Below are 56,564 nucleotides of genomic sequence, written 5' to 3' on the forward strand. Positions count from 1 at the left end.
CTGAAGACGAGGGACGTTATAGGCAGGCTGCGTGTCTGGTGGCTGACATCAGCTGGCGGGCCCATCCCGACTATCGCGGTTCTCAGGCGCTGAATATCATCGCGCATGGCTCTTTTGGCGGCATTGATCATCCCGGTCGCTCTTTCATGGCTTTGGCGAATTATTATCGCCATGAAGGACTGGTTGAAGACGAGATTGCGCCTGAAATTTTGAAGCTCGCCACGCCGCGTTTGCGCGAACGCGCAAGACTATTGGGTGCGTTGTTGCGGGTAGTCTATCTGCTCTCCGCTTCAATGCCGGGGGTAATTCCGCGCCTTTATTGGCGTGAGGAAGAGAATGGAATCGCGCTGGTCGTGCCGGGTGATATTGCTGATTTGATTTCGGATCGCCCGGAAGGTCGCTTGCAGCAGCTCTCAAAGCTGGCAGGTAAGAACCTTTTCTTTGCCGTTGGTGACAGTGCGATTGAAGCAAACGAGCATCATTAAACCTGAATGATCGACAAACAAAAAGGCCGGCGGGAATATTCTCCGCCGGCCTTTTTGTTTAACTTAATTCAACTGCCCGAATACGTCGGTTTTCAAACTTGATACCAATTTTGCCTTCAATGAGATCAAGCGCTTTCTGGCCGAAGACTTCGCGACGCCAGCCTTGCAACGCAGGCACATTGGCCTTTTCACCTTCAGCTGCAATCTTGTCGATATCATCGGAACTTGCAACGATCTTGGCCGCAACACCATGTTCTTCGGTCACAAGCTTGAGCAATACTTTAAGAATATCTCCAGCGGCGGCACTGCCTTCAGGAGAATGCGATTGCTTCGGCAGTTTTGGCAGATCCTCTTTTGGAATGGCCAGTGCGGCCTGAACCGCAGTCACAAGACCGGCGGCCTGAGCCGAACGCTCCCAACCTTTCGGGATTGAACGCAAACGACCGAGCGCTTCCGCGTCTTTGGGCTGCTGCTGCGCGATTTCTGCAATCGTATCGTCCTTGATGACACGGCCACGCGGAACATTACGTTCGCGTGCTTCACGTTCGCGCCATGCCGCAACGGATTGCACAATTGCCAGTTCAATCGGCTTGCGCATACGCGTTTTTACGCGTTTCCATGCATCGTCGGGATGCAGATCATAGGTTTCGCGTGCGCTTAGCACGGCCATTTCCTCATTAACCCACTCGCTGCGCCCTTCTTTCTGAAGCTCATCTTTCAGATAGAGATAGATGTCGCGCAGATAGGTAACGTCAGCCAACGCGTAATCGAGCTGCTTGTCGGACAGTGGACGGCGGCGCCAATCGGTAAAGCGTGAGGATTTGTCGAGATGTTTGCCGGTGACTTTTTGAACCAGCGCATCATAGGAAATGGCATCGCCAAAGCCGCAAACCATAGCGGCAACCTGACTGTCAAAAATCGGGGCAGGGATCAGGTCACCCAAGTGAAACACGATTTCTATGTCCTGACGCGCGGCATGGAATACCTTGACCACGTTCTCATCGGCCATCAGGCGGAAGAAAGGCGCAAGATCGAGACCGGGTGCCAAAGCATCGACCAAAGCAGTCTGGTCAGGCGAGGCCATTTGAATGAGACAAAGCTCCGGCCAGAAAGTCGTTTCCCGAATGAATTCGGTGTCGACTGTCACAAAGTCGGATTTGGCTAAGGCGGATACGGCCTCTTCAAGGGCCTCTGTGGTCGTGATGAGCTGCATATTCTTCTTTTAGAGCGCATCCCGAAAACTGTGAAGCAATTTTCGATTAAGTTGCGCGTTTAAACAAAATATTGAACCGCGGGCTGCTTAATGCGCCGCAAGAGCGATATTGCGATGAGATAACACGTAAATAGTGATTTTTGTCGACATATTCTGTCAAGCTGGTTTAACACACGTAGTGTCGGCTTGACAAAGCGTGATCAAAATGCGCTTTTCCGCCCGAATTGCAGCGCTTTGCTTGCACAAGATTTATAAAGTTCCAAAAGGCAGAAATCATGCACCGTTATCGCAGCCATACCTGCGCAGCCCTTCGCAAATCGGATGTTGGTTCGAAAGTCCGTCTGTCTGGCTGGGTCCATCGCGTCCGTGACCATGGTGGCATCCTCTTCATCGACATTCGCGATCATTATGGCCTCACTCAGGTTGTTGCTGATCCTGATTCGCCAGCGTTCAAGATTGCTGAAACCGTTCGCGGTGAATGGGTCATTCGCGTCGATGGTGAAGTGAAGGCTCGCGCCGATGAAGCGGTGAATGCTAACCTGCCGACCGGCGATGTTGAAATCTTCGCAACCGAGATCGAAGTTCTGGCCGCAGCTAAGGAATTGCCGCTGCCAGTATTCGGCGAGCCGGATTACCCGGAAGACATTCGCCTCAAGTACCGCTTCCTCGACCTGCGTCGCGAAACGCTGCACAAGAACATTATGAGCCGTACAAAGATCATTGCAGCGATGCGTCGCCGCATGACCGAAATCGGCTTTAATGAGTTCTCGACGCCAATCCTGACGGCTTCGTCGCCGGAAGGTGCGCGCGACTTCCTCGTGCCAAGCCGTATTCATGAAGGCAAGTTCTACGCGCTGCCGCAGGCTCCGCAGCAGTATAAGCAGCTGCTGATGGTTGCTGGTTTCGACCGCTACTTCCAGATTGCGCCTTGCTTCCGCGATGAAGATCCGCGTGCAGACCGTCTGCCGGGCGAATTCTATCAGCTTGATCTTGAAATGAGCTTCGTTACTCAGGAAGAAATCTGGGAAACGATGGAACCTGTCATGCGTGGCATCTTTGAAGAGTTTGCTGAAGGCAAGCCGGTCACGCAGCAATTCCGCCGCATCGCTTATGATGACGCGATCCGCACCTATGGTTCGGATAAGCCAGACCTGCGTAACCCGATTGAAATGCAGGCAGTGACTGAGCATTTTGCAGGCTCCGGCTTCAAGGTCTTTGCAAATATGATCGCAAACGACCCGAAGGTCGAAGTATGGGCAATCCCGGCCAAGACCGGTGGTTCGCGTGCATTCTGTGATCGCATGAATTCATGGGCTCAGGGCGAAGGTCAGCCAGGTCTCGGCTACATCTTCTGGCGCAAAGAAGGCGATAAGCTCGAAGGCGCTGGCCCGATTGCCAAGAACATTGGTGAAGAACGCACAGAAGCGCTTCGTGAGCAGCTGGGTCTTGGTGATGGTGATGCCTGCTTCTTCGTGGCTGGTCAGCCATCGAAGTTCTACAAATTCGCAGGTGATGCCCGCACGCGTGCTGGTGAAGAGCTGAACCTCGTTGATCGTGAGCGCTTTGAACTTGCTTGGATCATCGACTTCCCGTTCTACGAATGGGATGAAGACAACAAGAAGCTCGACTTCGCACACAACCCGTTCTCGATGCCGCAGGGTGGCATGGAAGCACTGCAAACGCAGGATCCGTTGTCGCTCAAGGCTTACCAGTATGATCTGGTCTGTAACGGCTTTGAAATCGCTTCAGGTTCGATCCGTAACCAGCTGCCAGATGTGATGGTGAAGGCGTTCGAACTGGTTGGCCTGAGCCAGCAGGACGTGGAAGAGCGCTTCGGCGGTCTCTACCGTGCGTTCCAGTACGGCGCACCTCCACATGGCGGTATGGCTGCCGGTGTTGATCGTGTGATCATGCTGCTCGTTGGTGCAAAGAACCTGCGCGAAATCTCGCTGTTCCCGATGAACCAGCAGGCGCTCGATCTTCTGATGAACGCGCCTTCGGATGTTTCGCCAGCACAGCTGCGCGATCTTCATATTCGTCTGGCACCCACGCAGAAGAGCTGATCGGTTCTGCTATGAAATTAAAAAAGCCCGGTCGTGAGATCGGGCTTTTTCTTTGGTCTGATTAGCAGGTAAAATAAAACCCGGTGCGCAGAGCGCACCGGGTTTGCTTGATTGATATCAGTTCAATCAGTTGTTGGCTTCGACTGCGATTTTCAGCAGTGGAATGATCTTTGTTGGATCAAGCGATGCTGTCGCAACGATCGATGCAAAGCTAACTGACTGGTCAGGCGTAGCCGAAATCGTCAGCGACTTTGGATCGTCGAAATACTTTTCAGCCGCAGTCTTCAACTGCTGAGCAAATTCAGGGTTCTTGAGCTGTGTGGCCATCAGCGGAACCATCATTTTCAGCTGTTCGCCAAGCTGCTTGCCGTCTGCACCCTGCTGCTTACCGTAATAATCGAGCAGCTTCTGCGTGAGGGTTTCATTGTCAAAGCGGATCGTCAGGTTCTTAAGGCTCAGCTGTTCAGCAAGGCCGAGAATTGCCAGACCAGCAGCGTCCTTGTCGGCATCGGCCTTGGTCATATTCTGCTGGGTTTTCTGCACAGCTTCGAGGAATGCAATGTCATAACCGGCAAGCGCGCCGGTAATGTCGATTTTGCCAAGTTCCTTTGCACTGATCTCGAACTGGTCGAGTGATGCATCACCAGACTTCGGCAGCCATGTGCCCTTTGATGTCACGGCACCGTTAAAGGTGTTCATGTCGAGCGGAGCGAGTGGGTTCTTGCCATCCTTCTCGAAGGTAGCGTCAATGTCAGCAATGGTCAGCGCGTAGTCGATTTTCTCAGAGCGGTCAGCTGCGTTCAGCGACACTTCCAGGTCTTTAACCGTTGCACCATCTTTGCCAGGCGTTCCGAACTCCATCTGACCGATCTTCATCTTGTCATAGAAAACGATCTGGTTGAGCGCGCCTTCAGCCTTCTCCGATGGAATCTGGACGTTTTCCATCGAAATGTCCTTAATCGACACTTTGTCATTCTTGTTTGCTTCACCAGCAGGAACTTCGATGTCAGGAATAGTTATTTTTTCAATGCTGTAACCGCCGTCAGATGCATCCTCAACGTTTTCGAGGGTGATGTCGCCGATAGCTGTTTCCTTGTCGGAAACCGTTGCAAGCTTGATCTTCGTGCCTTCAAGCACAATGTCGGAGCCATCAGCTTTGACATTGGCAAAGCTTAGTTCTGCGCCCTGCTTGGCATACATTGCCTTGAGGCGTTCAGCGACGGCATTGGCATCTGCGGCCATAGCTACGCTGCCGAATACCAACGAGAGCGCCGTGCTTGCTGCAAAAACGCTCACGACCTGCTTACTAAGAACGAAAACCTGCATTTATTGGCTCCTGATCATTTGGTAAAAAATTTAAATGTCTACATAAGCTTTTACGAAAGGAAAAAAAGCCCGTTTCGCTTTTCATATGTTCGTTGTGGAGAAAACCACGTTATTTTCTCTATACAGCAGCAATGACGGCATATTTGCGACGAATGTACTGGATTGGTTCTCATCCCCACTTGCTGACGAATCGTGCAATTGGTACTGAGAACTATGGGTAAAAGTCTGATTCCGCCGGACGACGGCGACGAACACATCGAACGGGTCGACCTTAAATCGGCCCTCGAGGAACGCTACCTCGCTTATGCGCTGTCCACGATCATGCATCGTGCGCTGCCGGATGTGCGCGACGGTTTGAAGCCGGTTCACCGCCGTATCGTTCATGCGATGCGTCTGCTGCGTCTTAATCCTGATCAGGCCTATGCAAAATGCGCGCGTATCGTCGGCGACGTGATGGGTAAATTCCATCCGCATGGCGACGCCTCGATTTACGATGCGCTGGTGCGTCTCGCACAGGATTTTGCCGTGCGTTATCCACTCGTGGACGGGCAGGGCAACTTCGGCAATATCGACGGTGATAATGCCGCCGCAATGCGTTACACCGAAGCGCGAATGACTGAAGTGTCTACGCTGCTGCTTGAAGGCATTACGGAAAACGCTATCGACTTTCGCCCGACTTACAATGAGGAAGACGAAGAACCCATCGTCCTTCCGGGTGCATTCCCGAACCTGCTTGCCAATGGCTCGGCCGGTATCGCGGTCGGCATGGCCACCAATATTCCGCCGCATAACGTGGCGGAGCTTTGCTCATCCGCGCTTTATCTGATCAACCATCCCGATGCGAGTGTCGAAGAACTCATTACTTCGCCTGCGCAATGGGAAGAGCTGAAAAAGGAAGCGGAGAGCGATCCGACTGCACTTTTGAAATGCAAGGTGCGCGGTCCTGATTTCCCGACTGGCGGTATTCTGGTCGAAGATCATGCCAATATCGTTGAAGCCTATCGCACAGGGCGCGGTTCGTTCCGCGCACGCGCACGCTGGGAAAAGGAAGAGGGTAATCGCGGAACTTGGGTGATTGTTGTCACCGAAATTCCGTATCAGGTGCAGAAATCGCGCCTGATTGAAAAGATCGCCGAGTTGCTTCTGGCAAAGAAGCTGCCGTTGCTTGATGATATTCGCGACGAGTCCGCTGAAGATATTCGCATCGTACTGGAACCGAAGAACCGCACGGTCGATCCTGAACTGTTGATGGAGTCGCTGTTCAAGCTGACCGAGCTTGAAAACCGCGTTTCGCTCAACATGAACGTGCTTTCGCATGGCAAAGTGCCAAATGTTCTGTCGCTTGGCGGCGTGCTCAAGGAATGGCTGGAGCACCGCAAGGAAGTGCTGGTTCGCCGGTCTGAATATCGTCTGGCAGAGATTGATAAACGCTTGGAAATCCTTGGCGGTTTTCTCAAAGCCTATCTCAATCTTGATGAAGTCATCCGCATCATTCGTGAAGAGGATGAGCCGAAGCAGGAGCTGATGCGGTTCTTTGATCTGACGGATAATCAGGCCGAAGCCATTCTCAACATGCGTTTACGTTCGTTGCGTAAGCTTGAAGAGTTTGAAATCCGCAAAGAATTTGACGGCCTGACTGCCGAGAAATCTGATCTGGAAGGCTTGCTCGCTTCCGGCACGCGCCAGTGGAAGAGGATCAGCACAGAAATCAAAGCCGTCCGCGAAAAATTTGGCCCAGCGACCAAACTAGGCAAACGTCGTAGCACTTTTGCGGAAGCACCAACCCACGATCTTGAAGAGATTCACCAAGCGATGATCGAGCGTGAGCCGGTCACGATTGTTGTGTCTGAAAAGGGCTGGTTGCGTGCGATGAAGGGCCATATGGCTGATTTCTCGACTCTGGCTTTCAAGGAAGGCGACAAGCTTAAACTCGCTTTCCACGCTGAGACGACGGATAAAATTCTGTTCTTCACGACGGGAGGCAAATTCTTCACCATCGGCGCGAATACGCTTCCCGGCGGTCGTGGTCATGGTGAACCGATCCGTATTCTGGTCGATATGGAAAACGATCAGGATATTCTCACTGCCTTTGTTCACGATCCGCAGGCAAAGCTTCTGCTTGTGTCTCATGAAGGCAATGGCTTCATCGTGTCTGAGAATGAAGCCGTCGCCAATACCCGCAAGGGTAAGCAGGTGATGAACGTTAAGGCACCGGACGAAGCCAAGCTTTGCCAGCGCATTTCGGGTGATCACATCGCGGTGGTCGGCGAAAACCGCAAGATGGTCGTCTTCCCGCTTGCAGAAATTCCGGAAATGACACGCGGTAAGGGCGTGCGGTTGCAGAAATATAAGGATGGCGGCATTTCCGACATTCGTACTTTTGCAATTGCTGACGGCTTGTCGTGGCAGGATTCAGCCGACCGCACGTTCAATCGCAACAAGGAAGAACTTGTTGAGTGGATTGCGTCTCGCGCCTCTGCCGGTCGCACCGTGCCAAAGGGTTTCCCACGTTCGGGAAAATTCTAAAACAAAGGCGGCTTTGATGCCGCCTTTTTGTTATCCCTCAAATTTCTGCCAGCCACGTGGACCGAGATGTTCTTGTGGCTTGAAGCGGGTTTTATATTGCATCTTGCGCGACCCCTCGACCCAATAGCCCAGATAGACATGTGGCAAGCCAGCCGCACGTGCGCGCTGGATATGGTCGAGGATCATGTAAGTTCCAATGGACCGCTCATGCATATGCGGTGAGAAGAAGGAATAGACCATCGACAGACCGTCAGCCATCACGTCGGTAAGGGCTACCGCAATCAGTTCGCCGTCACCCTTGGCGCTGATGAAACTATCGGGCCCACGTCGGCGATATTCGATAATCTGCGTGTTGACATGGGTGTCTTCGACCATCATCGCATAATCGAGCACTGTCATATCGGACATGCCGCCCGAATGATGCCGTGCATCCAGATAATCGCGAAACAGCGCATATTGTTCGGTGCTTGGTTGTGCCTTGTGCGGACGACCAATCAGATCGCGATTGCGATGCCACACCCGGCGCATGCTCTTGTTCATCTCGAACTCATCGGTCAGGATTCGCACCGAAACACAAGCGCGGCACATTTCGCATGCGGGTCTATAGGCAATATTCTGAGAACGACGAAAACCACCCTGGGTCAGCAGATCATTGATCTCGCTGGCCTTGTCTCCAACGAGGTGCGTAAAAACCTTACGTTCCATTTGCCCGTCAAGGTAAGGGCAAGGCGATGGAGCCGTTAGGAAAAACTGCGGAGACTGTTGCGGTTGATGGGTCATTCAATATCCACGAAACGGCAATACCGAACCATCTCTTTGAGATTTTTTATCTGCATGTCTTAGTTCCCAAATCGGTTTCTACTTTTTGGGAAACATGTTCTAAAGATTGAGCCGGCTGCACAAAACGTCAATAGACATTTTGTGCAGCCGGCCCTGAATTTTTTTGATGCTTGATTATCGATCCGAACGGATGACGGCAGTTCCGAGCAAAAGGTCATGCACGGCACGCTTGCGGTCGATGACCAACGTTGCAAGCAAGATCAGCGGTGTCAGTACCACATTGAGGCCCCAGAACAGAACTGTGTGAACCACAGCCAGCATCGGGTCGACGGTGCCACCTTCAAGACGAACGATTTTGATGTTCATCATCTGCATGCCTTTGGTGGCCTGCTGCGGTCCGCCCAGCGTACGCGAAACGTAGAGTAGTGCGACGACGGGAAACATGATCGCATAAAGCGCCCAGCCAAGCGACAGTGTGATAATGCCAAGAATAAAAATTACAATGGCAGCCGGAATGCACAATAGAAACACGATGAGATAGTCGATGAGGAACGCCATGATACGACGCGTGCGCACGCCTTCAAAAAATGCGCGGCTTTCGTAACCCGGCCCCATAACTTCGCCGTGTAGAATATGATCGGACATTGTCCCTTCCAGTCGTTAATACGAAAAGCGTTCCGGAAATAAACCGTCCGCTGCTCCGCACGTTGCAGAGCAGCTATCAAGATGGTGTATTAAAGAAACGATTTCAAGGAAAGAACAGACCCAAGCCTAGCACTGGCTTTTCAGCCTCTCAGCCACATCCAGCGCGAAATAAGTCAGAATACCGTCGCAGCCCGCGCGTTTGAAGGCGAGCAGGCTCTCCATCATGACCTTTTCTTCGTCGATCCAGCCATTCATTCCGGCGGCTTTGATCATCGAATATTCGCCTGAGACCTGATAGGCATAAGTCGGCAGGCGGAACGTGTTCTTCAGACGATGGATGATGTCGAGATAAGGCATGCCGGGCTTCACCATCAGCATGTCAGCGCCTTCCGCCACGTCCTGTTCGGCTTCACGCACGGCTTCGTCAGGGTTCGCAGGATCGATATAGTATGTCTTCTTGTCGCCCTTGAGCAGACCAGCTGTACCGATTGCATCGCGATACGGGCCATAGAAGGCAGATGCGAATTTGGTCGCATAAGACATGATTGGCACATTGTTGAAGCCATGCGCATCCAGTGCCTGGCGAATAGCGCCGATACGACCATCCATCATATCGGAAGGTGCAATCACATCTGCCCCCGCCTCGGCCTGTGACAGTGCGCCACGAACAACCATGGCAACCGATTCATCATTGATGATTTCGCCATTACGCAAAATGCCGTCATGACCGTGTGTCGTGAATGGGTCAAGCGCTGCATCCGTTATGATGCCGATTTCAGGCACTTCTTTTTTGATCGCGCGAACGGCGCGATTAATCAGATTGTCGGGGCTTGCAACATAAGCACCGTCCTCTGTCTTTACCTCTGCCTTTTCGCGCGGGAAGGGCGCAATCGCGGGAATACCAAGCTTTGCGGCTTTCTCTGCCATACGCACAGCCATATCGACCGAATAGCGTTCTACGCCGGGCATTGCATCTACAGCTTCGGTGACGCCCGTTCCGTAGGTCAAAAAGAATGGCAGAATCAGATCGTCTACGGTCAGATGTGTTTCTTGAACCAGTCTGCGTGACCAGTCGGCCTTGCGCATACGCCGCAGACGACGGCCTCCGGTCACATCATCGACGTGGCCCGAAATGTTCGCAGGAGAAATGTTGTTCAGAAGATCAGTCATATAAATGTTCCCGAGAGAAGAAAGCTTGGGAATCTACCGGTTCGGAAGCTTAGTGTGTGTTGCAGACGGTTTATCATGGGAAAAGTGGCTAAACCAAGCACAATAGGCTGTGCAGGATTGACGCGGGGCTTCTCAGTTTCTACCCATTTCATATAACGGGAGAAAGCGACATGCAGATTGACTTCGGTGGCGGCAGCGAAATCAGCTTTGAGCGTAAGGGTAAGGCTGGCCTTGTCAGGCTTACACGCACATCTGCGCTCAACGCTCTTACCCATAAAATGATTCTTGCGCTCGACCGTGCTTTACAAGCATGGGAATCCGACAACGATGTCGCTGTCGTTATTGTCGAAGGTGAAGGCCGTGCGTTTTGTGCGGGTGGCGATGTTGTGGCCGCTTATAAGGCTGGCCAGGAAGGAACGCCTGCATTTGATTTCTTCCGTGATGAATATTGTCTCAATGCGCGCATCGGACGGTTCCCGAAACCATATGTTTCCTTGTTGAACGGCATAGTCATGGGCGGCGGCGCAGGTATCTCCATTCATGGGTCGCACCGGATCGTCACGGAAAATACGCTGTTTGCCATGCCAGAAACAGGCATTGGCTTTTTCCCCGATGTGGGCGGCAGCGCGTTCCTGCCGCATCTGCATGATAATTTCGGCTATTATCTCGCACTTACTGGTAATCGGATTCGCTGGGGTGATTGCCTGCAAAGCGGTATTGCTACTCATGCTGTAGCAGCCAGCGATCTGGATGATCTACGTGACGATCTGATTGCAAAGGCCGATATTGATGCGGCTCTGGCACGTGCACAATATCCTGATTTCGAAACCTCTCCCGAGGCCCGGAATGTGATTGCGGAGAGTTTTGGACATGCAACGCTTGCCGAATGTTTCGAAGCGCTGGAAAAGGCAGCTTCAAATGGCAGCAAGCCAGCAACGGATATTTTGACTGTTCTTGCTACGCGGTCGCCAACCAGTGTAGCGGTAACATTCCGTCAGATAGCTGATGGTCGTGCGCTTGATCTCGATGATTGTATGCGCATGGAATATCGCATTGCGTCACGCATGTTGGCGGGGCACGATTTTTATGAAGGCGTTCGGGCAGTTCTGATCGATAAGGACGGGGCGCCGGTCTGGCAGCCTGCGTCGATTGATGAAGTGAAGCCGGAAACGGTCAACGCGTATTTTGCCAATCTTGGCGAGAGGGAACTGAGCTTTTGATGCGTCAGGATGAGTTGCAACAGCATATCCAGCCCAGTGGAACCGAGTGGTCTTTCGTATGGTTTATGCGTTTGATCGCTTTGGCTGTTCTGGCAAGCGGTGTTTATTACTGGATTAAGCTGATTGGGGTGCAACCGGGCTTGTTGTGGCGCTTTGATTTGATGCCGTGGCAGTGGCAAACGGCCTGTGTCGCGCTGGCACTCTTAATGCCCGTTGCCGCGACCGGCCTGTGGATGCGTGCACCATGGGGACCGGTTTTATGGGTTGTGGCAGCGATTGGCGAAATAGCGATTTATTCCGTCTTCGCTCGGCACTTCGAATATCGACCACTGATTGTCGCTTTTAATGCGACATGCATCCTCATTTATGTGGTCTTCCGCATCATGCTGTTTCTGGAAAAGCGACGGCTGTCACGCGTCGGTCTTGCCGTCTGAATTGATGTGCTGGTAACAAAACATTAAGCCTGAAATTGCATTTCGATTGGTAAGCTACTGTTAAGGCTGACTTTTAAGTCCAATTTTATGCATCTCGTCTAAATTCCTATCCAGACACGGTGAAAACACCGGCTGAACAGGAAAGAGAGTAACCTCACGTAAGGTTGCTCCGACAGAGAGGCAAAAGACATGATCAATGCACAGCACAGAATGGATGCATCTGCTCCGCTTTTGAATCCCGAAGCAGCGCTCCGCACCCTTTATCTTGAAGCACTACAGCTCGTTGAGCGCCTGCATCGCCGTCTGCTCGACGTCATCAAGGATGAGTTCGACCGCGCTGGTCGCAGCGACATTAACGCGACGCAAGCGTTGCTTCTGTTTAATATTGGTAATTCTGAGCTAACCGCAGGTGAGTTACGTTCGCGGGGCTACTATCTTGGCTCAAACGTTTCTTACAATCTGAAAAAGCTCGTTGATATGGGCTTTATCAACCATGAACGTTCAAGCACAGATCGTCGTTCGGTGCGTGTCAGCTTGAGCGACAAAGGCAACGAGATTGCGGATCAGGTACAGTCTCTTTACCAGCGTCATATTGCTTCTATTGAGCAAGTTGGCGGTATTCAGGTGGAAGAGTTTACAGCAATGAACCGGTCGTTGCAGCGTCTTGATCGCTTCTGGAATGATAGCATAGCGTATCGACTGTAGTATTTTGTTGCAGAACGGTCACAATTGCGCCGGTTAATACGTTAAACTTTATGATTGTGAGCTATTTAAGCAGTCGCTGCCTTGAATTCTTGGCGGCGCGACATGAATAAGCCATAAAAACCGACTTATCGGGTTTAATACAGTGCATAATCGTGAGCATTTCTGAGTGCTTTGCATTCCGACGCAACGGGTTAGCCTTTGGGACCAAAACAATGACCAAAACCGACAAGAATATGCTGGCTATGAATGTGGGCCGTCGCAGCTTTTTGCGTGGTGCTGCAACTGCTGGTTTGGCCGCTGCCGCATCTGCAATTGCTCCTGCGGCATTTGCTCAGCAGCAACAGGCTTTGAATGATATTCTTTCGGCTCCGCGCCGCGGCAACTGGGATGACCAGTTTGATGCGCGTGCAACAGGTGGCCAGAAGGTTGCAACCAATCAGCCGGTTATCAGCCAGCAGACGGTTGGCAATCTTCAGTCGGCAATTGCCCAATATGGCGATATTGCCGCTCGTGGTGGCTGGCCGCAGGTTCCGGGCAGTGCCAAGTTGCAGCTTGGCGTCAATGATCCCTCGGTTCATGCTCTGCGTCAGCGTTTGATAGTCTCTGGCGATCTGCCGCGCGAAGCTGGTGTTTCGAGCGCATACGATACTTATGTCGATGCAGCTGTTAAGCGTTTCCAGTCGCGTCACGGCTTGCCTGCCGACGGTGTTATGGGCCAGTTCACTTATGCTGCAATGAATGTTGATGCGAATACGCGTCTTGGCCAGTTGCAGACAAATCTTCAGCGCCTTTCCAGCATGACACCAGCAAGCCAGACAGAGCAGCGCTTTGTTATGGTCAATATTCCGGCTGCTCGCATTGAGGCTGTTGAAAATGGCAGCGTTTCACAGCGCCATACAGCGGTTGTTGGCAAGATTGATCGTCAGACGCCAATTCTTGATTCCAAGATTCACGAAGTTATTCTCAATCCTTACTGGACGGCTCCAAAGTCGATCATCCAGAAGGATATTATTCCGCTGATGCGGAAAAACCCGCAATATCTGGCAAACAACAAGATCCGCCTTTACAATGCGCAGGGTCAGGAAGTTCCGCCGGAAAGCGTTGACTGGAACACGGATGATGCGGTGAAGCTGATGTTCCGTCAGGACCCGGGTAAGATCAATGCTATGTCCTCTACGAAGATCAACTTCCACAACACGCATGCCGTTTACATGCATGACACACCCCAGAAGAGCTATTTCAACAAGTTGATGCGCTTTGATTCGTCCGGCTGTGTTCGCGTGCAGAACGTTCGCGATCTGGATGTATGGCTGTTGAAGAACACGGCTGGCTGGGACCGTCAGAATATTGAAGGTACGATTGCTTCGGGCGTGAATACGCCAATTCAGGTTGCCGATCCTGTGCCGCTGCACTTCGTTTATATCACTGCGTGGTCAACTGGTGACGGTGTGGTGCAGTTCCGCGACGATATTTACAAGATGGACGGTGCGACGGCACTGGCGCTTGGCACTGACATCTGATCTGAAATTATCTACGAAAAAGCCGCCCCAAAGCGTTTCGGGCGGCTTTTTTGTTTCTCTTTATGGCTTTGGCATCATCATGCCGCATTTTGGAACATGCTTTTCGCTTTGCGGCCATTGGCCTTGCCATTCGAAGTGTGATACTGCGCCTCATCTCTTAGTGCTACGGCCGGCTAACCCGGAGGGTGTGAAACATGACACAAGCCAATACCGCTTTTTTCAACGCAACTCTTGAAGAGATTGATGCCGATATTTTCGGTGCGATCCGCAACGAACTTGGTCGTCAGCGCCATGAAATTGAGCTGATCGCCTCAGAAAACATTGTTTCGCGTGCGGTGCTTGAAGCACAGGGTTCGATCCTCACCAACAAATACGCTGAAGGTTATCCGGGCAAGCGCTATTATGGCGGCTGCCAGTATGTTGACGTTGTAGAAGAGCTGGCAATCGAACGCGCCAAGAAGCTGTTCGGTGCAGAATTTGCAAACGTGCAGCCAAACTCCGGAAGCCAGATGAATCAGGCTGTGTTCCTTGCGCTTTTACAGCCGGGCGACACTTTCATGGGTCTTGACCTCAATTCCGGTGGTCACTTGACGCACGGTTCGCCTGTGAACATGTCGGGCAAGTGGTTCAACGTTGTTTCCTATGGCGTCCGTGAAGACGATCATCTTCTCGATATGGAAGAAATCGCGCGCCTTGCACGCGAACATAAGCCAAAGCTCATTCTCGCTGGTGGTACCGCTTATTCGCGTATCTGGGACTGGAAGCGTTTCCGTGAAATTGCTGACGAAGTTGGCGCATATCTGATGGTTGATATGGCTCACATCGCTGGTCTGGTTGCCGGTGGTGTACACCCATCGCCAGTTCCACATGCGCATGTTTGCACCACGACGACTCACAAGTCGCTGCGTGGTCCACGCGGCGGTATGATCCTCACCAACGATCCTGATCTGGCGAAGAAGTTCAATTCGGCTGTCTTCCCGGGCTTGCAGGGCGGCCCACTGATGCACGTGATTGCTGGTAAGGCTGTTGCTTTCGCAGAAGCTCTGAAGCCAGAATTCAAGATTTATGCTCAGAACGTTGTTGATAATGCGCGTGCGCTTTCGGACGAACTGAAGTCGCAGGGCTTGGATATTGTTTCGGGCGGTACTGACAACCACCTGATGCTGGTTGATCTGCGTCCGAAGAATGCGACTGGTAAGCGGGCTGAAGCAGCCCTTGGCCGTGCGAACGTCACCTGTAACAAGAACGGCATTCCATTCGATCCAGAAAAGCCATTCGTAACCTCCGGTGTTCGTCTCGGCACACCTGCTGGCACAACACGCGGTTTCGGCAAGGCTGAATTTAAGGAAATCGGCTCACTGATCGCAGAAGTGCTCGATGGTTTGAAAGTTGCCAACTCCGATGAAGGCAATGCATCCGTTGAAGCAGCGGTTAAGGCCAAGGTCATTGCACTGACCGATCGCTTCCCAATGTATGGATATCAGGGCTAAAACCCTTCAAATTTTGATGAAGCCCCGCTCAACCTTGTTGAGCGGGGCTTTTTCATATCTGTCTCAATTAGGCAGCATTCGCCTGATGGGGTATCATTCGATGGAATCATCTATCCAGTTGAAAGTGTGTCATGCGTTGTCCCTATTGCCAGTCTGAAGATACGCAGGTGAAGGATTCCCGTCCGGCGGAAGACGGAGCGGTTATTCGCAGACGTCGTGTCTGTTCGGTTTGTGGCGGACGCTTCACAACTTTTGAGCGCGTGCAATTGCGCGATCTTATGGTCGTGAAGAAGAGCGGTCGTCGCGTGCCTTTTGATCGCGAAAAGCTATCGCGTTCCATCGATGTGGCTTTGCGCAAGCGTGATATTGATGAAGAGCGCATCGAACGAGCAATTTCCGGCATTGTACGCCAGCTTGAAAGCTCCGGCGAAGCGGAGGTTACCTCAGACGAAATTGGTCGTTTGGCGATGGATGCGCTCAAGGGCGTCGATGACATTGCCTATATTCGCTTTGCTTCTGTTTATCGCAATTTCAGTAAAGCCGTCGATTTCCATAACGTCATTGATGAGTTGACGACGACCGAAACTGAACGCGATCCGGACGCATAAAATGAGCAGAGTGGAATTCCCGCATGCAAATGCGACCGCGGATGATTTGCGCTTCATGCAAGCAGCCATTCGTCTTGCTCGTCGTAACAAAGGGCTTACAGGCACAAATCCCTCCGTCGGCACCGTCATCGTCAAGGACGGTATAATTGTCGGACGTGGTGTCACGGCCATTGGCGGACGGCCTCATTCTGAGCCGCAGGCACTGGCCGATGCGGGCGAGGCGGCGCGGGGTGCCACGGCCTATGTGACGCTCGAACCCTGCGCACATCATGGTCGTACACCACCATGCGCAGAAGCTCTTGTGCAGGCGGGAATCGCGCGCGTGTTCGTTGCTGCGACCGATCCTGACGAAAGAGTAAGCGGCAAAGGCTTTGCGATCTTGCGTGAAGCGGGCATTGAAGTTGTGCCGGGCATTCTGTCTGAGAAGGCCGCCGATGACCTCGCGGGCTATCTGAATCGATCTTCTAAAAAACGTCCAGAAGTGATTCTGAAACTTGCACTTTCTGCTGATGGCTTTATCGGTAAAAAGGGTGAGGGGCAGGTCGCAATCACGGGTCCAAATGCACGCGCACAATCGCATATTTTGCGTTCGCAGACGGACGTAATTCTGGTTGGCGTCGAAACGGCCATCGCTGATGACCCTATTTTAAATTGTCGTTTGCCAGGGTTGGAGCAACGCTCGCCCGTTCGACTTGTGTTGGACAGCGGATTAAAATTGCCGCTCGATTCAAAGCTTATTCGAAGCTCAGACGCTGTTCCTTTGTGGCTTGCTTGCTGTGAACATGTGGCACCTGAGCGACGTTATGAGATGCAAGCGGCAGGGTGTCGCATCATCGCGGCGGAAAGTGATGAAGGTCGCATCGCTTTACCAGAGTTGATGGATGACCTTGCTGCACAGGGTATTTCTTCGGTTCTGGTCGAAGGCGGAGCAAACGTTGCGAGCAGCTTTCTGAAAGAAAATCTGGTTGATCGCGTCGTGCTTTTCCGCTCACCTGTTGAAATCGGTTCCGCTGCTGGGGTTGCCGTCACGGATCTGCAATCCCATATCGCTAATGAATTCGCAATTGTGCGCGAGGCGCGATATGGCGACGATGCTTATGCGGAATATGTAAGGAAGACTTGATGTTTACAGGTATTGTTACCGACATTGGCAAGGTTGATCGTATCAAGCCGCTCAATGAAGGTGTGCTGCTGCGGATCGAAACAGCTTACGATCCTGAAACCATTGAACTCGGCGCTTCGATTGCCTGTTCCGGTGTTTGCCTGACCGTTGTGGCTCTGCCTGAAAAAGGCACCAATGCCCGCTGGTTTGAAGTGGAAGCATGGGAAGAGGCATTGCGTCTGACGACCATTTCAAAATGGGAAAATGGCACCCGCATCAATCTGGAACGTTCGCTCAAGCTGGGTGATGAAATGGGCGGCCATCTCGTTTCTGGTCACATAGATGGACAGGCGGAAATCGTTGAGCGCAAGGAAGAGGGCGACGCTGTTCGCTTCACTCTTCGCGCACCCGAAGAACTGGCCCCTTTTATCGCCCAGAAGGGCTCTGTCGCACTGGATGGCACATCGCTGACGGTGAATGGCGTCAATGGCAATGAATTTGATGTTCTGCTCATTCGTCATTCGCTTGAAGTGACCACTTGGGGCGACCGTAAGGCGGGTGATAAGATCAATATTGAGATCGATCAGCTGGCCCGTTACGCAGCAAGGCTTGCGCAATATAAGAAATAAGCTTAGAGCCTAAGAACCCTAAGCTGTTTTTTTGAATTGAGCGTTGACCGCAAGATTTGCGGTCCGCGATTTCTGTCATGGAGTCTCTCATGTCGAAGCACGAGGCGCACGCGCCGCATTTGCTGATTGTTGAAGCGCGTTTCTACGAAGAACTGTCTGATGCGCTGCTTGACGGCGCAAAGGCCGCTCTCGATGCTGCTGGCGCGACTTATGATGTTGTGACGGTTCCCGGTGCACTGGAAGTGCCAGCGACAATTTCTTTCGCGCTTGATGGCGCTGAAAATGGTGGCACGAATTACGATGGTTTCGTCGCTCTTGGCACAGTCATTCGCGGTGAAACCTATCATTTTGACATTGTTGCCAATGAATCCTGCCGCGCTTTGACCGATCTTGCAGTTGAAGAAAGCCTTGCCATAGGCAATGGTATTCTGACCGTCGAAAATGATGAGCAGGCTTGGGTGCGTGCACGTCGCGAAGACAAGGACAAGGGCGGCTTTGCAGCTCGCGCGGCCCTGACTATGATTGACCTACGTAAGAAATTCGGAGCCTGATACGATGACTGCTTCTTCTGAAGGCCGCACCAGCCCGAATGCACCAAGAGCTGCCAATAAGCGTGGCGTCGCGCGTCTCGCAGCCGTTCAGGCGCTTTATCAGATGGATGTTGCCGGTACAGGCGTCATGGAAGTCGTTGCTGAATATGAAGCCCATCGCCTTGGCAAGGAAGTGGACGGCATGCAGTATCTCGATGCCGACCCGCAATGGTTCCGTGGCATTGTGGCAGGTGTTGTGGAAACACAGCTTGCGCTTGATCCGATGATCCATCAGGCATTGACTGAAGATTGGCCGCTTTCCCGTCTTGATTCAACGCTGCGTGCGATTTTGCGTGCCGGTGCATGGGAATTGAAAACCCGCAAGGATGTGCCAACTGCGGTTATCGTCTCGGAATATGTCGACATCGCCAAGGCTTTCTACACTGAAGAAGAACCGAAGCTCGTCAATGCCGTGCTCGACCGTATCGCTTTCGAACTTCGTGGCGAAAGCCGTGGAACAAAGCCGCGCGGCAAGTAACAGACATTCCTATTTAGATCAAAAAGGCTGTGAGAAATCGCAGCCTTTTTGCTTTGGTTATTCAATAAACTACGACTTGACGTTTCAACGCGTCTTCCGCATGTTGAGCCTGCGGCATTGAGAATGCGCGAATGCAGAAACATCTGCAAACTCTTCGATTGTAAGCAGATGCTTCAAACGTGAAATCAAGCCGATGAAACCCGGTGAATGGACGGTTTCAGGCACTTCCATGCCGCTATCTTTGGCCCGGGGAGGGGTTTTCGGGCCTTTCATGCGCCGATGTGTGCAGATAATTGCTCCGTGATTGCGAGCGATCTATCTCAAGCTGGTGCGCGCTCAATGGGAGTTGGCCTAAATGGGAATCGGAGTTCTTCTTCTCGTCATAGCCTGCGGTGTATTTTCCGTTCTGTTTGCCATATGGGCAACGCGTTCGGTTCTCGCCGCAGATCAGGGCACAGCGCGTATGCAGGAAATTGCTGCTGCAATTCGTGAAGGTGCCGCAGCCTATCTCGCACGACAATATACGACGATTGCGCTGGTTGGCGTCGTTGTTTTTCTTGCAGTGTGGTATCTGCTCTCAATTTCCGCTGCTATAGGCTTTCTCATCGGTGCGATCCTCTCCGGTTTGACAGGCTTTATCGGGATGCATGTTTCTGTTCGTGCGAATGTACGAACCGCGCAAGCTGCATCTCTGAGCCTCGCCGGTGGCCTGGAAATAGCTTTTAAGTCGGGCGCTATCACTGGAATGCTCGTGGCTGGTTTGGCACTGTTGGGCGTGTCGGTTTATTATTTAATCCTGACTGTCTGGCTGGGTTATGCGCCGTCTGATCGTACAGTCATCGATGCGCTTGTGGCGCTCGGTTTTGGTGCGTCGCTGATTTCTATTTTCGCGCGCTTAGGCGGCGGTATCTTTACAAAGGGCGCTGATGTCGGTGGCGATCTTGTTGGCAAGGTCGAGGCAGGCATTCCGGAAGATGATCCACGCAATCCGGCAACCATTGCTGATAATGTTGGCGATAATGTCGGTGACTGTGCGGGCATGGCTGCGGATTTGTTTGAAACTTATGCGGTTACGGTTGTCGCAACAATGGTTCTGGCCGCAATCTTCTTCGCCGGTTCCGGTGTGCTTTCAAGCGTGATGCTTTATCCGCTGGCGATCTGTGGCGTTTCTATCCTTACATCGATTGCCGGGACGTTTTTTGTCAAGCTTGGCGTTAATGGCTCGATCATGGGTGCGCTTTATAAAGGGCTGATCGCTACCGGACTGCTGTCTATTGCAGGTCTGGCCGTCGCCAATACACTGACTGTTGGCTGGGGAGAGGTCGGCACTGTTGCGGGTCAAACAATCACGGGAACCAACCTGTTTATCTGTGGCATCATCGGTTTGATCGTTACCGGCCTGATCGTCGTGATTACTGAATATTATACCGGCACCAACAAACGCCCAGTCAATTCCATTGCGCAGGCGTCTGTGACGGGCCATGGCACCAATGTCATTCAGGGCTTGGCGGTGTCGCTGGAATCAACTGCTTTGCCTGCCATCGTGATCGTTGGCGGTATCATAGGCACGTATCAGCTTGCGGGACTGTTCGGAACAGCAATTGCCGTGACAGCTATGCTCGGTATTGCTGGTATGATTGTAGCGCTCGATGCTTTTGGTCCGGTGACGGATAATGCGGGCGGCATTGCCGAAATGGCAGGCCTTGATCCGGAAGTGCGCAAATCAACCGATGCGCTGGATGCCGTTGGCAATACGACAAAAGCTGTTACGAAGGGCTATGCGATTGGTTCTGCGGGTCTCGGTGCACTGGTGCTGTTTGCCGCCTATTCCAATGATTTGTCCTATTTCGCCGCCAATGGACAAACCTATCCCTATTTCGCAGATATGGGGCCAGTATCGTTTGAGCTGTCCAATCCATATGTTGTGGCTGGTCTGATCTTCGGTGGCCTTATTCCCTATCTCTTTGGCGGTATGGCCATGACAGCTGTTGGACGTGCTGGCGGTGCCGTTGTGCAGGAAGTACGCCGTCAGTTTCGCGAAAAGCCGGGCATTATGACTGGAAAAGATCGTCCGGATTATGCGCGTGCAGTTGATCTGCTCACCAAAGCGGCTATCCGGGAAATGATTATTCCATCGCTGCTTCCGGTTCTGGCTCCGATTGTAGTCTATTTTGGTGTTCTGCTCATCTCAGGCTCCAAAGCTGCGGCCTTTGCAGCGCTCGGCGCGTCACTTCTGGGCGTTATCATCAACGGATTGTTTGTGGCCATATCCATGACATCGGGTGGTGGAGCATGGGATAATGCCAAGAAAAGCTTTGAAGATGGCTTTACCGATGCCGATGGCGTGAAACATCTGAAAGGTTCGGAAGCACATAAGGCTTCCGTAACAGGCGATACTGTGGGTGATCCTTATAAGGATACCGCTGGGCCCGCCGTTAATCCGGCAATCAAGATCACCAACATCGTGGCACTCTTGCTGCTTGCAGTGCTTGCGCATTCCGCGTGATGTAAAACCAATAAAAAACCCGCCGTAAGGCGGGTTTTTTTGATCGTTTTTGCAGAATTAGTTGTTTCCGCCAGCTGTCATGCCGCCTGGAAGCGACGTTGGGGCTTTGGCAACCCCCTGGATGATCTGGCCAATAAAGGTCTGGTCCTTACCGCCGGTCGGCGTCGTACGGGATACAAAATCAAAGACCTTGCCATCCTGAAGACCATAATTGGCGATATGGTGAACCTTGCCGTCCTTATCGAAGTAAACCGCAAGGATATTGCGATCGACAATTTTCGGCTTCATGAACTGAGCTGCACGGTAGCGCTTCTGCGAAATGTAATAGAACACTTCGTTATCGAAGGTCGCCGTTGTCGATGGCGTTCCGAGAGCCAGAAGCACTTGCTCACGGCTGGAACCAACCGGAACCGAATCGAGCGCATCCTGATCAAGCACGTAACCCTCTGTGATCGTTTCCGACGGGTTTAGCGTGGACGCGGTGTTGCATCCGGCAAGAGCCGCCGAAAAGAGAATTGCTGTGCCTGCGAGAAGGGCACGCTGTTTGCGTGCGCTTGGGAAAATTCGCTGCAACAAAGACCTCTCCATACATTCTATATCAGCGCGGCACTTTCGCCGTCAGGAGAACTTCGGTAAACCACCTTGCTTCTGGATGCAACAAGTACGGTCGTATACGAATGATTCTTCGACTTTTTCGCCGCAAAAACAAAGCAAATGAGACAGTTGTGCTTCGCGTTTACGAGACGATCGTGGCGGCGGCGCGGCAAAAGCGATTTTATTCACAATTTCACGTGCCTGATACACCATTGGGGCGCTATGAAATGCTTTCTGTTCATATTTTCCTTGTCCTTCATCGTATGAAGGGCGAAAATTCGGCGCTGATGCCGCTTGCACAGGACATCGCGGACGAGTTTTTCAAAGATGTCGACCATTCTTTGCGAGAATTGGGAATCGGTGATCAGGGCGTTCCGAAGCGGATGAAGAAGCTGGCACGGATGTTTTACGGCCGCGTCAGTTCTTACGGAACGGCACTGGATAATAATGACGAAGAGGCATTGGCGGCGGCTCTGACAAGAAATATTCAGCCTGATCTCGAATTATGGCCGCATTCTCACCATTTGAGTGCGTATGTGTTCGCGTGCCGGGATTTGCTTGCAAAAACCGATGACAGCGTTTTGGCAGTAGGTGATATTTCCTTTATGAATGTCGACGAGATGGCGCTATCGCCAACTGATACGAATAAAAAGGCTGAGAATAATGAATGATAAACCGGCACTGACTTATCCCGTTCCGGTTCTGCATCTCCCCCACAAGGGTTTGACGGTGAAGGTAGGGACGAATGAAAAGGAAAGAGTGGCATTGGCTGATGAGCACGGCCTTGTTTCGGTCAAGTCTTTCGATGCCGAATTCTTGCTGACGCCCTGGAAAAAGCGTGGCATTCGCATTCGTGGAACGATCAAAGCAGACGTAGTGCAGTCATGTGTGGCAACGCTTGAACCGCTGGATGCAACGATTGTCGAGCAGGTCGATACGATTTTTGTGCCTGAGGATTCCCGCCTCGCTAAAATCCAGCTCGATGAGAGTGGTGAATTGCTGCTTGATGCGGAAGGCGCAGACATTCCAGAGACATTTATTGGCGATAAAATTGATTTGGGCGCTGTCGCGGAAGAGTTTTTTGAGCTGGCCCTCGATCCTTACCCACGCAAGCCGGGACTGCCAGATGAGTCGGAACCAGTGATTTTTGGTGATCTGAACGATGACGATAAGCCTGATTCGCCTTTCGCCAAGCTATCTGACTGGTCCAAGAAGCCGTGAATTAACGGGTGCTTGATAGAATCTGGTTGTGCATGACCGGAAAAACACTATTTTCGCGGAAAAGCTCTCTGTTTTTAAAAATGCAGATTTGGGGCAAGGGATCGCACAGGATTAATCAAGAGTGATAAAAATTTCGATTGACGCCATGGGCGGTGATTTTGGCCCTGAAGTGGTCATCCCAGGTGCGGCGAAGGCGCTTGAGCGTCATCCTGATATCCGGTTTATTTTCTTTGGTTTGGCCGGACAGGTCGAGCCTGTATTGGCACGTTATCCGAAACTTCAGGCAGCATCCGAGTTCCGCGCCAGTGAAGTGGCGGTCAAAATGGATGATAAGCCGAGCCAGGCGCTTCGCGCTGGTCGTGGCAAGTCTTCTATGTGGCAGGCTATTGAAGCCGTAAAAACTGGCGATGCAGATGTATGTGTCTCTGCGGGCAATACCGGCGCGCTGATGGCTATGTCAAAATTTTGCCTGCGTATGCTCTCCGATGTTGAGCGACCTGCGATTGCTGCGATTTGGCCAACCTTGAAGGGCGAATGCATCGTGCTGGATGTCGGCGCGACCATTGGTGCGGATGCGCGCCAATTGGTGGACTATGCAGTGATGGGCGCGGGTATGGCGCGCGCACTCTTTGAAATTCGTAAGCCGACTGTTGGGCTTCTGAATGTCGGCACCGAAGAAGTTAAAGGCCTCGACGAAGTAAAACAAGCAGCGCAGATTCTGCGCGATATGCCGCTTGATGGCTTGCAGTATAAAGGTTTTGTCGAAGGAAACGACATTGGCAATGGTGCCGTTGACGTGGTGGTCACCGAAGGTTTTACGGGCAATATTGCGCTCAAGACCGCTGAAGGCACTGCTCGGCAAATGGGTACGTTGCTGCGTCAGGCCATGAGCCGCACACTTCTTTCAAAAATCGGCTATATCTTCGCTAAGGGCGCATTTGATCGCATTCGCGAAAAAATGGACCCGAACAAGGTCAATGGTGGCGTATTGCTCGGCATGAGCGGCGTTGTTATCAAAAGCCACGGGAGCGCAACTGCCGAAGGCTTTTGTTCAGCGATCGAAGTTGGCTATGACATGGTTCGCAACAAGCTGCTCGAAAAAATCGAAGTCGATCTGGCGCATTTCCACCACAGTCATCCGCAAACTGCGTCGAATGATGGTAGCGAAAGCACAAAATAATAATATGCCTCACTAGGGGGCACGAATTTTGACCGGCAGAAAAGCCTGCTACGGTCACGCAGGACAGGAAAAATAACGATGATAAGATCTGTCGTAAGAGGTATTGGTTCGGCATTGCCTGAGCGGATCATGAAGAACTCCGACTTCGCGGGCGTGATTGAAACCTCCGACGAATGGATTGTTCAGCGCACAGGCATCCGCCAGCGTCACATTGCGGGTGAGGGCGAAACAACTGTATCGCTCGGTGCAGCAGCAGCGCGCGCGGCACTTGAAAATGCGGGTATCGAGGCGTCGGATATTGATCTCGTACTCGTGGCAACATCGACGCCGAACCATACATTTCCAGCCAGTGCTGTTGAAATTCAGCGCGAGCTGGGAATTACTACTGGCTTTGCGTTTGATTTGCAGGCCGTTTGCAGTGGCTTCATTTATGCCATAACCACGGCGGATCTTTATATCCGCGGCGGTCTGGCGAAGCGTGTTCTGGTTATTGGCGCAGAAACATTCTCGCGTATTCTCGATTGGAATGATCGCACGACCTGTGTGCTGTTCGGTGACGGTGCAGGCGCACTTGTGCTTGAGTCGGCAGAAGGCAAAGGTCTGACGTCAGATCGCGGTGTTCTGACAGCGAATCTCCGCTCGGATGGCAACCACAAAGAAAAGCTTTTTGTTGATGGCGGACCATCGACCACGCAAACAGTCGGTCATCTTCGCATGGAAGGCCGCGAAGTTTTCAAACATGCCGTGGGCATGATCACGGATGTGATCGAGGCTTCTTTTGCAGAAACCGGGCTGACAGCTGAGGATATTGATTGGTTTGTGCCACATCAGGCCAACAAGCGCATAATCGACGCTTCCGCTAAAAAACTCAATATCGCCGAGGAAAAGGTGGTTATCACCGTGGATCGCCACGGAAATACCTCGGCAGCCTCTGTTCCACTGGCGCTTGCAACGGCAGTTGCAGACGGGCGCATTAAGAAGGGCGACCTTGTTCTTTTGGAAGCTATGGGTGGCGGATTTACATGGGGCGCAGTTCTATTGCGCTGGTAATTAGAAAATTGATAGGCCGTGAGGAAACTCGCGGCTTGACCGAACCACTTTTATTTGTGTAACCTCCTGTCACTTAAGGATATTATCTGTTCAAACACTAACCAGGCAGGTTCGGTTATGGGAGGTAAGACGGTCACACGTGCTGATCTGGCAGAGGCTGTTTATCGTAAGGTAGGCCTATCCAGAACAGAATCGGCGGCTCTGGTCGAGATGATCCTCGATGAGGTCTGTGACGCTATCGTAAACGGGGAAACCGTGAAACTGTCGTCATTTGCGACATTTCAGGTCCGTGACAAGAATGAACGTATCGGCCGTAATCCGAAGACGGGTGAAGAAGTTCCAATTCTTCCGCGCCGCGTGATGACATTCAAGGCTTCCAACGTTCTGAAGCAGCGCATTTTGCAAGAACATCAGAAGCGCAGCGCAAAAAGCACTAAGTAAAAATTCAGATCAGTTTGCATTAGAGCAGTTTCATGAGTTCAGCCGCCCGTTTCGATGGGCGGCTTTTTTGTTTCATCATTGAAGCGAGGTGAGACTTTCTACTATCAACAATCTAATTGCGTATTTCCTGTTATTCTGAAGAGGTGCTTCTTAGTTCCTGATATTATATATTCCTTATTAAGGCTGAGTCGGGCCGCTAATATGAGATGCCGAGAAATTGGGGCTTTTCGTCGGTTTTTTTTATGATAAACGCCGTTGGATTATTGTGATATTATGGCTCGTACTGATTGAAGTACTGATTGCCATTTGAACTATCTGGACTGGCAGGGGAGGCCTTAAGGCTAACCAAACCACTGGAAAGGCAAGCAGATGGATAAAAGCCCTGACGCATTCAGGACGATTAGCGAAGTTGCAGAGGATCTTGATCTTCCGCAGCATGTTCTGCGTTTTTGGGAAACGCGTTTTACCCAGATTAAGCCTATGAAGCGTGGCGGCGGGCGCCGCTATTATCGCCCGCTCGATGTTGAACTGCTTAAAGGTATTCGGCATCTGCTTTATGATCAGGGTTATACGATCAAAGGCGTGCAGCGCCTTCTGCGCGAAAATAATGCGCAATTCATCATTGCTCTCGGTAACGGTGATGTACAAGCTATCGATGCGATTACGCGCCAGAAACAGGCAGCCGCTGAAAAGCAGGCGATGGAAAACGCCGCTGATAATGAAATGGCATTACCGAACGGCATTAAAGCGCCGCAACCAGCGCGCAAGCTGTTTGGCCTCTTGAAAGGCGAAGAAGACGGCCCGATTGGTGCTGATGGTAAGCGGGCCTCTAAAGACAATAGAAGTCTTTTGCAGGAAGCGCTATTTGACCTTCTTGAATGCAAGCGACTTCTGGATCAGGTTCGTTGATATCGAATAAAAAAGGGAGGCATTTGCCTCCCTTTTTTATGTTTTATGTCGATGACAATTTTAGTCCGATTATACCTGCAAGGATAAGCATCACACTTGTGATACGGAAAAAGCTCGCCGCTTCACCGAGAATGAAAATTCCCACCAGAAACGCACCAACGGCACCAATCCCGGTCCAGACGGCGTAAGCAGTGCCCAACGGAAGGGTTCGCATTGCAATAGAAAGCAGTGCGAAACTACCGATCATGGTCACAATGGTAATGACGCTGGGGGTGAGGATCGAAAATCCCTCAGATTTTTTCATGAAATAGGCCCATATGACCTCAAGGCCTCCAGCTATTGCCAGATAAATCCATGCCATTTTATTTTGCTCCTTGGATATGGGCCGTCCCATGATTGAAATAACGAAAGGTCGTCCTTTCGAGATAAAATTTCATTTTAATGGGAGGGGTGTTGCTCAGCATTGTGAAAACATAAGCTCGAATTACTGCCATCAACAGTTCACGCTGGCCGGCATTTTCGCGAGTTGTTTGCGAAACAAAGTCGTGGAGCATTTCGGCTGAAGATTGCAGACGCTCCGGCACAACTACAGTGCGACTTGAAGCAATAAACAAAGAACCTGCTGCAACCATGACAGTCAGCAGCTTATAGAGTGCAGAATTTTTTAAAACGATCTGTTGGCCAACCAGTGTGCCAAGCTCGACAATAGGTTTGATCGCGAATTGTTCTATAGGTCCAGTCACGGAACAGCCCTTAAATGGGGCCGTCCCCTATGCGAACACAGACGCGGGTCGTCCCGCGTACTCTTCAGATAGCTATGTTTTCTGCGGCAGACAAGTGTGGTGTCATCCGTGCTCTACGAAAACTTGATTGAGCTGCACTGGATCGACCCGCCATTTACGCTATTCTAACGGGCACCTAACAATTTGGAGACTGACCAATGGCACTTTCACGACGAAATTTTATTGTCGCTGCTTCCGCCGTAAGCGGTGGAATGGCTTTGGCCCCCTTCGAAAGTGATGAAGCGAAAGCAGAAACTACGTCGTCCAAAATTGAGAACCCAGGTTTTCATCGCTTCCAGTTTGGTGATTTTGAAATAACGACGCTGTCGGACGGGCGACGGGCAGGCGAGGCACCTGAGAGGACTTATGCCATAAATCAAGATCCAAAGGATGTTGCAGCCCTTCTCGAAGAAAATCTTCTGCCGACAGATCGCTTTGTAAACAGCTTCACTCCAGTTCTAATCAATACAGGCAAAGAACTTGTTTTGTTCGATACCGGAATGGGTGCAGGTGCTCGTGAAGCAGGGCAGGGCAAGCTTATCAGCGCACTCGAGGCTTCGGGCTATAAGGCGGACGATGTATCGCTCGTTGTACTCAGCCATTTCCACCCTGATCATATTGGTGGGCTTATGGAAGACGGTAAGCCTGCTTTTGCCAATGCGCGTTATGCTGCTGGGCAGAAAGAATACGAGTTCTGGACAGATCCAGCACGGCTTGAAACTCCCGCCAAAGGTGTTGCGCAACTTGTCGATAAGAACGTCAAGCCTCTTGCTGAAAAGATAACCTTTATCGACGATGGCAAGGATGTTTTGTCGGGCATTCGGGCAGTTGGAGCTTACGGTCACACGCCAGGGCATCTGGCTTTCCGCGTTGAATCGGGTGGAAAGTCATTAATGCTTATTTCGGATACAGCAAATCACTCGGTTATCACCCTGCAGCGCCCAGACTGGCATGTTTCCTTTGATATTGACAAGGAAATGGCGGCTGAAACCCGTAAGCGAATGTTCGATATGATTGCGACGGATAAACTTCCGTTTATTGGCTATCACATGCCGTTTCCATCGCTTGCATATTTGCAACGCGATGGTGAAGGCTATCGCTATGTGCCTGAAACTTATCAAATACGAACGACGTAACTCAAAGCTGGATTGCGTCTCAAAGTTCACAATTTTCTATTCCAGAGAAATGAAAACCTGGTGAGAAAACAAATAACTAGGGCATTTTATCGCCTTGGACTTTAGCTTATTTGCATGGATATGACGAGATATACTCCCGTTGCCCAAACTATTTTTGTAAAGTGAAGCTACCAATTAGTTAACAGGTTTTAACTCAATTGGGCCTTTATTGAAGCGCATTCTCTATCGTGCGGGGACAAGTGCTGAGCACTTTTCGTATCAGTATCTTACTCAGGAGGAATTGTCGTGAAAACAATACTCGCTTCGCTTGCAATATTGGGCTTCACCTCTTTATCTGCTTTAGCCGCAGAACCTGCCATGATGGGCGGGATGTCGTCAGAGAAAATGCTCGTGAATCCCAAAGGAATAACACTTTACACCTTTGATAAGGATATGTCGGGTAAGTCGGCGTGCGATGCAAAGTGTCTGAAGATGTGGCCTGCATTTTATGCGGAAAAATCCGCGAAGCCTGAAGGCGATTTTTCAATAGTTAAAGCCAGTGACGGCAAAAATATGTGGGCCTACAAGGGTAAGCCACTTTATTTTTATCATGACGATAAAAAGCCGGGCGATATGTCCGGTGATGGCAAAGGCGGTGTTTGGCATATTGTAAAATAGTTATGCTCGAACTTAAGTCCTTGTGTGATGAAGCGACCTTCGGGTCGCTTCTGTTTTAAGTGCGTGGCATGAATAGAATGATGCAAGTCCCTGCCAACGCAACAGTCGCACCAATAATGTCCCAGCGGTCAGGGCGCATTCCTTCAGCTGCCCATATCCATAAAATAGAAGCAACGATGTAAATGCCTCCATAGGCCGCATAAGCGCGGCCAGCTGCATCGCTTTCGATCAGTGTGAGTAAATAAGCAAACAGGGCAAGGCAGATAACACCGGGAATAAGCCATAAGGGGGATTTGTCGAGCTTAAGCCATGCCCAAAAGGAAAAACACCCTGCGATTTCAAATAAGGCTGCGGCGGTATAAATCAGGAGTTGCACTGTAGGTCTCTGTAGGGCTGATGATTTTTTAACTGGTATTTATATTCTAGCCCTGCACAGCCCCATATAATTCCGAACAATAAATAAAAGTGCCGCCAGTGATCGATGTCGATCACGTTGCTGATAAGCACGTGACCGAGATAGGTCGCATAGGCACAAAGTAAATAAGGTTGCCACGGGCGATTTCTAAATAGAAGTTTGAAACCAATTGCCAATGATAAGACGGTGAGCGTGATGAAACTCACAAAGCCTATCCAGCCGTATTCGAGAACAGCTTTCAGCCATGTATTATGAGTATCCTCGCCAAATAAAGGTGCGAATTCGAGCGGCCCAATTCCCAAAGGATGTTCGGTAGCGAGCCACATGCCAAGCCAGTGCCGCGCGAACCGCCCAAGACGCTCGCTATCATAACTCTGTTCAAGCTGAGCACGTTCAAAGAAGAATGTTCTGACGTCTGGAATTTGCAGCAGCAGCAAGATTGCAAAGATGATCATTACAACAGCGAGGGTGCCGATAACTACCAGCCGCAATCGAAGCTTGTTGCTTTCGCTTTGAAGAAACAGAACCGCAAAAATGCAAAGAAAGGAGAGGGGAGCCATTGCCCATGCGGCACGCGAAAACGATACAAGAATACCAAGCGTCAGAAAGCAGCAGAGTGGGATATATGCCAACAGATCACGTGGATTGCCGCGCATGATACGATATAGGCACCATGAAAATGGCAGTATCAAAAAAGGTGCGTAAACATTGGGATCCTGAAAAGCACCCTTTGCGCGGCCATAACGCGTGAAGATGTCGGCCCCCGGAAAGAGGTTGAGATAGCCTGCAATGCCAAGTGCTGACGAAATGAATGCAACCAGAAGATAGGCATTGAAGATTGTGTTTAGCCGTCGATAGTCTGCTTCAATGATTGCGGCATAGAACACCGCTGTGAAAGCCAGAAACAGCGAAACAGCAATATAGAGTGGTGCATTTTTCGTATCGGCCATTTGCATGACCGATAACATGCCACCAAAATTAAAAGCTGTCAGAAGAGCCAATAGAACCATGCTGGTGCGCGTCAGTCGCATTCCGAAAAGCAGGGCTACCGAAATAAGCCCGACCATATAGATTTCATAAGGCGCTGGCTCGCTCATTACGAAGCCGAGCAGAAAAACACCTAAGCCAATGCCGAAATTACTGATTATCCTGTTGAGCGCACGTTTGCCTGCAACGCTATGTGCAGGCAACAGACGACGCGTTTCTGAAACGCCGCCGGAGCTATGTGCGAGCGAACTCAATAAGCGTTTTCCGTATTCAGGAGCCGAACTGGCGTGAGGAAGAGTATTTTAAGATCAAACCAAAGCGACCAGTTTTCAATATAATAGAGATCATATTCGGTGCGCATGCGGATTTTGTCGTCATTATCGATTTCACCGCGCCAGCCATTGATCTGTGCCCATCCGGTGACGCCCGGTTTGACGCGATGGCGTGCAAAATAGCCATCAACAACCTCATTATAGAGGACATTGTGCGAGTGCGCTGCAATTGCATGTGGGCGAGGACCGACAAGTGACAGTGAACCCGTCAACGAATTGAAAAACTGCGGTAGCTCATCAATAGAAGCTTTGCGAATGAAACGGCCGACTTTCGTCACGCGCGGATCATTTTTCGTCACTGCGTTGCGTGCTGTCGGATCATTCTGGTCGGTATACATCGAGCGGAACTTCCAGACATTGATGACTTCGTTGTTAAAGCCATGGCGCTTTTGCTTGAACAGAACGGGGCCTTTGCTATCGAGTTTAATGGCAATCGCAGTTGCCAACATGATCGGCGAGAGCAAGACGATACCGAGCAGACTGAAGACAATATCGAAAATGCGTTTAGCGACTGAATCCCAGTCATTGATTGGTTTATCAAAAATGTCGAGCATAGGCACTGTGCCGATGTAGGAGTAGGCACGTGGGCGGAAACGAAGGTGACTGTTGACCGCAGACAAACGAATATCGACTGGCAATACCCAGAGCTTGTTGAGGATCGTCAGAATGCGTTCTTCCGCACTGATCGGCAGTGAGACGATAAGCATGTCGATGCGTGCAATGCGTGCAAACTCGATCAGCTCTTTGATATTTCCGAGCTTAGGATAACCCGCAACGATCGGAGGCGATCGCTTGTCATCGCGGTCATCGAAGATACCGCAAATGCGAATGTCGTTATCAGATTGTTGTTCCAGCGAGCGGATCAAGGCTTCAGCATTTGGTCCGCCGCCCACAATGACCGCGCGGCGCTCTAAAATGCCATTGCGTGCCCAGCGGCGTATTCTCCAGGACACAAACAATCTTGATATGATTAGGATAATCAGGCCGCTTAAAGCCCAGATCAAAAACCAGGCGCGCGAAAAGTCAGATGAAACCTTGAGCAAGAAGCCTGTGACAGCAACGGCACCGAGCACCGTTGCCCAACTGATGATGACTCGTTTGAGATGACGGCTTGGGCTGCGCAGGATGTTAATTTGATAGCCATTGTTGATTTCCATCAACAGCACAAACAGGCCGCCGCCAACGAGCATGATGAGGAAATAATAAACAAGATGCGGCGTCTGAAAGCTGACATAATATGACAGGCTTATTGCGCCTGTCAGAAAGACAATACCAAACTCAATGAGGCGAATGACACCGCTCAGCATGCTTGGCGACAGGTTGTCACGCGCATACTGCGCAGCCATCTGGCGCGCCATAGGGTTTAACTCGACGTGTTCTTTTTGTTTGGAACGATTCGTGCCGCTGACATTGTTTCCTTCTGTTTCGACTGGAGAAGGCGTATCGTTATCCCGCACGGTTTTACCCCTAATAATCAAAGTGCCAGACTATCTTAATGGCAAATCCTAAGGAAATTCTGATTAAAAGATGCTGATGGCAAAGAGATTGTCAGGAACGTGCCTCACGGTAAATCAATTCTATAGATTGTGCCATTGCATGTAGGCTAAATCGCTCGTGCAAGCGCGCTGCGTCAGGCATGGAAGCTCGAAAAATATTTTCATCGTTGAGAACTGATAGAAGCTTATCTTTGAGATGGGTTACGTCAGGTCGCATGAGTGCAGTGCTAGCTTTGCCGAAGATTTCTGGTATTCCACCAACATTGCTGGCGATGACCGGCTTGCCTGCGGCGAGAGCCTCAAGAACGATATAGGGAAACGCCTCTGCACGCGACGGTATAACCATGATGCGGCCGAGTGGAAACGCTTCGCGCGCGGCCATTCCCGGCAGAAAGCGGATCTGCTTGTTGAGATTAAGGTCGTTGGCGAGTGCGACAAAATCCTGCTTTTCGGCCCCGTCACCGATCATAGTGAGTGTCAGGCGCTTTCCATGATTGTCCCGGAGTTCGGCAAGCGCCCGGATTAGCAGGTCTGGACCTTTCAAATCGCGCATGGTGCCGACAAAAAGCAGATCGGTCGCGTTATCAGCTAGTGGCGTATGAACAAACTCGGCATCCGCCAAGCCATTATAGATGACCGCATGAAGATCATATGGCCTGCCGACCTTGTCTTCATAGGTTCGCTTCTCGAAGTTGGAAACGAACAGGATGGCATCGCTGAGCGGTGCCAGCATTTTTTCGGCCAGAAAAACGACACTGCCTTTGCGCGTTTTTCGGTCAAAATGCAGGCTGCCGCCATGCGGTGAATAGATACGGGCTACGCGAGACTTAAAAACCCGTAAGACTGAACCGAACAGACGCGCATAAACGCCGCCTTTGGCGCCATGTCCGTGTAATATGTCCGGCTGCAATTTCTTAATAATGCGATAGGCTTTGTATGCTGCTCTGACGTCGCCAAAGCCGATATGCCTTTGCATTGTAATGCGATGAATCCCAAGCGATAGCTGAGGCCGTAATTCTTCGAGAAGTGCATCCTCACGCGGTCCGCCGGTTGTGGCGTCACAAAGGATCCCGACTTCATGCCCATTGGCAGTCTGAACGCGGATGAGATCGCGGACATGACGGAAAAGACCGCCCGTCGGCTCCCGAAAACAATGGACAATCCGTAAGGGAGCCATGTTCTTTTCATCTGACATTGATCGCCATCAGAACAGACGTTCGCGCACATAAACCGTGTCGCCCGGCAAAATCGGATCAGAAATCAGAACGCGGCCTGTGATAACTTTGTCGTTAATTGTTCGCGTAACATCGACATTTTCCTGATTGGCGCGTGGGCTGAAACCACCAGCCGCAGCAATTGCTTTCTGCACGGTCATGCCGGGAACATAGGAATACTGGCCTGCACCACCGACTTCGCCCATGATGAAGATCGGGCGATAGCGATCCACTTCAACACTTACGTCAGGATCGCGCAAATAGCCGCCGCGAAGCTTGGACGCGATTGCACCTTCAAGCTGTTTAACGGTTTTGCCGCTGGCCGGAACACTGCCGATGAGTGGAAATGCAATATAGCCGGATTGATCGACGGAGTAACTGTTGGTGAGGCTTGCCTGTTCAAACACTGTAATGCGTACACGATCGCCCGCATTGAGTAAATAGGGCTCGTTAAGCGCGGCATGAAAAGCGTCAGGAGCAGGGCGATAGCTGGAGCATGCGGAAAGCGTCATTGCCGCAAGGCCGAGCGCAACAAAAGCCAAACGGCTTATGCGCTTTTTATGAGTTTTCTGCATAGTCATCTTCGCCTCGGTCTCTTCCGAAAAGCCTTGCCAAATTCAGCTATTCAGATGCGAACACCCAAATGTTGATAGATGATGTTATCGATTGATTAAGGTTAATGGCTGGTAAAGAACGCGAGTTCTTATGAAAAATCTTTCCCGGTACATGAAGTTACGAATGGTATGCAATTTAACCCTCTGGTTACCTTGTTCGTTTACCATTCTAAATGAAATTGGGATTGAAGCCGTTAGAAGGCGAGGGTGGTTGATCAGAAACCGCACATGCTGAGTATCGGACGGAGTGTCGGATGTCTGAAGTCGATAGTCAGTCGAGTGACGCTGATATTGATATTGGTGCACTTTTTACGAGCTTGCGCCGTAACTGGCTTTTGATTTTGGGTGGCGCTGCCATTATGGCGGTGCTGGCCTGGCTTCTTTGTTTGCTGATTACTCCTGATTATCGTGCAGAAACCCGCATTCTGATTGAATCGCGTGAATCCGTTTTTACACGTCCTAACGGTGAAACCACAGCTGAACGCCCGATGATGGATCCGGAGGGCGTGAAAAGTCAGGTCGAGGTTATGACTTCTGGCGATCTGCTCAAGCAGGTCTCCGATAAGCTTAAGCTGACAGACAATCCGGCATTTACCTCAATAAATATAAAGCCCTGGACGCGTGTCTTGATTCTCCTTGGCATGCGCAACAATCCTGAAAACCTGACACCGCAAGAACTCGTACTTCAAAAGCTGCGTCAGAATTTGCAAGTTTTTAACGTTACCGGTTCCCGCGTGATTGTTGTGCAATATACATCGCCCGACGCGCGGGAAGCGGCAGACATAGCAAATGCAGTTGCTGACGCTTACATCGCGTTACAAGAAGCTGCAAAACTCCAGTCGAATGACGATGCGACTGGCTGGCTTGCGCCAGAAATTGAAGATTTACGCGGTAAGGTTCGAGAAGCTGAAAAGAAGGTTGCTGATTACCGCGCCTCACAAGGGCTTTTGACCGGGCAGGCAAATAGCACTATTGCAACTCAGCAGCTTTCAGAGGTTGCGTCGGAGCTTTCACGTGTTCGGGCAAGCCGCGCAGCGTCAGAAGCGCGAGCGCAAAGCGTTCGGCAAGCACTGTCGGCAGGTATTTCTGTTGATACTTTGCCCGATGTTGTCGCTTCGGGAATGATGCAGCGACTTGCGGAGCGTCGCATTGAACTTAATTCGCAGATTGCTGACTTGTCGGTAACGCTGCTTGAAGGCCACCCACGCATCAAAGCTCTGCGTTCACAGCTTGCTGACCTTGACCGGCAGATTGGTGCCGAGGGCAGCAAGTTACTGACAAGCCTCAACAATGAGGTGAATGCTGCGAAACTGCGTGAGGAAGAACTCAATCGCGAACTTAATCGCGTGAAGGCGCAAGCAGCGCAGGCTGGTACGCAAGAGGTTGAACTGCGTGCGCTCGAGCGTGAAGCGACAGCACAGCGGCAGCTTCTTGAAACCTATTTGACCCGTTATCGCGAAGCTGCCTCGCGCACATTTCGCAATTATGTGCCAGCAGATGCACGGATATTCTCGCGTGCTGATGCACCCAGTGAGCCTTATTATCCAAAGGTACTGCCAATCGTCAGCGCAACCTTTGTTGCGGGATTGCTCATCTTTTCGATCTTCGTGTTGTTGCGTGAACTGTTCAGTGGTCGTGCTTTCATAACAGCCGATGGAAGGCGATATGCCGCCGCAGAAGAGATCGAAATGCCAGTGATCGAGGCTACGACGGATATGGCCTTTGAACAGCCTTCAGAAGAGGAGGTTGCGTCTGAAGGTCGGTCTGCAAGTCGCTGGACGTCGCCGTTCATGTCGGGCGCTCCGATCAGTTCGGAAGAAAATGAGGCACAAGTTCCAGATAGTCCCAATAGCGTAAAAAGCGTTGCTGATCGTCTTATAAATGGAAAGTTGAAGCGCGTGATTGCGGTTTCACCAGAGGGAGAGGAAGCCTCTGCATCGACGGTGCGATTGGTCCGTGAACTGGCAGATAGGGGTAACCGCGCAATCCTTATCGATATGACTGCCCACGGCACTCTTGGTCAGGCTATGCTTGAAAGTAGCAACGATACGGGTATCACCGAGCTTCTCTCGGGCGAGCGTCGTTTCAACGATGTTATCCATACAGACCATTTTTCGCAGGCGCATATCATGCCGCTTGGTAAGGTAGAGCCTGAGAGCGCGATGCGTTCGGCTGAACGCTTGCCTTATATTCTGGATGCGCTGGAAACCGTCTATGACTTTGTTGTGGTCGAGTGCGGTCCTTCTACGTCACGTCAGATACGGCGCATTGCGGACGGTCCGGCTGCAATCGTTATGAATATCGTTGACCCCGACGATAATGGCGTGGTTGCAGCAGCGCTCGATATGGATCAGGGCGGCTATGAAGACGTTATTATTCTAATGGAAAAGCCCGAATATGCGCTCTTCTGATTTCGATTCCTAATTAGAGGCTTAGCGCCTCACGGTGAATCAAATTCGCAACTGCTTAAATTAAATAATCAGCGTCCCGCCACTTTGCTTCGTAAACGTTTTACCAACTGCCACAGGCGCGGGTTTCCCTTGATCTTTGCAGCCAGCTTTTTCCGAGCGGATTGCAATACTGTAAAGGCCCGCCCTTTTAATGTGAGTGGAATAATGGTGTCGTACACGCAAGCCTCGATATCGCACCATTCACGCTTATAAGGTTCATCACCAATACCAAAACTGTAATGTGATAAGCCTGTATCACAAATACCCTTAATATCTTCGAAGAATAGAAATTCGCCGGGGCTGGCTGTTACCAGTTCATCGTCAGCAATCGCGTTGAACTCAACTGTTGGGCCGTTTTCTGAAAATACTTTGCCGATAATCGAGCGAGTTTTGCCATCGACCTCAAGGGCTTTAAGCTCGAACTCTCTTTTGTCACGGCCAATGGCATTTCCAAAAAGCTCTTTGAAAAAAGCCTGAATGGCAGAATCTGCAAAAGGGTTATTGATACCCATTTGCCGGAAACGATGTGCCTTAAGCGTAAAGAAGATATCGAGTATCTTGTCAGACTCACCACGGCTGCCGGGCGTATAGATGCGCCACCCACCATTTTCGTTGTAACGACGTTCGTGTTGCCGATGCTTTTTCAGTTTGCGCTTGGCATTGCCATGCTTGAGAACCGCGTCGAAACCCGCATCGAGTGATGCCGTCAGCACCGGATTATGGTTCTTCTCACTTTTTAGACGCAGCAGTGGATTAGAAAATCCCGAGAGTGAAGGCAATTGTCTCGTGAGACTGATAACATCTGTTTCAGGCTTTGCATCGCCAATTGCGACAACCAGAGCATAGACACTGGCATCGTCTATCGTGTGTGCCAGAGAACGATTGAGCCATGGGAAGTTGCAATTTGCGTGGGTGCCACCGGGATAACGCAGAATATGCGTGCCACTGACAATAACGGGTTCAAGCGGCGCCATTAAAACCGGAACATCGCCCATGCACAACACTGCAACAAAACTATCCGTATTAACGTGATCGAGCCATGTGTTGATCCAGTCGAAAGATTGCGCATTACCGTATAATGCATCGCATGACGACCATAGCGCACAAAGCTCTGCATAATCCGCTATGATATGCGGCGTAAGACAGGCTTTTGCAGTGTCGGTCACGTCAATATGCCTCGGTCAACGCATCAATGACGCTTCTGGCGTGGCGACTGCGCCATCCACCAGATGATTGCCATCGCAGGCAAAACCCAGAGCAGTCCGGTTAAGAAGAAATAAAGCAGATGCACCCATGCCGGTGACTCCGCCAGCTGTGCAACAGCGATTATCGTCGCAAAAACTGCATAGATGATCACAAGGGCTACAAGTAAAAATGTACCTATGAGTTTTTTGAGCCGAACGGGCATGTCTTTCTCCCTCTTTCCATTTCTCACTAACGCGTGAGGACAAGCAAAGGAAGCGAAAACGCGTCGGCTTGTCGCGTGAACTTGTCTTGTAACTGCCCCACCTATGCGGCATGTATCCCCTTATATGATATTGAAGGATAAAATGGCATGGCGGCAGTTTCGGTTCGACAAGAAGGGCAGGGTGCAACGCGATCGGCAGAAGATAGTAATCGTCGGCTGATCCGCTATTGGCTCTACGCAGTTTTTGTCGTGCTGATTGCGATTGTCATGGTTGGTGGTGCAACCCGCATGACGGGCTCAGGCCTGTCGATCACCGAATGGAAGCCAATCCATGGCGTTATTCCGCCGCTCAACCATGCCGAATGGCTGGAGGAGTTCGATAAATATCGGCAGATTCCACAATATCAGCAGATTAACAAAGGCATGTCACTGGAAGCCTTCCAGTCGATTTTCTGGTGGGAATGGGCGCATCGTATGCTGGCCCGTTTCGTGGGCTTTCTGGTCGCTATTCCGCTTGCTTTCTTCTGGCTGACTGGCCGTCTTAACACGACACTGAAATATCGTATGCTCGGACTTCTCGCATTGGGCGGTTTTCAGGGCGCTATCGGCTGGTGGATGGTGGCTTCGGGCTTAAGCGAGCGCACGAGCGTTAGCCAGTATCGCCTTGCAATCCATTTGACGACTGCCTGCCTAATTATTACCGCTGTATTTTATATTGCGCGCGGTTTGGTGAAATATACCGAACGACCCGCAGAGCGCGCGATCCAGCGTTTCGCAGGATGCCTGGTATTTGCCGTGCTTGTACAGATTTATCTTGGCGGGCTGGTCGCGGGTCTTCATGCGGGCCTGACCTATAATACATGGCCATTGATGGATGGTGCGATCATCCCGTCCGATTTGTTCATTCAGTCGCCGTGGTGGATCAATCTGTTTGAAAACCCGAAAACGGTGCAATTCGTGCATCGCATGTTTGCTTATACAGTCGTTGTTTTGGCCATCCTGCATTTGGTGCAGGTCTGGAAACATGCGGCAGGAACCACTCATGCGCGTCGCACAATTGTCCTGCTGGGGCTTATACTCGTGCAAGCTGCCATTGGCGTTGTTACGCTTCTCATGAGCGTGCCGCTTGATCTGGGGCTAACACATCAGTTTGTGGCACTGATGGTTCTGGCCTTTGCTGTCGCCCACTGGCGTGCAACCAAGGGCGCTTATCAGGAATAAAAAAAGCCCGGCTTCAAGCCGGGCTTTTCATTTAAAATCCCATCATTTGCCAAGCATCAGGTTCATGTTTTGAACCGCGGCACCAGATGCGCCTTTGCCAAGATTGTCGAGCAGAGCCACGAGGTTGACTTGATTGTCGCCTTCGGTGCCAAACACAAATAGCTTCATGCCGTCCTTGCCTGCAAGCTCTTCCACATCAACGCGCGAAAGCTTGCTGCTTTCTTCAAGCGGAACCACTTTCACAATATCCTGATCGGCATAATGGGCGGTCAGAGCTGCATGGATATCCTTGAGCGATGGATTGCCTTCAAGTTCAGTCAGAAACAGCGGAACCTGAACAATCATACCCTGCGGGAAACGACCCACGCTTGGGGCAAAGATCGGACGGCGATCCAGACGGCCATGCAATTGCAGCTCCGGCACATGCTTGTGATGCAGCGGCAGACCATAGAGAAAGTTGTTGGATGCCAGATGCTCTGGATGGTTTTTATCTTCCATCTGCGCGATCATTTGTTTGCCGCCACCCGTATAGCCCGAAACGGCATTAACGCTGACCGGGTAATCTGCAGCCAGTAGACCAGCATCGCGCAATGGGCGCACCAATGCGATAGCACCTGTCGGATAGCAGCCGGGATTGGCAACGAGACGTGCTTCCGCAATCCGCTCGCGCTGGCCTTTGGCAAGCTCTGCAAAACCATAGGCCCAGTCCGAATGAATGCGATGCGCGGTTGATGTATCGATAATCCGTGTTGCGTTATGGCCTTCAAGCAGCGCGACGGATTCTTTAGATGCATCATCTGGCAGACAGAGAATTGCGATGTCGGCGGCGCGCAGATAGTCGGCGCGCAAATCCTTGTTGCGGCGCTCGGCTTCCGGGATTGAAATCACTTCAAGATCGTCGCGTTCGGCAAGGCGGCTGCGGATTTGCAGACCAGTTGTGCCGTGTTCGCCGTCGATGAAGATTTTCGGTTTCATGCGCTTTGCCTTTAATTTCAGAAAGTTACATCAATATTCGGAATCGATTTTTCAGCTGCTTGAATCAGTTTCTGAGCTTTATCTATCGTCGTCGTGCTTTTTGTTCAGCCAGCAATCCAAGATAATACATTGCGATTGTGGCACCTGCGATTGCCGTTATATCAGCATGATCATAAGCCGGTGCAACCTCAACAACGTCCGCACCCACAAAATCAAGCGAAGTGAGCTTACGAAGCACGGAAAGCATTTTCGCAGACGAAGGGCCACCGGCAACAGGCGTTCCTGTTCCTGGCGCAAAGGCTGGGTCGAGGCAATCAATGTCGAAAGTTAGATAGGTCTTCTTGCCAGCGGTACGCTTGAGAATTTCGTCAGCAATTGCCTGCGCCGACATATCCTCGACTTCGTGACCATAAATGATCTTGATGCCGCAATCTTCCGGCGCGTGTGTGCGAATACCGACCTGGATCGAATGTTCGGGGTCGATAATCCCGTCACGAACGGCACGCGCGACGAAAGAGCCGTGATCGATGCGTTTGCCATCGTCGAACCACGTATCCTGATGTGCATCGAATTGAACGAGCGCCAGCGGGCCATATTTTGCAGCATGAGCTTTGAGCAGGGGCCACGTCACGAAATGATCGCCGCCAAGCGTTAGCAAAAATGCATCTGATTTGAGGACTTTTGCGGCTTCCCGCTCGATAGTCGCTGGCGTCTTATAATGATTGCCATAATCAAGCAGGCAATCACCGTAGTCGATGACAGCAAGGTCTTCAAACAGATCGCGCTCGAATGGATATTGCGGATCATTGTCGAAAATTGCTGATGCACGCCGAATGGCCTGCGGACCAAACCGTGCGCCCGGACGATTAGAGACCGCCGCATCGAACGGAATGCCCCAAACAACAGCTTCGGCGCCTTTTAGCGACTTGCTGTAAACACGCCGCATGAATGACAATACACCCGCATGGGTGGGGTCAGTGGCAGCACTCGTCAGGCTACGAGCGGTGAAAGCATGGTCAATCGTTTTTGAGGGCATGGCCGTCTCCCGGATGGCGTTACAACTCTCATAGCGCTTCATGAAGCAAAATGGGAGATTGCTTTATGCAGTTTTCGCATCAAAACCGTAAGCACGTTCTACACGCGCAATGCGAACGCAATAAGTTTCATACCATTGCTGACGACCGAGCTTTTGCGCCAAAAGATGATCGACGTCGCGCTTCCATGCGCGAATACTGTCTTCATCGACCCAGAATGAATTGGTGATGCCAAAGCCTTCTGCATCGCGTGCACTTTCAACACCAATATAGCCGGGCTGCTTAGCAGCAAGTTTTGCCATGCGGTCTGCCATTTCACCATAGCCGTCGTCATCGCCCAAGCGCTGCGACGAAAACGAAACAACGAAGTAGGGTGGTTGTGGTGTTTGGGCGAAGTGTTGTGATGACATTGACTAATTCCAGCTTTTTTTAAGACAGCTCATAACAAAAAAAGCGGACCCGAAGGTCCGCTTTTCTGTAATTCCAAAGCGATAAATATTAACGCTTCGAGAACTGGAACGAACGGCGAGCCTTGGCCTTACCGTACTTCTTACGTTCAACAACGCGGCTGTCACGGGTAAGGAAGCCGCCCTTCTTAAGAACCGTGCGAAGGCCTGGTTCGTAGTAGGTGAGTGCCTTGGAGATGCCGTGACGAACAGCACCGGCCTGACCGGAAAGACCACCACCAACAACGGTAGCAACAACATCGAACTGACCAGCGCGGTTTGACGCGATAATTGGCTGCTGCAGGATCATCTGCAGAACCGGACGTGCGAAATACGCAGCAAATTCTTTGCCATTTACAGTGATCTTGCCGGAACCTGGCTTGACCCAAACGCGAGCAATCGCGTCTTTACGCTTGCCGGTCGCATAAGCGCGGCCCTGAGCGTCGATCTTCTGGACGTGAACTGGAGCTGCGGCGGAGGCCGACGCTACGCTGCCGAGTTCTTCGAGCGAGTTGAGCTGCTCAGCCATGATTATGCATTCCCTTTGTTCTTGCGGTTCAGCGCTGCAACGTCCAGAACTTCTGGCTGCTGAGCTTCATGCTGATGTTCTGCACCTGCATAAACGCGCAGGTTTTTCATCTGGCGACGGCCAAGAGGACCGCGTGGGATCATGCGCTCGATAGCCTTTTCAAGAACGCGTTCTGGGAAACGGCCTTCGAGAATCTGGCGAGCAGTACGTTCCTTGATGCCACCTGGGTGACCAGTGTGCCAGTAGTAAACCTTGTCGGTGTACTTCTTACCGGTAAGAACAACCTTGTCAGCATTGATGATGATGACATTGTCGCCATCGTCAACGTGTGGAGTGAAAGTTGCTTTGTGCTTACCGCGCAGGCGATTGGCGACGAGTGATGCGAGACGACCGACGACGAGACCTTCTGCGTCGATCAGAATCCACTTCTTCACCACTTCGGCTGGCTTCTGAGAAAAAGTTGCCATTGAAGTCTTCCTTGACTAATCCCTGACCTTGCGATCCGGGCTTTTCTTGTTGCTTGTTTGGTTCTGCCTGTCTTGATGACAGCCGACCGTGAGAACACACGAAAGCGAGCTTTCATATGGTCTGGGCGGGTCGATACACAAACTAAGACAAGCCGTCAAGCGTTGTTTTTATATCAATCTTTTAAAAATGCAATAAAAACAATGGCTTATAATATTGGTATTATAATACCGTAGTTTTTAACGAGGTGGAATGGAATAAGTTGCGGTCGCATGCGCAATAAGTTCACCGGTTTCGCTGCTCATCATGCTTATCTCCAGCACCGCGAGGCGCTTTCCAAGCTTCAGAATCCTTGCAACAGCTTCCACTGTGCCGGGATTGGCCTTGCGCAAAAAATTGATATTAAGATTGGTGGTCACTGCCAGCGCCACAGGCCCGATATGGCCGAGAATTGCTGCATAGGCAGCGACATCAGCAAGCGCAAACAGTGAGGGACCGGAAACTGTACCGCCTGGCCGCAGATGCTGATTATCTGCATGTAGGTGCATTGTGGCTGATCCGTTATCAAGAGAGACAATCTCGAAACTTTCATCAAGCTGCGGAAACTCGCGCTTCATGAAAGCTCGCAAATCTTCAAGGCTCATGACGGGGCCTAGGCTCGTGTTGTGTGCGGCACTGATATTCATTTTCTCTCCCTTATAATAATGAATAGGGTGAGTGGGTACGACCTTGCAAGTCAGTCGTGCGGTATGTTTACATCCAATGTGTCAAAGCCGCCTTTGGAGGACAGATATGCAGGCATCTTCCGATAATGAGATTCGCGATATTCTTCGCACCGTCAAAGTGATTGCATTGCTTGGTGCATCGCCAAAGCCGGAGCGCCCCAGCAATAGCGTGATGAAGTTTCTGCTTGATCATGGCTATTATGTTATCCCGGTTAATCCGGGGCAGGTGGGAAAGATCATCCACGGACAGCGCGTGGTAGGGCAGCTTGCTGACATTGATGAGCTGATTGATATGGTCGATGTATTCCGCGCTTCTGATGCGCTCCCGGGTATTGTTGACGAGATTCTTGCTTTGAAAAAACGACCTTCAGTTTTATGGACGCAGCTTGATGTGATTCATGTTGAAGCTGCTAAAAGAGCCGAAAGTGAAGGTATAAAAGTTGTCATGGATCGCTGTCCGGCTATCGAATATCCGCGCCTCATAGGGTGAGTTAAAATTGTAGAATTAATTTCTGCGATTTGAGGCTATCACGCAAAATCCTCCTTTGCTTTCTTGCAGCCAAAGCCTAACGTCCGCTCATATCATATGGCATAGGCTGTCAGGAGGAACTCATGTCTAAACGCTCACCCGGTATCGAAACCTTGGCAATTCACGCTGGCGCAAAGCCGGATCCGACAACGGGCGCGCGTGCCACGCCAATCTATCAAACGACTTCGTTTGTGTTTGACGATGCCGACCATGCTGCGTCTTTGTTTGGCCTTCAGGCCTTTGGCAATATTTATACGCGTATCACAAACCCAACCACTGCCGTTTTGGAAGAGCGCATTGCAGCACTTGAAGGCGGCACGGCAGCGGTCGCAACGGCTTCGGGCCATGCAGCACAATTGCTGGTGTTTCATACACTGTTGCAACCAGGTGATAACTTCATCGCGGCACGTCAGCTTTACGGCGGTTCGATCAACCAGTTTGGTCAGTCGTTTAAATCATTCGGCTGGCAGGTTCGCTGGGCGGACGCAACCAACCCAACTGATTTTGCTAAGCAGATCGATAGCAAGACGCGCGCAATCTTCATTGAAAGTTTTGCTAATCCAGGTGGTATTGTCATTGATATAGAAGCCATTGCCGAAATCGCACATAAGCACGGCCTGCCATTGATCGTCGATAACACGCTGGCGTCGCCTTATCTCGTGCGCCCGATTGAGCATGGCGCCGATATCGTTGTGCACTCGCTGACAAAATTCATCGGCGGTCATGGCAATTCGATGGGCGGCATTCTCGTTGATGCTGGCACATTCGATTGGGCCAAGTCAGGCAACTATCCGCTTCTGACAGAAGCACGGCCTGATTATGCAGGTCTCGAACTGCACAAAACATTCGGTAATATCTCTTTTGCTATTGCTGCACGCGTGCTTGGCCTTCGTGATTTTGGCCCTTCGATTTCACCTTTCAATGCGTTTCAGATTCTAACGGGCGTTGAAACATTGCCGCTGCGTATGCAACGTCATGTGGATAATGCTTTGAAGGTCGCTACATGGCTGCATGGCCATGAAAAAGTGTCGTGGGTTAATTACGCAGGCCTGCCGCATGATAAATATCATGCACTTCAGCAGAAATATTCGCCGAAGGGTGCCGGTTCTGTTTTCACCTTCGGTCTCAAGAGCGGTTATGAAGCTGGCGTTAAATTCGTCGATAGTCTCGAACTTTTCTCGCTGCTGGCCAATATTGGTGACACCCGTTCGCTCGTGATTCACCCAGCCTCGACCACGCATCGTCAGTTGACCGACGAGCAGAAGGTTGCAGCGGGCGCTGGCCCAGATGTTGTGCGTCTGTCTATCGGTATCGAAGATGCAGATGATATTATCGCTGACATCGAACAGGCACTTGCAAAGGTCTGATAGGATGAGCCAATTTCTCAGCTTTGAGATCAATGGTGTGAAACCTGAAGAAAGCGCTCCGTTACCGGAGCGCGTTCTTTCAGGCGATCCACGATTCCTCACATGGAATTTTGAAGAAAGCGCCGACGGCAGGCTATTCGCAGGCATATGGGAAAGCACGCCGGGAAAATGGCGCATCGAATATGACGAATGGGAATATTGCTATATTTTGTCTGGACGAACGATTGTGACGGAGGAGGGCGGTGAAAGCCGCGAGGTTGCAGCTGGCGATCGCTTTGTTATTCGTCCTGGCTTCAAGGGAACATGGGAAGTTATTGAAACGACCCGCAAGGACTATGTGATCCGGCTCTAAGGTCTATGTAGATATGCCCACCATTTGGCAGGCCGTTAAGAGCAGGGATTCAGCGCATTCAATATTCTTTGTCAATATATAGAATTAGCTTCAATTTTCGATCATTGAAGGATAAATTGTCATGACTAGAATTTTCTAAAATGGGACAATGCATGTCTTGTACTGATTTTGGGAACTTAGACGTGTGGCAACCGGTGCTGGAAATGCGCAAGGGGTCAACCAAACACCGGCTTTTGACTGAAAAGATCGTTGAAGATATCGATACGGGTGTCCTGAAGCCTGAAACACGAATGCCGACGCATCGTGATCTTGCACACAAACTTGGTCTATCCGTTCAGACCGTGAGTATCAGTTACAAAGAGGCGGAGCGACGCGGTTATCTGCGCGGCGAGGTTGGACGCGGTACTTATGTCTGCAACCGCGTCACCGAGCGTGCTGATCGTTTCATGCTCGACCGGGACCCAAGTGGAGCTGCTGATCTTTCCATCATTCGTGCAGTTTATATGGGTGCGCATGAGCGCGTCTCGCGAAAACTGTTTGAAGAGATGAGCCAGTCGGACAATGCAAGCTTCATGCGGCCTTGTCGTCCGATAGCGGGGCTGGATCATCATCGCAATGTGGCAAGCGATTGGCTGCGCGGCCTGTCAGTGGATGTAGACCCGAACCGCATCATCATCACAAATGGCGCTGCGCATGGGCTTTTTCTTGCAGTTGCGGCGGTTGTACAGCCGGGCGAGGTTGTTCTAACAGAAAGCCTGACGGATCATGGCATTATCGGTATGGCAAATGTGCTCGGCTTTACCTTACGTGGATTGCCAACGGATCGCGAAGGCATTTTGCCGGACGCTTTTGAAGCGGCATGCAAGGCTGGAGATGTAAAAGCGCTGGTACTTATTCCAACGCTTGGAAATCCGACCAGCCATCTGATGAGTGCGGAAAGACGCATCTCTGTTGCCAATATTGCCCGACGATATGGTGTTTTTGTTATTGAGGATGAAGTCTATAAGCCTATCCTCGAAGAGCAACTGCCATCAATGCCGGAACTTTTGCCTGAATTGGGTTTCTTTGTCACCAGCTTTACCAAAACGGTCATGACCGGCTTGCGGACCGGCTATCTTGTTGTCCCAGCCCATTATTCCATTCGCGTTACATCAATCTTGCGCGTCACGAGCTGGAGCGGTGTTAATCTGGTCGCAGAAATGGCCAGCCGCTGGGTTGAGGACGGGACCGCTTCGCAATTGCTTGATATTCAACGCAGCGAATTGCGCCTGAGACAGGCATTGGTGAGCGATATTCTTGGGAGCCATGTCGCAGGTAGCAATCCGCTATCTCTATGCGCGTGGTTGCAAATTCCACGAAACTGGTCGGAGGATGGGCTGGTGAGGGCGCTGGCCAATAAAGGTGTTGCGGTTACACCATCAGAACCGTTTATTGCCGGTGGGGATCGTAAAAATGGCGGCATCCGCATTTGTCTGGGCGGAAGGCTTTCACGTTCTTCCTTGCAAATTGCTTTGGAGACAATTCGCGAGACTTTTGCGCAATTACCTCCCGTTTATGATGTGAGTTCCATCGCCTGAATTCAGAGCACTGACTGTAAAAACTCTTTCGTGCGCTCTTCTTTTGGTGATTGGAAAATCTGATCGGGCGTGCCTTGTTCGCAAATGCGTCCTTTATCAAAAAAGCAAACGCGGTCGGAGACTTCGCGTGCAAAGCGCATTTCATGGGTAACCAGAAGCATCGTCAGATCGTGTTCCTGAGCGAGACTGCGAATGACTGCTAGAACTTCGCCGACAAGTTGTGGATCAAGTGCCGAGGTTGGTTCATCAAAAAGCAGAACTCGCGGACGCATTGCCAGCGAACGGGCAATCGCGACACGCTGTTGCTGACCACCGGACAGCTGTGACGGGAAATGGTCTTTCTTATCAGTGAGGCCAACGAGTGACAAAAGATCAAGCGCGCGGGCTTCTGCCTCAGCCCGTTTCATGCCAAGAACATGAACCGGAGCTTCAATAATATTACGCAGAACCGACATATGCGGGAACAGGTTGAAGCTCTGGAATACCATTCCTACATGGGATCTGATCTTACGCAAATGCGCTTCGCTCGCTTGAAACGGTCCTTTGCCGTTCGGTTGATGATAAGACATTCCAGCAAGTTCAAGGCTTCCCTCCTGAAAGGGTTCCAGCGTCATCAGGATACGAAGAACAGTTGATTTTCCTGAACCGGAAGGGCCGATTAGTGTGACTTTCTCGCCTGTTTTGACCGAGAAATTGAAGCGATCCAGCACTGTCAGCGCGCCAAAGCGCTTTGTTACGTCCTGAAAGCGGATAATTTCCTGGGTCATTTGAGAGCAATCCCGTTTTTTGGAAGTGTGCGTTCGAGCAGGCGTATGAGTGCCGAGCAGATGAGTGTCAGGACAAGGAAAATCAAACCGACCATCGAAAGTGGCACGAGATATTCGAATGTCCGGTCGCCGATCAGATTTGCGAGGTTGAGCATGTCAACGATACTCACCACAGACAAAACCGGCGTTTCCTTCAACATGGAGACAAGATAGTTTCCCATGGCTGGAATAATGCGCGGCACGGCCTGTGGGACGACAATGTCTTTATATGTTCGCCAAGCCGTAAGGTTCAGCGCGCGAGCAGCTTCCCATTGACCACGGGGAATGGCTTCAATGCCACCACGATAAACCTCTGATGTGTAAGCGGAATATTGCAGGCCAAGTGCCAGTGCCCCGGTAAGGAATGCCGGCAGCACAATTCCGTAAACTGGCAGGACGTAATAGAGGAAGAACAGTTGTACCAGCAAAGGTGTATCGCGCAGAAACTCGACGACCACAACTGTTGGCCACGAGATGATCTTATAAGGACTGCGGCGCAAAAGTGCGAAAACAAGACCGAGAACCAGAGCGATAGCAAAACCTGTGGCTGCGGCTTTGAGCGTAACCGTTAGCCCGATTGCCAGAATTGGCAGAATAGAGATTGCAAAAGATAGCGTGGACGACGTGTCCCATGCGTAACCGTAAATCATGCGAAGCCTCCCGCCATTGTTTTGCGACGAAGACGTCGTTCGAGCCAACGAATGGTCGTTGCTAGCACCAGTGCCATTGCGAAATAGCCAAGCAGTGTGAGCGAGTAGATTGTGACATTATCGAGTGTCAGATTGCGCAAACGCTGGGCCTGGAAGGTCAAGTCGCTAATTGCGATCAGTGAAGCGAGTGCCGTATCTTTCAGATTGTGTACGGCGAGGTTGCCAAAGGCTGGCATCATTTCAACGGTAGCTTGCGGTAGGACGATGCGAAATAACGTATGTGTCTTGCCGAAATTGAGTGCGCGGGCCGCTTCGTGCTGCGCTTCTGGCACGGCTTGCAGCGCGCCGCGTACGACTTCTGCACCATAGGCGCCAATATTGAGGCCAAGCCCCATAATGCCAGTTGTGACCGGATCAAAGGAAATCCCAATCAAAGGCAAGGCATAATAAAGCCAAAACAATTGGACGAGCAGCGATGTACCGCGAAATATCTCGATATAAACAATTGCAATTTTTGAGAGGATCGGTCCGCCCGCATATCGGGCAATGCCTGCGGTAAATGCCAGTATTGTACCAATGGCCATCGAACTGAGAGCAAGAATAACCGTGACTTGAGCCCCTTTGAAAAGGGCGGGAAGATATTCCGTCCAGTGCATATGGTCCTCTCCCGTCTGATATGAAAAAAGTCTGTCAGGCCATTCCAGACCCGACAGAAGGCAGAAAGTACTATTTGGCGCCGCAAAGAGCGGCAGTATCAACAGTACGAGCGGCCTCTACGCTTTCCTCGCTAAGACCGTAGCTGGTCAGAATTTTTTTGTATTCATCAGTTTTCTTGAACTCTATCAGCGCGTTGTTGAAAGCGTCATAGAAATCCTTGTCCTCCGGGCGGAAGCTGAACGCACCGAAACTCCGTGCAGCTTTGCCCTCTACAACCGGATCGGTAAATGGATGTGCTTGTTCGAGTGCAGGTGAATTTTCAACAAGGTTGGCGACCGTCAACTCAGTTGCCGCATAAGCATCGGCGCGACCTGCCTGTACCGTCGACGGGGCGTCGGCATTGCCCTGAATCATGACGATTTGTGACTCATCAATCCCCATGCCATGCAGGAAGTCGATTTGATCTGCGCCTGATACGATCGCGACTTTCAGCGATGGATCTTTTTTGATGTCTTCATAGGAATGGATTTTCTTTGGGTTGCCTTTCGGTACAAGAAGACCTTCACCATAGCTGGAATTGGCGACTGTAAACTGAACCTGTTTGCAGCGGTCCGGCAGAATGTTCTGCTCGGCGGCGACAAATTCAAAGCGCTTCGCCTTAAGGCCGGGGATCAGCGAGCCAAACGGTGTCACTGTCCAATCGACCTCTTCGATTCCAAGTTTTTTGAAAATGGCTGCGGCAACATCCGGTCCGATACCTTTCGCAGCGCCGCTGGCGTCCATGTACCCGTAAGGCACTTCGTTGGCGGTGGCCCCACGCACAAAGCCAGCGCTTTTCAGATCGTCAACTGTGACGGCCTGTGATGGGCTGGCAAAGGCTACGAATGCTACGGCCGAGATCAAGGCAGATATTGTGTGAAGTTTCATGCGCATCGTGTTCACTCCTCTTTATGAATGCCGGTTGTTTGTTAGTCCGGCTTGTCAACTCAATGATATTGATCGGATTATCCCGAGGTTGGTTCCTCGCTGTGTGTTGCGATGACGGAGAGGCAGTCACCCATTTTGATGAGGCCCGGAAAATGGCGAGCTGCAAGGATGCCGTCGAGTGCCGCGCGATATTCCTGCGCGGCACCTCCGGTACGCGCAACCTGATGAACGCGGGCGATGAGGTCACCTTTGCGAAGTGGAGTGCCTAAATCAACCAGAGGCTCCAACAAGCCATCAGTATCTGCAAAGCCAAAACATTCTTGCGATGGCATATCCAGCCAGGTCGTAGATGATGTTTCGATTTCGCCTTCCAGAATCCCAGCATGAACCAGAATATTGCGAATACCGCGTTTGGCAATTGCAGCCGTTTGAGCAGAAATCGTCCCGCCGCCAGAAAGTTCGGTTGTGACAAAGACCTTACCAGCTTCTTCAGCCGTGGTGTCGTACATGCCAACGGTATCGATCTCGATCATCCGCATGGAAAAGGGCGCTGAGAAAGCTTTAACAGCTGCAAAACAACGGGCTTCCTGTGCCGTATCGGGCAGGGCGTGCGCCGCTGCATAAGGCAGAAAATCCAGCGTGCGACCGCCTGAATGGAAATCTAGCACGATGTCGGCTGTTGGCAGCAGATAACGCGTAAAATAGTCCGCGATTTTTTCGGTAACCGAGCCATCCGGTCGACCCGGAAAACTCCGATTGAGATTGCCTTTGTCGATTGGTGATGTCCGCGTTCCCGCCAGGAAGGCGGGGTAGTTCATAGCGGGTACGATAATGACGCGTCCATTGATCTTTTCGGGCTTAAGATTGGCCGCGAGATCATAAAGAGCGACTGGCCCCTCATATTCATCACCGTGATTGCCACCAGTAAGCAGAGCCGTTGGGCCGTCGCCATTGCGGATGACGCAAATGGGTAACATCAACGATCCCCATGCGGAATCGTCCCGCGACCATGGCAGTCGCAAGTGACCATGCTGCACACCATCGCGATTGAGATCGACGGTTGGTGTGATGGGAGACGGGCGGGCAGGTGGTGAGGTGTGCATCATCATGCCATCCTTAATCCTTCACGACCAGCTTGCGCGGCACGTTTGAAAGGCATTCGACGCCGGTTTCGGTGATGACAATGCTCTCTGTAATTTCGAGGCCCATCGTCTCAAGCCACAGACCGGTCATAAAGTGGAATGTCATACCGGGTTGCAATTCAGTCCGATCACCGGGTCGCAGGCTCATTGTGCGCTCGCCCCAATCTGGCGGATAAGACAGACCGATGGAGTAGCCCGTTCTGTTGTCTTTGATGATCCCGTATTTTTTGAGAATATCGAAGAAGCCATTGGCAATATCTTCGCAGGTATTGCCGGGACGCGCTGCGGCAAGTCCTGCTTCCATGCCTTCCAATGTTGCTTTTTCGGCATCGAGAAAAGCCTGCGTCGGCTTGCCGAGGAATACGGTGCGGGAGAGGGGGCAGTGATATCGTTTGTAGCATCCGGCTATCTCAAAAAACGTGCCTTCACCCGACTTCATCGGTAAATCGTTCCAGGTGAGATGTGGTGCTGAAGCATCGGCTCCCGAGGGCAGCAGCGGCACGATTGCCGGATAATCACCACCAAAGCCATCGACGCCGCGTGTACCGGCATCATAGATTTCTGCAACGAGATCGCATTTGCGCATATCGGGTTCAATCTTATCGACAATACGCTGGTGCATGGCTTCGACAATGCGGCCAGCCTTTCGCATATAGTCGATTTCAGTCGGGCTTTTAACAGCGCGCTGCCAGTTTACGAGACCTTGCGCATCTTTGAATTTTGCGTTTGGCAAATGTTTCTGCAATGCGTGGTGGGCCGCCGCAGTGTACCAGTAATTATCGAATTCGACGGCAATCGTTTTGTTGCCCCATCCTTTGTCCTCAAGAATAGAAGCCAACAGATCCATGGGATGACGTTCAAGCGATTGCACGTAATGATCGGGATAGCCGATAATGTTCTCGTGATTTATCCATGCCGTGCGTTTCGCGCCATTTCCGTCCTGACCACGCCCGTACCATATTGGCTCGCCATCCATCGCGAGTACGACGCATTGGTGAACATAAAACGACCAGCCATCATAACCCGTAAGCCAGTGCATATTGGAAGGATCAGTCACGATCACAACATCAAAACCCGCCTTCTGCATGGCATGTCGGGTCTTTGCAATCCGCTGATCATATTCAGCACGAGTGAAATTAAGTTCCGCACTCATCGGCTGGCTCCTGCGTTTTTGCTTGAATCAATTTTTGCGCCGGCATCGCGAAGGTTGGCACGCTGGGTGGCAAGGTGGGCAATGGCCGTATCCTGAACGCCGGTGCCCGTCAGATCGCAAATTGTAATGGCGTTGGGATCGCGAAGGGGTATGTCGTCCTCAACGATGATCTGTCCGAGTTCCTGAAAGGCTGCATCTGCTTTGATAACGCCTGCTGCGATAGCGTGGTGAAGTTCGCCCAGCCTGCGGGTCTGGTTCAAACTGTCGGCCACATAGACAATCTGATGTTTGAAAATCGCGGGTTCCAGCTCGTTTTTGTGTTCGGCGTCGGACCCCATTGCGGTGATATGTTGCCCTGCCTCCAGCCAATCGGCTTTGATGAGCGGTGTTTCAGAAGGTGTCGTCGTGACAATAATATCGGCTCCGCGACAGGCTTCCTGGGCATCGTTGAGTGCCATAACCGGAATGCCAAGTTGTTGCGTTAAATCGCGCGCTAAGTTTTGTGCCTTTTGATTATCTCGCGCCCAGATACGGGCTTCGGTAATCGGGCGCACAAGTATGAGTGCCTGTAACTGCATGTTGGCTTGCATACCGGCCCCGAATATCGTTGCAATCCGTGCGTCAGTCCGCGCCAGATGTTTTGCGGCAACCGCGCCTGCGGCAGCCGTGCGCACGTCTGTCAGGTAACCATTGTCCAACAGCAGTGCTTCAACGAGCCCGGTCTTTGCTGAAAACTGGATCATCAAGCCATTGGTGGAAGGAAGGCCGATGGAAGGATTGTTGAAAAACCCCGGACTTATCTTGATTGCAAAACTATCAAGGCCGGGAATATATGCTGTTTTAACATCGACTTCGCCGCGTGCCGCCGGAATGTCGAGCCGCAAAATAGGCGGCATGCTGACATTGCCGCTTGCGAGCGCGCGAAACGCCTCTTCAACACAGGCAATGCTTTCAAGGTCCAGCGATATAATCTCGCGAAGATCGGCTTCGGTCAGGATTCTCATCTCAGTCATTAGCCTGCCCTCTGATATTGGTTATCGATAATTGCGCGATGTTGCTCTGGGTCGATGTTGCCGCCAGAGATAATGATTGCTGTGGGTCCGGCGGGGCGGGTCTTTTTGCTAAGAATTGCACCAACGCCAACTGCGGCTGCGCCCTCAATTGTTTGATTTTCGAGCAGGGCCGCATGTTTTATGCCGTCAGCGATCTCATTTTCGTCCAGCAGAATGACCTCATCCAGCAGCGCTTTGCAGATTGCAAAGGTCCAGCGGTTGTTAATTCCGATGCCGCCGCCAAGGGAATCTGCCAGCGTATCCAGCTCTTCGACATCGACAGGTCTGCCGGTTTTGAGGCTCGCAACCATAGCAGCGCCACGCTGCATAGAAATTCCGATAATGCGGGCTTTGGGGCGTTTCGCCTTGACCGCAATTGCTATGCCAGCCGCAAGCCCACCGCCGGAAAGCGGAATGAGGACGGTTTCAACGTCGGGAAGATCATCAATGATCTCAAGCCCTGTTGTACCCTGACCGGCGATCACACGTGGGTCATCAAACGGCGGAATGGCTTTCATACCGTCCTGAGCGACAAGACGGTCAACTTCTTTCATGGCATCATCTTGAGACTTGCCAACAATGCGTATGTCTGCACCGAGATCACGGATTGCCTCGACCTTGTTGCGCGGCACAAGTGATGAAAGACAAATGGTAGCAGTCGCTCCCTGCATTGATGCAGCGTGAGCCAAAGCGCGTCCGTGATTGCCGGTAGAAGCCGTTACAACTCCGTTCTGTCGCTCTTCCTTCGATAGACTGCGAACGGCATTGGTTGCGCCTCGAAGTTTGAAACTGCCAGTTGGCTGAAGATTTTCCAGCTTGAGGAAAACAGGAGCACCTGCATGTTGGCTTAGGCTCTCAGACCGCACAAGCGGTGTACGCTTGATGTGACCTTGCAGTCGGTCACGCGCCCGTTCGATCTCATCAATCCCAATAATGTCAGACACGGTGTCTGCCTCTCACTGCTTTGTCACAGATGGAGTAACGCTTTATCCCGTATTGGGCGACGTCATAGACGAGCTGACACCGGCGCAATAAAGCACCGTCTACGGCCATAAGCCGTATTCTCGTTCCCCATATGCTTGATTTTTATCGTTATGACTATGTGTGAAAGACCAAATAGATCATGTCAATAATTATATTGGATCATTACAATTATCGTCTGTCGTGACTTTTTATGCGCTGGTCTTGAATGGACAGCACGGCCATGCCAATGAGAATGCTGTAACTGCTCAATCATTTCGGAACGGTATCATGAAATCCGCGCTCAAGCTCGACGCTGTTGATCTTCGCATTCTTGAAGCGGTGAAGGAAAATGCGCGGATCACCAAGATTGCTCTGGCAGAAAAAGTTGGCCTTTCTGCAACCCCTTGCTGGTTGAGGCTGCGCAAGCTTGAAGAAGCTGGCATTGTCACGGGCTACCATGCGCGTATTGCCTATCGCAAAATAGCTCCGATTGCTCATGTGATGGTGCAGATCACGCTCGGCAATCATCGCCAGAGCGATTTTGACCGCTTTGAGCGCGCAATTGCAACCATACCTGAAATCGTTTCGTGCTGGTCTGTCGGCGGTGGTATTGATTATTTTATGATGATTATGACGCGCGATATTGATGCCTATCAGAGGCTGATTGACCGGCTGCTTGACCACAATATCGGTATTGAACGCTATTTCACTTACATCGTGACCAAGCTGGTCAAGGACGAGAGGTCTGGCGCCTCTCTGTCGATGCTTGTAGATGACTTCGAATAGTCCAAACCAACTAATTGTCTGACAAAGTTTAGTCCAATCAAGCTGTTTCGGCTTGCGCATTTGGTCTGAATACGGGGCAGGTTCGTGAGATGGTTCTTCCAGAATTGGGAGAAGCGCAATGAATGACGTTCTGGATCATCCGATACAACATGACGGGCTTAACAGGCTTCGGGATAAACACCTCTTTCGAGAACTTAGCTATATCAATGGGCGATGGGTCGCGGGAGATAAGGTCGAGACTTTTGCCGTTTCTGACCCGGCAACGGGACGACGGCTTGCACGTGTCGCAAGCCTGAGCGAAGCGCAGACAACGCTCGCTGTTGATGCAGCTGAAAATGCGTTTACACAATGGCGCAACAAGCTGCCGCAGGAACGGTCCGCGATTTTGCGTCGCTGGTATGAGCTTGTTCTGGCTAACCGGGAAGATCTGGCGTTGCTGATGACGCTTGAGCAGGGCAAGCCTCTCAATGAGTCTCGTGGAGAAATCGACTATGGCTCAGCCTTTATTGAGTGGTATGCAGAAGAGGCAAAGCGCCTGAACGGCGAAACGATTTCAAGCCATTTACCCAAAGCAGAAATGCTGGTGCGTCGCGAGGCATTGGGCGTTGTGGGCATTGTAACGCCGTGGAACTTTCCAAACGCGATGATTACGCGTAAAGCTGCGGCAGCAATTGCTGCGGGTTGCCCGGTTGTTATTCATCCGTCGTCCGAAACACCGCTATCCGCTTTGGCTTTGGCTGAGTTGGCGGAGCGTGCGGGAATGCCAGCCGGTGTTTTCAATGTGGTCACGGGCAAGGCTGCACCAATCGTTGATGTGCTTTGTCGAGATGAA

Annotated in this window: 60 protein-coding genes (2 of these 60 cut by a window edge); 30 read left to right on the plus strand and 30 right to left on the minus strand. The window is 51.3% G+C overall.

Features of this window, described 5'->3' with window-relative positions; genetic code table 11:
- On the plus strand, positions 1-485 hold the 3' portion of the coding sequence (ppx, locus tag RI570_RS10165) for an exopolyphosphatase (RefSeq protein WP_313828305.1). Its footprint begins 1,057 nt before the window's first position; 485 of the gene's 1,542 nt are visible here — the last part of the coding sequence; its start codon lies off the left edge, out of view; it ends in the stop codon at positions 483-485.
- Between the two features lie 58 nt (positions 486-543).
- On the opposite strand, the gene rnd is transcribed toward ppx, so the two are convergent.
- Entirely contained in the window at positions 544-1,698 is a 1,155-nt protein-coding gene (rnd, locus tag RI570_RS10170; protein WP_313828306.1) for a ribonuclease D, read from the minus strand.
- Between the two features lie 275 nt (positions 1,699-1,973).
- On the opposite strand from rnd, the gene aspS reads away from it, so the two are divergent.
- On the plus strand, positions 1,974-3,761 hold the full coding sequence (aspS, locus tag RI570_RS10175; RefSeq protein ID WP_313828307.1) for an aspartate--tRNA ligase: 1,788 nt from the start codon (positions 1,974-1,976) through the stop codon (positions 3,759-3,761).
- Positions 3,762-3,887: 126 nt separating this feature from the next.
- On the opposite strand, the gene RI570_RS10180 is transcribed toward aspS, so the two are convergent.
- Entirely contained in the window at positions 3,888-5,087 is a 1,200-nt protein-coding gene (locus RI570_RS10180) for a hypothetical protein (protein ID WP_313828308.1), read from the minus strand.
- Positions 5,088-5,300: 213 nt separating this feature from the next.
- Between RI570_RS10180 and RI570_RS10185 the strand changes: the two genes are divergently transcribed.
- Positions 5,301-7,613 carry a DNA topoisomerase IV subunit A gene (locus RI570_RS10185; protein ID WP_313828309.1) on the plus strand — a complete coding sequence of 771 codons (2,313 nt, stop codon included), beginning with the start codon at positions 5,301-5,303 and terminating at the stop codon, positions 7,611-7,613.
- 30 nt (positions 7,614-7,643) lie between these two features.
- Here the strand turns inward: RI570_RS10185 and RI570_RS10190 are convergent, their stop codons facing one another.
- The 3 genes from RI570_RS10190 to hemB all read right to left on the minus strand — a co-directional run bounded on the left by RI570_RS10190 (position 7,644) and on the right by hemB (position 10,208).
- The gene (locus RI570_RS10190; RefSeq protein WP_313828310.1) at positions 7,644-8,393 is read right to left on the minus strand and encodes an arginyltransferase; all 750 of its coding nucleotides are present in this window, start codon (positions 8,391-8,393) and stop codon (positions 7,644-7,646) included.
- A gap of 174 nt (positions 8,394-8,567) precedes the next feature.
- On the minus strand, positions 8,568-9,038 hold the full coding sequence (locus tag RI570_RS10195; RefSeq protein ID WP_313828311.1) for an RDD family protein: 471 nt from the start codon (positions 9,036-9,038) through the stop codon (positions 8,568-8,570).
- Positions 9,039-9,164: 126 nt separating this feature from the next.
- Positions 9,165-10,208 (minus strand): porphobilinogen synthase, encoded by a 1,044-nt coding sequence (gene hemB, locus RI570_RS10200; protein ID WP_313828312.1) that lies wholly within the window; start codon positions 10,206-10,208, stop codon positions 9,165-9,167.
- 170 nt (positions 10,209-10,378) lie between these two features.
- Here hemB and RI570_RS10205 point away from each other — a divergent pair, with 170 nt between their 5' ends.
- The 10 genes from RI570_RS10205 to nusB all read left to right on the plus strand — a co-directional run bounded on the left by RI570_RS10205 (position 10,379) and on the right by nusB (position 18,984).
- Positions 10,379-11,428, plus strand: coding sequence for an enoyl-CoA hydratase/isomerase family protein (locus tag RI570_RS10205; RefSeq protein ID WP_313828313.1), 1,050 nt, complete (start codon positions 10,379-10,381; stop codon positions 11,426-11,428).
- Positions 11,428-11,862, plus strand: coding sequence for a DUF6163 family protein (locus RI570_RS10210; RefSeq protein ID WP_313828314.1), 435 nt, complete (start codon positions 11,428-11,430; stop codon positions 11,860-11,862). The genes RI570_RS10205 and RI570_RS10210 overlap by 1 nt, the downstream gene beginning before the upstream one ends.
- Positions 11,863-12,051: 189 nt before the next feature.
- Entirely contained in the window at positions 12,052-12,567 is a 516-nt protein-coding gene (gene ldtR / locus RI570_RS10215) for a transcriptional regulator LdtR (RefSeq protein WP_250039598.1), read from the plus strand.
- Positions 12,568-12,779: 212 nt separating this feature from the next.
- Entirely contained in the window at positions 12,780-14,087 is a 1,308-nt protein-coding gene (locus tag RI570_RS10220) for a L,D-transpeptidase family protein (protein WP_313828315.1), read from the plus strand.
- A 194-nt stretch (positions 14,088-14,281) separates the two neighbouring features.
- Positions 14,282-15,577, plus strand: coding sequence for a serine hydroxymethyltransferase (gene glyA, locus RI570_RS10225; protein WP_250039600.1), 1,296 nt, complete (start codon positions 14,282-14,284; stop codon positions 15,575-15,577).
- A 131-nt stretch (positions 15,578-15,708) separates the two neighbouring features.
- The gene (gene nrdR / locus RI570_RS10230; RefSeq protein WP_310010539.1) at positions 15,709-16,185 is read left to right on the plus strand and encodes a transcriptional regulator NrdR; all 477 of its coding nucleotides are present in this window, start codon (positions 15,709-15,711) and stop codon (positions 16,183-16,185) included.
- Position 16,186: 1 nt separating this feature from the next.
- Positions 16,187-17,308, plus strand: coding sequence for a bifunctional diaminohydroxyphosphoribosylaminopyrimidine deaminase/5-amino-6-(5-phosphoribosylamino)uracil reductase RibD (gene ribD / locus RI570_RS10235; protein WP_313828316.1), 1,122 nt, complete (start codon positions 16,187-16,189; stop codon positions 17,306-17,308).
- Entirely contained in the window at positions 17,308-17,916 is a 609-nt protein-coding gene (locus RI570_RS10240; RefSeq protein WP_313828317.1) for a riboflavin synthase, read from the plus strand. The genes ribD and RI570_RS10240 overlap by 1 nt, the downstream gene beginning before the upstream one ends.
- Before the next feature lie 89 nt (positions 17,917-18,005).
- Positions 18,006-18,467, plus strand: coding sequence for a 6,7-dimethyl-8-ribityllumazine synthase (locus RI570_RS10245; RefSeq protein ID WP_250039604.1), 462 nt, complete (start codon positions 18,006-18,008; stop codon positions 18,465-18,467).
- Between the two features lie 4 nt (positions 18,468-18,471).
- The gene (gene nusB / locus RI570_RS10250; protein ID WP_250039606.1) at positions 18,472-18,984 is read left to right on the plus strand and encodes a transcription antitermination factor NusB; all 513 of its coding nucleotides are present in this window, start codon (positions 18,472-18,474) and stop codon (positions 18,982-18,984) included.
- 84 nt (positions 18,985-19,068) lie between these two features.
- Here the strand turns inward: nusB and RI570_RS10255 are convergent, their stop codons facing one another.
- Positions 19,069-19,215 carry a hypothetical protein gene (locus tag RI570_RS10255; RefSeq protein WP_313828318.1) on the minus strand — a complete coding sequence of 49 codons (147 nt, stop codon included), beginning with the start codon at positions 19,213-19,215 and terminating at the stop codon, positions 19,069-19,071.
- A gap of 124 nt (positions 19,216-19,339) precedes the next feature.
- Here RI570_RS10255 and RI570_RS10260 point away from each other — a divergent pair, with 124 nt between their 5' ends.
- Positions 19,340-21,490 (plus strand): sodium-translocating pyrophosphatase, encoded by a 2,151-nt coding sequence (locus RI570_RS10260; RefSeq protein ID WP_313828319.1) that lies wholly within the window; start codon positions 19,340-19,342, stop codon positions 21,488-21,490.
- Positions 21,491-21,547: 57 nt separating this feature from the next.
- On the opposite strand, the gene RI570_RS10265 is transcribed toward RI570_RS10260, so the two are convergent.
- Positions 21,548-22,066, minus strand: coding sequence for an outer membrane protein assembly factor BamE (locus tag RI570_RS10265; RefSeq protein WP_250039610.1), 519 nt, complete (start codon positions 22,064-22,066; stop codon positions 21,548-21,550).
- 101 nt (positions 22,067-22,167) lie between these two features.
- Here RI570_RS10265 and RI570_RS10270 point away from each other — a divergent pair, with 101 nt between their 5' ends.
- From RI570_RS10270 to RI570_RS10295, 6 genes are all read left to right on the plus strand, one after another.
- Complete coding sequence (locus tag RI570_RS10270; RefSeq protein WP_313828626.1) at positions 22,168-22,755, plus strand: ubiquinol-cytochrome C chaperone family protein; 588 nt, start codon at positions 22,168-22,170, stop codon at positions 22,753-22,755.
- Complete coding sequence (locus tag RI570_RS10275; RefSeq protein ID WP_313828320.1) at positions 22,748-23,305, plus strand: DUF177 domain-containing protein; 558 nt, start codon at positions 22,748-22,750, stop codon at positions 23,303-23,305. The genes RI570_RS10270 and RI570_RS10275 overlap by 8 nt, the downstream gene beginning before the upstream one ends.
- Positions 23,306-23,426: 121 nt before the next feature.
- Positions 23,427-24,485 carry a phosphate acyltransferase PlsX gene (gene plsX, locus RI570_RS10280; RefSeq protein WP_313828321.1) on the plus strand — a complete coding sequence of 353 codons (1,059 nt, stop codon included), beginning with the start codon at positions 23,427-23,429 and terminating at the stop codon, positions 24,483-24,485.
- 78 nt (positions 24,486-24,563) lie between these two features.
- Positions 24,564-25,535: a beta-ketoacyl-ACP synthase III gene (locus tag RI570_RS10285; protein WP_313828322.1), complete on the plus strand. Its 972-nt coding sequence runs from the start codon at positions 24,564-24,566 to the stop codon at positions 25,533-25,535.
- Between the two features lie 117 nt (positions 25,536-25,652).
- A complete protein-coding gene (locus RI570_RS10290; protein ID WP_313828323.1) occupies positions 25,653-25,976 on the plus strand; it encodes an integration host factor subunit alpha in 324 nt (107 codons plus the stop codon).
- Positions 25,977-26,345: 369 nt separating this feature from the next.
- Positions 26,346-26,885 carry a MerR family transcriptional regulator gene (locus RI570_RS10295; RefSeq protein ID WP_250039617.1) on the plus strand — a complete coding sequence of 180 codons (540 nt, stop codon included), beginning with the start codon at positions 26,346-26,348 and terminating at the stop codon, positions 26,883-26,885.
- Positions 26,886-26,928: 43 nt separating this feature from the next.
- Here RI570_RS10295 and sugE read toward each other — a convergent pair whose 3' ends face one another.
- Together sugE and RI570_RS10305 are read right to left on the minus strand one after the other, a co-directional pair.
- Entirely contained in the window at positions 26,929-27,246 is a 318-nt protein-coding gene (gene sugE / locus RI570_RS10300; protein ID WP_313828324.1) for a quaternary ammonium compound efflux SMR transporter SugE, read from the minus strand.
- Between the two features lies 1 nt (position 27,247).
- Positions 27,248-27,628, minus strand: coding sequence for a hypothetical protein (locus RI570_RS10305; protein WP_313828325.1), 381 nt, complete (start codon positions 27,626-27,628; stop codon positions 27,248-27,250).
- A gap of 197 nt (positions 27,629-27,825) precedes the next feature.
- Here RI570_RS10305 and RI570_RS10310 point away from each other — a divergent pair, with 197 nt between their 5' ends.
- Both RI570_RS10310 and RI570_RS10315 read left to right on the plus strand, forming a co-directional pair.
- A complete protein-coding gene (locus RI570_RS10310; RefSeq protein ID WP_313828326.1) occupies positions 27,826-28,803 on the plus strand; it encodes an MBL fold metallo-hydrolase in 978 nt (325 codons plus the stop codon).
- Between the two features lie 285 nt (positions 28,804-29,088).
- Positions 29,089-29,460 carry a hypothetical protein gene (locus RI570_RS10315; RefSeq protein WP_313828327.1) on the plus strand — a complete coding sequence of 124 codons (372 nt, stop codon included), beginning with the start codon at positions 29,089-29,091 and terminating at the stop codon, positions 29,458-29,460.
- A gap of 55 nt (positions 29,461-29,515) precedes the next feature.
- Here RI570_RS10315 and RI570_RS10320 read toward each other — a convergent pair whose 3' ends face one another.
- The 5 genes from RI570_RS10320 to RI570_RS10340 all read right to left on the minus strand — a co-directional run bounded on the left by RI570_RS10320 (position 29,516) and on the right by RI570_RS10340 (position 34,479).
- Positions 29,516-29,836: a YnfA family protein gene (locus RI570_RS10320; RefSeq protein ID WP_313828328.1), complete on the minus strand. Its 321-nt coding sequence runs from the start codon at positions 29,834-29,836 to the stop codon at positions 29,516-29,518.
- Positions 29,824-31,116, minus strand: a complete 1,293-nt coding sequence (locus tag RI570_RS10325; protein WP_409558636.1) for an O-antigen ligase family protein — start codon at positions 31,114-31,116, stop codon at positions 29,824-29,826. The genes RI570_RS10320 and RI570_RS10325 overlap by 13 nt, the downstream gene beginning before the upstream one ends.
- Entirely contained in the window at positions 31,113-32,651 is a 1,539-nt protein-coding gene (locus RI570_RS10330; protein ID WP_313828329.1) for an undecaprenyl-phosphate glucose phosphotransferase, read from the minus strand. The genes RI570_RS10325 and RI570_RS10330 overlap by 4 nt, the downstream gene beginning before the upstream one ends.
- A 91-nt stretch (positions 32,652-32,742) precedes the next feature.
- A complete protein-coding gene (locus tag RI570_RS10335) occupies positions 32,743-33,885 on the minus strand; it encodes a glycosyltransferase (RefSeq protein WP_313828330.1) in 1,143 nt (380 codons plus the stop codon).
- Between the two features lie 9 nt (positions 33,886-33,894).
- Positions 33,895-34,479, minus strand: coding sequence for a polysaccharide biosynthesis/export family protein (locus tag RI570_RS10340; protein ID WP_313828331.1), 585 nt, complete (start codon positions 34,477-34,479; stop codon positions 33,895-33,897).
- A 293-nt stretch (positions 34,480-34,772) separates the two neighbouring features.
- Here RI570_RS10340 and RI570_RS10345 point away from each other — a divergent pair, with 293 nt between their 5' ends.
- Entirely contained in the window at positions 34,773-36,929 is a 2,157-nt protein-coding gene (locus tag RI570_RS10345; protein ID WP_313828332.1) for an exopolysaccharide transport family protein, read from the plus strand.
- Positions 36,930-36,997: 68 nt separating this feature from the next.
- Here the strand turns inward: RI570_RS10345 and RI570_RS10350 are convergent, their stop codons facing one another.
- Both RI570_RS10350 and RI570_RS10355 read right to left on the minus strand, forming a co-directional pair.
- The gene (locus RI570_RS10350) at positions 36,998-38,134 is read right to left on the minus strand and encodes a GNAT family N-acetyltransferase (protein WP_313828333.1); all 1,137 of its coding nucleotides are present in this window, start codon (positions 38,132-38,134) and stop codon (positions 36,998-37,000) included.
- 23 nt (positions 38,135-38,157) lie between these two features.
- Positions 38,158-38,376 carry a DUF2842 domain-containing protein gene (locus RI570_RS10355; RefSeq protein WP_313828334.1) on the minus strand — a complete coding sequence of 73 codons (219 nt, stop codon included), beginning with the start codon at positions 38,374-38,376 and terminating at the stop codon, positions 38,158-38,160.
- 147 nt (positions 38,377-38,523) lie between these two features.
- Here RI570_RS10355 and RI570_RS10360 point away from each other — a divergent pair, with 147 nt between their 5' ends.
- Positions 38,524-39,597, plus strand: a complete 1,074-nt coding sequence (locus RI570_RS10360) for a COX15/CtaA family protein (RefSeq protein ID WP_313828335.1) — start codon at positions 38,524-38,526, stop codon at positions 39,595-39,597.
- A gap of 42 nt (positions 39,598-39,639) precedes the next feature.
- Here RI570_RS10360 and argC read toward each other — a convergent pair whose 3' ends face one another.
- The 6 genes from argC to RI570_RS10390 all read right to left on the minus strand — a co-directional run bounded on the left by argC (position 39,640) and on the right by RI570_RS10390 (position 43,732).
- On the minus strand, positions 39,640-40,572 hold the full coding sequence (gene argC / locus RI570_RS10365; protein WP_313828336.1) for an N-acetyl-gamma-glutamyl-phosphate reductase: 933 nt from the start codon (positions 40,570-40,572) through the stop codon (positions 39,640-39,642).
- An 82-nt stretch (positions 40,573-40,654) separates the two neighbouring features.
- On the minus strand, positions 40,655-41,608 hold the full coding sequence (gene speB, locus RI570_RS10370) for an agmatinase (protein ID WP_313828337.1): 954 nt from the start codon (positions 41,606-41,608) through the stop codon (positions 40,655-40,657).
- 63 nt (positions 41,609-41,671) lie between these two features.
- Entirely contained in the window at positions 41,672-42,016 is a 345-nt protein-coding gene (locus RI570_RS10375; protein ID WP_313828338.1) for an antibiotic biosynthesis monooxygenase, read from the minus strand.
- A gap of 88 nt (positions 42,017-42,104) precedes the next feature.
- Entirely contained in the window at positions 42,105-42,581 is a 477-nt protein-coding gene (gene rpsI, locus RI570_RS10380) for a 30S ribosomal protein S9 (protein ID WP_250039637.1), read from the minus strand.
- A 2-nt stretch (positions 42,582-42,583) separates the two neighbouring features.
- The gene (gene rplM, locus RI570_RS10385; protein WP_007874511.1) at positions 42,584-43,048 is read right to left on the minus strand and encodes a 50S ribosomal protein L13; all 465 of its coding nucleotides are present in this window, start codon (positions 43,046-43,048) and stop codon (positions 42,584-42,586) included.
- Positions 43,049-43,285: 237 nt separating this feature from the next.
- A complete protein-coding gene (locus RI570_RS10390; protein WP_313828339.1) occupies positions 43,286-43,732 on the minus strand; it encodes a PaaI family thioesterase in 447 nt (148 codons plus the stop codon).
- Positions 43,733-43,838: 106 nt separating this feature from the next.
- On the opposite strand from RI570_RS10390, the gene RI570_RS10395 reads away from it, so the two are divergent.
- The 4 genes from RI570_RS10395 (at position 43,839) to RI570_RS10410 (ending at position 47,596) form a co-directional block, all read left to right on the plus strand.
- Positions 43,839-44,261, plus strand: coding sequence for a CoA-binding protein (locus RI570_RS10395; protein WP_313828340.1), 423 nt, complete (start codon positions 43,839-43,841; stop codon positions 44,259-44,261).
- Between the two features lie 122 nt (positions 44,262-44,383).
- Positions 44,384-45,667, plus strand: coding sequence for an O-acetylhomoserine aminocarboxypropyltransferase (locus tag RI570_RS10400; RefSeq protein ID WP_310010429.1), 1,284 nt, complete (start codon positions 44,384-44,386; stop codon positions 45,665-45,667).
- 4 nt (positions 45,668-45,671) lie between these two features.
- On the plus strand, positions 45,672-46,019 hold the full coding sequence (locus tag RI570_RS10405) for a cupin domain-containing protein (RefSeq protein WP_313828342.1): 348 nt from the start codon (positions 45,672-45,674) through the stop codon (positions 46,017-46,019).
- A 152-nt stretch (positions 46,020-46,171) separates the two neighbouring features.
- Positions 46,172-47,596 (plus strand): PLP-dependent aminotransferase family protein, encoded by a 1,425-nt coding sequence (locus RI570_RS10410; RefSeq protein ID WP_313828343.1) that lies wholly within the window; start codon positions 46,172-46,174, stop codon positions 47,594-47,596.
- A gap of 2 nt (positions 47,597-47,598) precedes the next feature.
- On the opposite strand, the gene ehuA is transcribed toward RI570_RS10410, so the two are convergent.
- From ehuA to eutB, 8 genes are all read right to left on the minus strand, one after another.
- A complete protein-coding gene (ehuA, locus tag RI570_RS10415; RefSeq protein ID WP_313828344.1) occupies positions 47,599-48,363 on the minus strand; it encodes an ectoine/hydroxyectoine ABC transporter ATP-binding protein EhuA in 765 nt (254 codons plus the stop codon).
- Entirely contained in the window at positions 48,360-49,052 is a 693-nt protein-coding gene (gene ehuD / locus RI570_RS10420) for an ectoine/hydroxyectoine ABC transporter permease subunit EhuD (RefSeq protein ID WP_313828345.1), read from the minus strand. The genes ehuA and ehuD overlap by 4 nt, the downstream gene beginning before the upstream one ends.
- On the minus strand, positions 49,049-49,708 hold the full coding sequence (gene ehuC / locus RI570_RS10425) for an ectoine/hydroxyectoine ABC transporter permease subunit EhuC (protein WP_313828346.1): 660 nt from the start codon (positions 49,706-49,708) through the stop codon (positions 49,049-49,051). Before ehuC ends, ehuD begins: the two co-directional genes overlap by 4 nt.
- Positions 49,709-49,778: 70 nt before the next feature.
- Complete coding sequence (ehuB, locus tag RI570_RS10430) at positions 49,779-50,642, minus strand: ectoine/hydroxyectoine ABC transporter substrate-binding protein EhuB (RefSeq protein ID WP_313828347.1); 864 nt, start codon at positions 50,640-50,642, stop codon at positions 49,779-49,781.
- A 71-nt stretch (positions 50,643-50,713) separates the two neighbouring features.
- The gene (gene doeB, locus RI570_RS10435; protein WP_313828628.1) at positions 50,714-51,742 is read right to left on the minus strand and encodes a N(2)-acetyl-L-2,4-diaminobutanoate deacetylase DoeB; all 1,029 of its coding nucleotides are present in this window, start codon (positions 51,740-51,742) and stop codon (positions 50,714-50,716) included.
- A 10-nt stretch (positions 51,743-51,752) separates the two neighbouring features.
- A complete protein-coding gene (gene doeA / locus RI570_RS10440; protein WP_313828348.1) occupies positions 51,753-52,931 on the minus strand; it encodes an ectoine hydrolase DoeA in 1,179 nt (392 codons plus the stop codon).
- Positions 52,928-53,944, minus strand: a complete 1,017-nt coding sequence (locus RI570_RS10445; protein WP_313828349.1) for a cyclodeaminase — start codon at positions 53,942-53,944, stop codon at positions 52,928-52,930. Before RI570_RS10445 ends, doeA begins: the two co-directional genes overlap by 4 nt.
- Positions 53,944-54,918, minus strand: a complete 975-nt coding sequence (gene eutB, locus RI570_RS10450; protein ID WP_313828629.1) for a hydroxyectoine utilization dehydratase EutB — start codon at positions 54,916-54,918, stop codon at positions 53,944-53,946. The genes RI570_RS10445 and eutB overlap by 1 nt, the downstream gene beginning before the upstream one ends.
- 316 nt (positions 54,919-55,234) lie before the next feature.
- Here eutB and RI570_RS10455 point away from each other — a divergent pair, with 316 nt between their 5' ends.
- Positions 55,235-55,732, plus strand: coding sequence for an Lrp/AsnC family transcriptional regulator (locus RI570_RS10455; protein ID WP_313828350.1), 498 nt, complete (start codon positions 55,235-55,237; stop codon positions 55,730-55,732).
- Positions 55,733-55,850: 118 nt separating this feature from the next.
- Positions 55,851-56,564: the start of an NAD-dependent succinate-semialdehyde dehydrogenase gene (locus tag RI570_RS10460; protein WP_313828351.1), read on the plus strand. Its footprint extends 780 nt past the window's final position; only the first 714 of its 1,494 coding nucleotides appear in the window; its start codon is at positions 55,851-55,853; its stop codon lies beyond the right edge, outside the window.

The organism is Brucella pseudogrignonensis (genome assembly GCF_032190615.1).
Taxonomy (GTDB): domain Bacteria; phylum Pseudomonadota; class Alphaproteobacteria; order Rhizobiales; family Rhizobiaceae; genus Brucella; species Brucella pseudogrignonensis_B.

What these genes read in the sequence shown, in the direction of transcription:
- RI570_RS10445 (WP_313828349.1), bottom strand. Translation starts at nt 53,944, where the DNA reads ATGACTGAGATGAGAATCCTGACCGAAGCCGATCTTCGCGAGATTATA.
- RI570_RS10410 (WP_313828343.1), top strand. Translation starts at nt 46,172, where the DNA reads ATGTCTTGTACTGATTTTGGGAACTTAGACGTGTGGCAACCGGTGCTG.
- RI570_RS10260 (WP_313828319.1), top strand. Translation starts at nt 19,340, where the DNA reads ATGGGAATCGGAGTTCTTCTTCTCGTCATAGCCTGCGGTGTATTTTCC.
- glyA (WP_250039600.1), top strand. Translation starts at nt 14,282, where the DNA reads ATGACACAAGCCAATACCGCTTTTTTCAACGCAACTCTTGAAGAGATT.
- RI570_RS10345 (WP_313828332.1), top strand. Translation starts at nt 34,773, where the DNA reads ATGTCTGAAGTCGATAGTCAGTCGAGTGACGCTGATATTGATATTGGT.
- RI570_RS10290 (WP_313828323.1), top strand. Translation starts at nt 25,653, where the DNA reads ATGGGAGGTAAGACGGTCACACGTGCTGATCTGGCAGAGGCTGTTTAT.
- RI570_RS10355 (WP_313828334.1), bottom strand. Translation starts at nt 38,376, where the DNA reads ATGCCCGTTCGGCTCAAAAAACTCATAGGTACATTTTTACTTGTAGCC.
- RI570_RS10220 (WP_313828315.1), top strand. Translation starts at nt 12,780, where the DNA reads ATGACCAAAACCGACAAGAATATGCTGGCTATGAATGTGGGCCGTCGC.
- ehuB (WP_313828347.1), bottom strand. Translation starts at nt 50,642, where the DNA reads ATGCGCATGAAACTTCACACAATATCTGCCTTGATCTCGGCCGTAGCA.
- ehuA (WP_313828344.1), bottom strand. Translation starts at nt 48,363, where the DNA reads ATGACCCAGGAAATTATCCGCTTTCAGGACGTAACAAAGCGCTTTGGC.
- RI570_RS10185 (WP_313828309.1), top strand. Translation starts at nt 5,301, where the DNA reads ATGGGTAAAAGTCTGATTCCGCCGGACGACGGCGACGAACACATCGAA.
- RI570_RS10360 (WP_313828335.1), top strand. Translation starts at nt 38,524, where the DNA reads ATGGCGGCAGTTTCGGTTCGACAAGAAGGGCAGGGTGCAACGCGATCG.
- RI570_RS10285 (WP_313828322.1), top strand. Translation starts at nt 24,564, where the DNA reads ATGATAAGATCTGTCGTAAGAGGTATTGGTTCGGCATTGCCTGAGCGG.
- rnd (WP_313828306.1), bottom strand. Translation starts at nt 1,698, where the DNA reads ATGCAGCTCATCACGACCACAGAGGCCCTTGAAGAGGCCGTATCCGCC.
- ehuC (WP_313828346.1), bottom strand. Translation starts at nt 49,708, where the DNA reads ATGCACTGGACGGAATATCTTCCCGCCCTTTTCAAAGGGGCTCAAGTC.
- RI570_RS10395 (WP_313828340.1), top strand. Translation starts at nt 43,839, where the DNA reads ATGCAGGCATCTTCCGATAATGAGATTCGCGATATTCTTCGCACCGTC.
- RI570_RS10270 (WP_313828626.1), top strand. Translation starts at nt 22,168, where the DNA reads ATGATTCTTCGACTTTTTCGCCGCAAAAACAAAGCAAATGAGACAGTT.
- RI570_RS10245 (WP_250039604.1), top strand. Translation starts at nt 18,006, where the DNA reads ATGTCGAAGCACGAGGCGCACGCGCCGCATTTGCTGATTGTTGAAGCG.
- nusB (WP_250039606.1), top strand. Translation starts at nt 18,472, where the DNA reads ATGACTGCTTCTTCTGAAGGCCGCACCAGCCCGAATGCACCAAGAGCT.
- RI570_RS10240 (WP_313828317.1), top strand. Translation starts at nt 17,308, where the DNA reads ATGTTTACAGGTATTGTTACCGACATTGGCAAGGTTGATCGTATCAAG.
- RI570_RS10335 (WP_313828330.1), bottom strand. Translation starts at nt 33,885, where the DNA reads ATGTCAGATGAAAAGAACATGGCTCCCTTACGGATTGTCCATTGTTTT.
- ribD (WP_313828316.1), top strand. Translation starts at nt 16,187, where the DNA reads ATGAGCAGAGTGGAATTCCCGCATGCAAATGCGACCGCGGATGATTTG.
- hemB (WP_313828312.1), bottom strand. Translation starts at nt 10,208, where the DNA reads ATGACTGATCTTCTGAACAACATTTCTCCTGCGAACATTTCGGGCCAC.
- ldtR (WP_250039598.1), top strand. Translation starts at nt 12,052, where the DNA reads ATGATCAATGCACAGCACAGAATGGATGCATCTGCTCCGCTTTTGAAT.
- doeB (WP_313828628.1), bottom strand. Translation starts at nt 51,742, where the DNA reads ATGATGCACACCTCACCACCTGCCCGCCCGTCTCCCATCACACCAACC.
- speB (WP_313828337.1), bottom strand. Translation starts at nt 41,608, where the DNA reads ATGCCCTCAAAAACGATTGACCATGCTTTCACCGCTCGTAGCCTGACG.
- RI570_RS10310 (WP_313828326.1), top strand. Translation starts at nt 27,826, where the DNA reads ATGGCACTTTCACGACGAAATTTTATTGTCGCTGCTTCCGCCGTAAGC.
- nrdR (WP_310010539.1), top strand. Translation starts at nt 15,709, where the DNA reads ATGCGTTGTCCCTATTGCCAGTCTGAAGATACGCAGGTGAAGGATTCC.
- RI570_RS10340 (WP_313828331.1), bottom strand. Translation starts at nt 34,479, where the DNA reads ATGCAGAAAACTCATAAAAAGCGCATAAGCCGTTTGGCTTTTGTTGCG.
- ehuD (WP_313828345.1), bottom strand. Translation starts at nt 49,052, where the DNA reads ATGATTTACGGTTACGCATGGGACACGTCGTCCACGCTATCTTTTGCA.
- sugE (WP_313828324.1), bottom strand. Translation starts at nt 27,246, where the DNA reads ATGGCATGGATTTATCTGGCAATAGCTGGAGGCCTTGAGGTCATATGG.
- RI570_RS10390 (WP_313828339.1), bottom strand. Translation starts at nt 43,732, where the DNA reads ATGAATATCAGTGCCGCACACAACACGAGCCTAGGCCCCGTCATGAGC.
- RI570_RS10295 (WP_250039617.1), top strand. Translation starts at nt 26,346, where the DNA reads ATGGATAAAAGCCCTGACGCATTCAGGACGATTAGCGAAGTTGCAGAG.
- RI570_RS10205 (WP_313828313.1), top strand. Translation starts at nt 10,379, where the DNA reads ATGCAGATTGACTTCGGTGGCGGCAGCGAAATCAGCTTTGAGCGTAAG.
- aspS (WP_313828307.1), top strand. Translation starts at nt 1,974, where the DNA reads ATGCACCGTTATCGCAGCCATACCTGCGCAGCCCTTCGCAAATCGGAT.
- RI570_RS10275 (WP_313828320.1), top strand. Translation starts at nt 22,748, where the DNA reads ATGAATGATAAACCGGCACTGACTTATCCCGTTCCGGTTCTGCATCTC.
- RI570_RS10190 (WP_313828310.1), bottom strand. Translation starts at nt 8,393, where the DNA reads ATGACCCATCAACCGCAACAGTCTCCGCAGTTTTTCCTAACGGCTCCA.
- RI570_RS10455 (WP_313828350.1), top strand. Translation starts at nt 55,235, where the DNA reads ATGAAATCCGCGCTCAAGCTCGACGCTGTTGATCTTCGCATTCTTGAA.
- RI570_RS10400 (WP_310010429.1), top strand. Translation starts at nt 44,384, where the DNA reads ATGTCTAAACGCTCACCCGGTATCGAAACCTTGGCAATTCACGCTGGC.
- RI570_RS10375 (WP_313828338.1), bottom strand. Translation starts at nt 42,016, where the DNA reads ATGTCATCACAACACTTCGCCCAAACACCACAACCACCCTACTTCGTT.
- argC (WP_313828336.1), bottom strand. Translation starts at nt 40,572, where the DNA reads ATGAAACCGAAAATCTTCATCGACGGCGAACACGGCACAACTGGTCTG.
- rpsI (WP_250039637.1), bottom strand. Translation starts at nt 42,581, where the DNA reads ATGGCTGAGCAGCTCAACTCGCTCGAAGAACTCGGCAGCGTAGCGTCG.
- RI570_RS10195 (WP_313828311.1), bottom strand. Translation starts at nt 9,038, where the DNA reads ATGTCCGATCATATTCTACACGGCGAAGTTATGGGGCCGGGTTACGAA.
- doeA (WP_313828348.1), bottom strand. Translation starts at nt 52,931, where the DNA reads ATGAGTGCGGAACTTAATTTCACTCGTGCTGAATATGATCAGCGGATT.
- RI570_RS10405 (WP_313828342.1), top strand. Translation starts at nt 45,672, where the DNA reads ATGAGCCAATTTCTCAGCTTTGAGATCAATGGTGTGAAACCTGAAGAA.
- RI570_RS10255 (WP_313828318.1), bottom strand. Translation starts at nt 19,215, where the DNA reads ATGGAAGTGCCTGAAACCGTCCATTCACCGGGTTTCATCGGCTTGATT.
- rplM (WP_007874511.1), bottom strand. Translation starts at nt 43,048, where the DNA reads ATGGCAACTTTTTCTCAGAAGCCAGCCGAAGTGGTGAAGAAGTGGATT.
- RI570_RS10210 (WP_313828314.1), top strand. Translation starts at nt 11,428, where the DNA reads ATGCGTCAGGATGAGTTGCAACAGCATATCCAGCCCAGTGGAACCGAG.
- RI570_RS10180 (WP_313828308.1), bottom strand. Translation starts at nt 5,087, where the DNA reads ATGCAGGTTTTCGTTCTTAGTAAGCAGGTCGTGAGCGTTTTTGCAGCA.